Source organism: Roseomonas sp. HF4 (genome assembly GCF_005222755.1).
Taxonomy (GTDB): Bacteria; Pseudomonadota; Alphaproteobacteria; order Acetobacterales; family Acetobacteraceae; genus Neoroseomonas.
The window spans coordinates 447152-502861 of sequence record NZ_STGD01000002.1; the positions used below are offsets into that span (position 1 = coordinate 447152).

General features: G+C 72.3%; 53 protein-coding genes and 1 tRNA gene (2 of these 54 only partly in view). 21 read left to right on the forward strand and 33 right to left on the reverse strand.

Translation table 11 applies throughout. From position 1 onward, the window contains the following. The 12 genes in view from acsF to bchF are tightly spaced (at most 28 nt apart) and all read right to left on the reverse strand, a layout consistent with a single transcriptional unit that may run on beyond the window. On the reverse strand, positions 1-74 hold the beginning of the coding sequence (gene acsF / locus E8M80_RS05050; RefSeq protein ID WP_240789897.1) for a magnesium-protoporphyrin IX monomethyl ester (oxidative) cyclase. 1045 nt of this gene lie to the left of the window's left edge; 74 of the gene's 1119 nt are visible here — the first part of the coding sequence; its start codon is at positions 72-74; its stop codon lies beyond the left edge, outside the window. After that, on the reverse strand, positions 74-394 hold the full coding sequence (locus tag E8M80_RS05055) for a hypothetical protein (RefSeq protein ID WP_137124552.1): 321 nt from the start codon (positions 392-394) through the stop codon (positions 74-76). Before E8M80_RS05055 ends, acsF begins: the two co-directional genes overlap by 1 nt. 3 nt (positions 395-397) lie before the next feature. Further along, positions 398-847 carry a photosynthetic complex assembly protein PuhC gene (gene puhC, locus E8M80_RS05060; RefSeq protein WP_170979196.1) on the reverse strand — a complete coding sequence of 150 codons (450 nt, stop codon included), beginning with the start codon at positions 845-847 and terminating at the stop codon, positions 398-400. Between the two features lie 28 nt (positions 848-875). Further along, positions 876-1556, reverse strand: a complete 681-nt coding sequence (gene puhB, locus E8M80_RS05065; RefSeq protein WP_137124554.1) for a photosynthetic complex putative assembly protein PuhB — start codon at positions 1554-1556, stop codon at positions 876-878. After that, the gene (gene puhA, locus E8M80_RS05070) at positions 1553-2353 is read right to left on the reverse strand and encodes a photosynthetic reaction center subunit H (RefSeq protein ID WP_137124555.1); all 801 of its coding nucleotides are present in this window, start codon (positions 2351-2353) and stop codon (positions 1553-1555) included. Before puhA ends, puhB begins: the two co-directional genes overlap by 4 nt. A gap of 21 nt (positions 2354-2374) precedes the next feature. Further along, positions 2375-3805: an MFS transporter gene (locus E8M80_RS05075; protein WP_137124556.1), complete on the reverse strand. Its 1431-nt coding sequence runs from the start codon at positions 3803-3805 to the stop codon at positions 2375-2377. After that, positions 3802-4497, reverse strand: coding sequence for a magnesium protoporphyrin IX methyltransferase (gene bchM / locus E8M80_RS05080; protein WP_137124557.1), 696 nt, complete (start codon positions 4495-4497; stop codon positions 3802-3804). Before bchM ends, E8M80_RS05075 begins: the two co-directional genes overlap by 4 nt. Before the next feature lies 1 nt (position 4498). Continuing rightward, the gene (gene bchL, locus E8M80_RS05085) at positions 4499-5410 is read right to left on the reverse strand and encodes a ferredoxin:protochlorophyllide reductase (ATP-dependent) iron-sulfur ATP-binding protein (protein WP_240789898.1); all 912 of its coding nucleotides are present in this window, start codon (positions 5408-5410) and stop codon (positions 4499-4501) included. Then, positions 5407-9042: a magnesium chelatase subunit H gene (locus E8M80_RS05090; RefSeq protein ID WP_137124558.1), complete on the reverse strand. Its 3636-nt coding sequence runs from the start codon at positions 9040-9042 to the stop codon at positions 5407-5409. The genes bchL and E8M80_RS05090 overlap by 4 nt, the downstream gene beginning before the upstream one ends. Then, positions 9017-10534 (reverse strand): ferredoxin:protochlorophyllide reductase (ATP-dependent) subunit B, encoded by a 1518-nt coding sequence (bchB, locus tag E8M80_RS05095; RefSeq protein ID WP_137124559.1) that lies wholly within the window; start codon positions 10532-10534, stop codon positions 9017-9019. The genes E8M80_RS05090 and bchB overlap by 26 nt, the downstream gene beginning before the upstream one ends. Positions 10535-10538: 4 nt before the next feature. Further along, the gene (locus E8M80_RS05100) at positions 10539-11822 is read right to left on the reverse strand and encodes a ferredoxin:protochlorophyllide reductase (ATP-dependent) subunit N (protein ID WP_137124560.1); all 1284 of its coding nucleotides are present in this window, start codon (positions 11820-11822) and stop codon (positions 10539-10541) included. Further along, positions 11822-12400: a 2-vinyl bacteriochlorophyllide hydratase gene (bchF, locus tag E8M80_RS05105; RefSeq protein ID WP_137124561.1), complete on the reverse strand. Its 579-nt coding sequence runs from the start codon at positions 12398-12400 to the stop codon at positions 11822-11824. The genes E8M80_RS05100 and bchF overlap by 1 nt, the downstream gene beginning before the upstream one ends. Positions 12401-12655: 255 nt before the next feature. Between bchF and E8M80_RS05110 the strand changes: the two genes are divergently transcribed. From E8M80_RS05110 to hemC, 6 genes are all read left to right on the forward strand, one after another. Continuing rightward, a complete protein-coding gene (locus E8M80_RS05110; protein ID WP_137124562.1) occupies positions 12656-13573 on the forward strand; it encodes a B12-binding domain-containing protein in 918 nt (305 codons plus the stop codon). A 103-nt stretch (positions 13574-13676) separates the two neighbouring features. Beyond that, positions 13677-15125, forward strand: coding sequence for a transcriptional regulator PpsR (gene ppsR, locus E8M80_RS05115; protein ID WP_240789899.1), 1449 nt, complete (start codon positions 13677-13679; stop codon positions 15123-15125). 8 nt (positions 15126-15133) lie between these two features. Next, positions 15134-16057, forward strand: coding sequence for a chlorophyll synthase ChlG (gene chlG, locus E8M80_RS05120; RefSeq protein WP_137124563.1), 924 nt, complete (start codon positions 15134-15136; stop codon positions 16055-16057). Beyond that, positions 16057-17370: a BCD family MFS transporter gene (locus tag E8M80_RS05125; RefSeq protein WP_137124564.1), complete on the forward strand. Its 1314-nt coding sequence runs from the start codon at positions 16057-16059 to the stop codon at positions 17368-17370. The genes chlG and E8M80_RS05125 overlap by 1 nt, the downstream gene beginning before the upstream one ends. A 14-nt stretch (positions 17371-17384) precedes the next feature. Further along, the gene (locus E8M80_RS05130) at positions 17385-18572 is read left to right on the forward strand and encodes a geranylgeranyl diphosphate reductase (RefSeq protein WP_137124565.1); all 1188 of its coding nucleotides are present in this window, start codon (positions 17385-17387) and stop codon (positions 18570-18572) included. After that, positions 18569-19534, forward strand: a complete 966-nt coding sequence (gene hemC, locus E8M80_RS05135; protein ID WP_137124566.1) for a hydroxymethylbilane synthase — start codon at positions 18569-18571, stop codon at positions 19532-19534. The genes E8M80_RS05130 and hemC overlap by 4 nt, the downstream gene beginning before the upstream one ends. Positions 19535-19553: 19 nt before the next feature. Here hemC and E8M80_RS05140 read toward each other — a convergent pair whose 3' ends face one another. Both E8M80_RS05140 and E8M80_RS05145 read right to left on the reverse strand, forming a co-directional pair. Next, entirely contained in the window at positions 19554-19973 is a 420-nt protein-coding gene (locus tag E8M80_RS05140; RefSeq protein ID WP_137124567.1) for a hypothetical protein, read from the reverse strand. Positions 19974-20063: 90 nt separating this feature from the next. Then, positions 20064-20327 (reverse strand): hypothetical protein, encoded by a 264-nt coding sequence (locus tag E8M80_RS05145; RefSeq protein ID WP_137124568.1) that lies wholly within the window; start codon positions 20325-20327, stop codon positions 20064-20066. A gap of 154 nt (positions 20328-20481) precedes the next feature. Between E8M80_RS05145 and E8M80_RS05150 the strand changes: the two genes are divergently transcribed. Beyond that, positions 20482-20865, forward strand: coding sequence for a cytochrome c family protein (locus tag E8M80_RS05150; protein WP_240789900.1), 384 nt, complete (start codon positions 20482-20484; stop codon positions 20863-20865). A 39-nt stretch (positions 20866-20904) separates the two neighbouring features. On the opposite strand, the gene E8M80_RS05155 is transcribed toward E8M80_RS05150, so the two are convergent. Further along, entirely contained in the window at positions 20905-22140 is a 1236-nt protein-coding gene (locus E8M80_RS05155) for an alpha-hydroxy acid oxidase (protein WP_137124569.1), read from the reverse strand. Positions 22141-22357: 217 nt separating this feature from the next. On the opposite strand from E8M80_RS05155, the gene E8M80_RS05160 reads away from it, so the two are divergent. Continuing rightward, positions 22358-23557, forward strand: a complete 1200-nt coding sequence (locus E8M80_RS05160; RefSeq protein WP_170979197.1) for an MFS transporter — start codon at positions 22358-22360, stop codon at positions 23555-23557. Here the strand turns inward: E8M80_RS05160 and E8M80_RS05165 are convergent. From E8M80_RS05165 to gatC, 7 genes are all read right to left on the reverse strand, one after another. Then, positions 23529-24281 carry an SDR family NAD(P)-dependent oxidoreductase gene (locus tag E8M80_RS05165; protein ID WP_170979198.1) on the reverse strand — a complete coding sequence of 251 codons (753 nt, stop codon included), beginning with the start codon at positions 24279-24281 and terminating at the stop codon, positions 23529-23531. The genes E8M80_RS05160 and E8M80_RS05165 overlap by 29 nt on opposite strands. Before the next feature lie 125 nt (positions 24282-24406). Next, positions 24407-24499, reverse strand: a tRNA-Ser gene (locus E8M80_RS05170). An 84-nt stretch (positions 24500-24583) separates the two neighbouring features. Then, positions 24584-25228 (reverse strand): glutathione S-transferase family protein, encoded by a 645-nt coding sequence (locus E8M80_RS05175; protein WP_137124572.1) that lies wholly within the window; start codon positions 25226-25228, stop codon positions 24584-24586. 71 nt (positions 25229-25299) lie between these two features. Then, complete coding sequence (locus E8M80_RS05180; protein ID WP_137124573.1) at positions 25300-26412, reverse strand: AI-2E family transporter; 1113 nt, start codon at positions 26410-26412, stop codon at positions 25300-25302. A gap of 64 nt (positions 26413-26476) precedes the next feature. Continuing rightward, positions 26477-27928 carry an Asp-tRNA(Asn)/Glu-tRNA(Gln) amidotransferase subunit GatB gene (gene gatB / locus E8M80_RS05185; RefSeq protein WP_137124574.1) on the reverse strand — a complete coding sequence of 484 codons (1452 nt, stop codon included), beginning with the start codon at positions 27926-27928 and terminating at the stop codon, positions 26477-26479. Next, positions 27925-29412 (reverse strand): Asp-tRNA(Asn)/Glu-tRNA(Gln) amidotransferase subunit GatA, encoded by a 1488-nt coding sequence (gatA, locus tag E8M80_RS05190; RefSeq protein ID WP_137124575.1) that lies wholly within the window; start codon positions 29410-29412, stop codon positions 27925-27927. Before gatA ends, gatB begins: the two co-directional genes overlap by 4 nt. Next, positions 29412-29708, reverse strand: coding sequence for an Asp-tRNA(Asn)/Glu-tRNA(Gln) amidotransferase subunit GatC (gene gatC, locus E8M80_RS05195; RefSeq protein ID WP_137124576.1), 297 nt, complete (start codon positions 29706-29708; stop codon positions 29412-29414). The genes gatA and gatC overlap by 1 nt, the downstream gene beginning before the upstream one ends. A gap of 44 nt (positions 29709-29752) precedes the next feature. Here gatC and ruvX point away from each other — a divergent pair, with 44 nt between their 5' ends. From ruvX to rpmG, 11 genes are all read left to right on the forward strand, one after another. Beyond that, positions 29753-30241: a Holliday junction resolvase RuvX gene (ruvX, locus tag E8M80_RS05200; RefSeq protein ID WP_137124577.1), complete on the forward strand. Its 489-nt coding sequence runs from the start codon at positions 29753-29755 to the stop codon at positions 30239-30241. A gap of 10 nt (positions 30242-30251) precedes the next feature. Then, entirely contained in the window at positions 30252-31187 is a 936-nt protein-coding gene (locus E8M80_RS05205) for an aspartate carbamoyltransferase catalytic subunit (protein ID WP_240789901.1), read from the forward strand. A gap of 8 nt (positions 31188-31195) precedes the next feature. Beyond that, positions 31196-31642, forward strand: a complete 447-nt coding sequence (locus E8M80_RS05210; RefSeq protein ID WP_137124579.1) for a GNAT family N-acetyltransferase — start codon at positions 31196-31198, stop codon at positions 31640-31642. A gap of 203 nt (positions 31643-31845) precedes the next feature. Further along, a complete protein-coding gene (locus E8M80_RS05215) occupies positions 31846-33009 on the forward strand; it encodes a hypothetical protein (protein ID WP_137124580.1) in 1164 nt (387 codons plus the stop codon). A gap of 69 nt (positions 33010-33078) precedes the next feature. Continuing rightward, positions 33079-34362 carry a dihydroorotase family protein gene (locus E8M80_RS05220; RefSeq protein ID WP_137124581.1) on the forward strand — a complete coding sequence of 428 codons (1284 nt, stop codon included), beginning with the start codon at positions 33079-33081 and terminating at the stop codon, positions 34360-34362. Next, the gene (plsY, locus tag E8M80_RS05225) at positions 34359-34958 is read left to right on the forward strand and encodes a glycerol-3-phosphate 1-O-acyltransferase PlsY (RefSeq protein ID WP_206035569.1); all 600 of its coding nucleotides are present in this window, start codon (positions 34359-34361) and stop codon (positions 34956-34958) included. Before E8M80_RS05220 ends, plsY begins: the two co-directional genes overlap by 4 nt. A gap of 116 nt (positions 34959-35074) precedes the next feature. Continuing rightward, positions 35075-36178 (forward strand): DNA-processing protein DprA, encoded by a 1104-nt coding sequence (gene dprA / locus E8M80_RS05230; protein WP_137124582.1) that lies wholly within the window; start codon positions 35075-35077, stop codon positions 36176-36178. An 11-nt stretch (positions 36179-36189) separates the two neighbouring features. After that, positions 36190-38901: a type I DNA topoisomerase gene (gene topA / locus E8M80_RS05235; RefSeq protein ID WP_137124583.1), complete on the forward strand. Its 2712-nt coding sequence runs from the start codon at positions 36190-36192 to the stop codon at positions 38899-38901. Next, positions 38901-41342, forward strand: a complete 2442-nt coding sequence (rnr, locus tag E8M80_RS05240) for a ribonuclease R (RefSeq protein WP_137124584.1) — start codon at positions 38901-38903, stop codon at positions 41340-41342. The genes topA and rnr overlap by 1 nt, the downstream gene beginning before the upstream one ends. Positions 41343-41440: 98 nt before the next feature. Then, positions 41441-42877, forward strand: coding sequence for a S41 family peptidase (locus E8M80_RS05245; RefSeq protein ID WP_137124585.1), 1437 nt, complete (start codon positions 41441-41443; stop codon positions 42875-42877). A gap of 111 nt (positions 42878-42988) precedes the next feature. Beyond that, positions 42989-43156, forward strand: coding sequence for a 50S ribosomal protein L33 (rpmG, locus tag E8M80_RS05250; RefSeq protein ID WP_137124586.1), 168 nt, complete (start codon positions 42989-42991; stop codon positions 43154-43156). A 90-nt stretch (positions 43157-43246) separates the two neighbouring features. Here the strand turns inward: rpmG and E8M80_RS05255 are convergent, their stop codons facing one another. After that, complete coding sequence (locus E8M80_RS05255) at positions 43247-44620, reverse strand: PleD family two-component system response regulator (RefSeq protein ID WP_137124587.1); 1374 nt, start codon at positions 44618-44620, stop codon at positions 43247-43249. Positions 44621-44754: 134 nt separating this feature from the next. Here E8M80_RS05255 and E8M80_RS05260 point away from each other — a divergent pair, with 134 nt between their 5' ends. Then, complete coding sequence (locus E8M80_RS05260) at positions 44755-45354, forward strand: class I SAM-dependent methyltransferase (RefSeq protein WP_137124588.1); 600 nt, start codon at positions 44755-44757, stop codon at positions 45352-45354. 99 nt (positions 45355-45453) lie between these two features. Here E8M80_RS05260 and E8M80_RS05265 read toward each other — a convergent pair whose 3' ends face one another. Continuing rightward, positions 45454-46095: a VOC family protein gene (locus E8M80_RS05265; protein ID WP_137124589.1), complete on the reverse strand. Its 642-nt coding sequence runs from the start codon at positions 46093-46095 to the stop codon at positions 45454-45456. Between the two features lie 35 nt (positions 46096-46130). Next, positions 46131-46838, reverse strand: coding sequence for a glutathione S-transferase N-terminal domain-containing protein (locus tag E8M80_RS05270; RefSeq protein ID WP_137124590.1), 708 nt, complete (start codon positions 46836-46838; stop codon positions 46131-46133). 215 nt (positions 46839-47053) lie between these two features. Between E8M80_RS05270 and E8M80_RS05275 the strand changes: the two genes are divergently transcribed. Continuing rightward, positions 47054-47683: a DapH/DapD/GlmU-related protein gene (locus E8M80_RS05275; RefSeq protein ID WP_137124591.1), complete on the forward strand. Its 630-nt coding sequence runs from the start codon at positions 47054-47056 to the stop codon at positions 47681-47683. 139 nt (positions 47684-47822) lie between these two features. Here the strand turns inward: E8M80_RS05275 and E8M80_RS05280 are convergent, their stop codons facing one another. From E8M80_RS05280 to E8M80_RS05315, 8 genes are all read right to left on the reverse strand, one after another. Next, entirely contained in the window at positions 47823-48788 is a 966-nt protein-coding gene (locus E8M80_RS05280; protein WP_137124592.1) for a tripartite tricarboxylate transporter substrate binding protein, read from the reverse strand. Positions 48789-48860: 72 nt separating this feature from the next. After that, positions 48861-49823 carry an ABC transporter substrate-binding protein gene (locus E8M80_RS05285; protein WP_137124593.1) on the reverse strand — a complete coding sequence of 321 codons (963 nt, stop codon included), beginning with the start codon at positions 49821-49823 and terminating at the stop codon, positions 48861-48863. Further along, positions 49820-51943, reverse strand: coding sequence for a molybdopterin cofactor-binding domain-containing protein (locus E8M80_RS05290; protein WP_137124594.1), 2124 nt, complete (start codon positions 51941-51943; stop codon positions 49820-49822). Before E8M80_RS05290 ends, E8M80_RS05285 begins: the two co-directional genes overlap by 4 nt. Then, entirely contained in the window at positions 51940-52428 is a 489-nt protein-coding gene (locus tag E8M80_RS05295) for a (2Fe-2S)-binding protein (protein WP_137124595.1), read from the reverse strand. Before E8M80_RS05295 ends, E8M80_RS05290 begins: the two co-directional genes overlap by 4 nt. A gap of 7 nt (positions 52429-52435) precedes the next feature. Continuing rightward, a complete protein-coding gene (locus tag E8M80_RS05300; protein ID WP_137124596.1) occupies positions 52436-53401 on the reverse strand; it encodes a tripartite tricarboxylate transporter substrate binding protein in 966 nt (321 codons plus the stop codon). A 59-nt stretch (positions 53402-53460) separates the two neighbouring features. Further along, the gene (locus tag E8M80_RS05305) at positions 53461-54198 is read right to left on the reverse strand and encodes a peptidase (RefSeq protein WP_137124597.1); all 738 of its coding nucleotides are present in this window, start codon (positions 54196-54198) and stop codon (positions 53461-53463) included. Positions 54199-54222: 24 nt separating this feature from the next. Next, positions 54223-55164 carry an alpha-E domain-containing protein gene (locus E8M80_RS05310; RefSeq protein ID WP_137124598.1) on the reverse strand — a complete coding sequence of 314 codons (942 nt, stop codon included), beginning with the start codon at positions 55162-55164 and terminating at the stop codon, positions 54223-54225. Continuing rightward, a protein-coding gene (locus E8M80_RS05315; protein WP_137124683.1) for a circularly permuted type 2 ATP-grasp protein crosses the window boundary here: on the reverse strand, positions 55158-55710 show its end. It continues 887 nt past the right edge of the window; 553 of the gene's 1440 nt are visible here — the last part of the coding sequence; its start codon lies off the right edge, out of view; it ends in the stop codon at positions 55158-55160. Before E8M80_RS05315 ends, E8M80_RS05310 begins: the two co-directional genes overlap by 7 nt.

The following is a 55710-nucleotide window of genomic DNA, read 5'->3' on the forward strand; positions in this document are numbered from 1 at the left end:
TGGGCCTTGGGTCCGTGGTGCGTGGTCGGCGGGATCATGCCCTCGTTCGGGCCGCCCAGGATGATCGTCTCCATCACGCGGCCTCCTTCGGCTCGAACCCGCAATGGTAGAGTTCCGTCAGTTCGAAGATCGCGACCCATTGCGTCCAGAGGCGCGTCAGCGGCCCGGCGCGGTAGACGGTGGCGCGCGTCTCGAAGCTCATCTTCTCCCCGAACGCGACGTGGTCCGGCGTGCCGTGCACGACCACCCGGTCGCCGGGGCGGAGCTCGACGCCCTCCGGCACCGCATAGGCATGGAAACTGTCGAAGCTTCGCTCGATCTCGACCGTGCAGGGCACCTCAAACGTCGAGGTTCCGCCGAGCCACGCGGGCCAGCCCGTTCCTTTCGTCGTCATGTTTTATGTCTCCCCGATTGGCAGGAGGCGCGCAAAGGCCTCCGCTTGCGTCCGGCCGAAGGCCAGAAGGTCGAGACGCCGGCCTGTCGCCGTGTCGTCCAACGTCATGCGCCCGTCGCTCCAGACGACCAGGCGGAAAGGAGCCTCCGGTCCGATGCCGGCCAGGTGCCGGTCGCGCGCGAGGCCGCGCAGCGTGCCGCGCATGAAGCCGTCCTCGCCGGGTGCGAGGATCAGCGCTTCCCGCCCGGTGCGCGCGTCGGTCAGCACGACGGCGCCGTCGCTGCGGTCCGCCGCGTGGAACTGGCGCTCGATCCGGGGGGCCGCAGCGCCGGCGCCGGGACCGTAGGCGGACGGCACGGGCGCCACCGTCGCGCCGACCAGCAGGATGACGGCCAGACCCATGCCGAGCACCGGCCCCTTGGCGAAGACGCTCCGTCGGATGGCGTGCGGCATGGTCGTTCCCTCCCCGGTCCTGGTCTCGTCAGGCCATGGCTTCTGCGCCGGGCCTGGTCTGGGCCCGCGCGGGGCCGGACTGGGCCAGCGCAGTGACGGGCATGGCGGCTCCGGCGGCCAGCGCCCGGCCGAGGATCTGCGCCACGGCCTCGGCATCGGCCAGCGAACGCAGCATCGGCTCCGGCCGCGCCAGGCGCCAGGGCCGAAGGTGCGGCCAGAGCGCGATCCAGGACGCGCGTTGCCGGCCGGACAGGCGGAGCGCGATGTCGCCGCTGCCATCCGCCCGCCGCGACAGCGCGGCGTTCTCGACCAGCGCGAAAGGCAGGTTGATCGTGACCGGCAGCGCCAGGCCCACGCGCAGGACGATACGCCGGTTCGTGATTGTGTAGACGGCCTCCCTCGCTGCGAACCAAGCATAGACCAGGAGGAAGGCAATCGGCACGGCGCCGATCAGCAGCATCGTCGCGGCACCGGCCAGGGCGGCGGCGGCACCGCCGCCGTCGGCCGTGATGGCCGCGCCGCGCCACAGCGCGAGCAACAGGAAATAGGCCGAGATCCCGCGCACGTGCAGCGCCCCGCGCGCGAGACCCCACCATTCCGGACGGCCCTGCCAGAGCAGCGTCTCGCCCTCCGGCAGGCGCTCCGGCAGGCCGGGCACGGGCTCGAGCCCATGCTCGGTCACCGCCGGGCGGGGCGCCGCGGCGCTCATACCAGCGGCTCGCTGCGCTCGGGCGTCGCGTGCAGGTGGCCGCCGCCGAAGTAGCCGGAAATCCGGTCCTCCTCGAGCAGCGTGACCTGCTCGGGCTTGCGGATCCCCGGCGCCGCCGCGAGCTGCGCCGCGGTCACGGACAGCACCCGCACCTCGCCCTCGTCGTTCACAGTGGCGAGGAACATCGGCACCAGCACCCGCTTGGGCGCGACGGCGGCGGCGGCAGACGGAACCTCGACCTCGAGGTAACGCAGGATCACCTCGGACCGGTCCACCCAGAGGTCGACCACCGTGCCGGCCATCTCGCCATCCAGGGTCGTGACCGACTTGCCGCGCGGGTCCGGGTCCTCCTCAGGCACGTGCCAGCCCGACGCCGCGCGTAGCGGCACGATCTTGGGCAGGTTGTCGTCGAAGGCGAGGTCGGGCGTATCGGCGCGCATCGCGTAGGACGCCGCGCCGATGCCGTCCTGCATGGCGTCGCCCTTCGGCGTGATGGGCGTGCCGTTGTACGGGTCCTCAATCACCAGATCCGAGATATCACGCTCCGGCTGCTGGCCCTGCGTCACCGTCGCGCCGTACGGGTAGTGCAGGCGGAAGACCTTGGGCGGCGGCGTCTCGGGGAAGCCGTGGATCGTGCCAAAGGTGGGGCGGTCCGAACGGTCGGAGACCAGCGGGTAGCCCTCCCGCTTGCCCTCGCGGTGCAGCCAGAACACGAGGAAGACGAAGAAGGCGAAGAAGGCGTAGAGCGACAGCGCCGCAAGGTCGAGAAACACCGGAGTGGGTGGTGGCGTGGGCATGTTGGCCTCCGCGTCCTGGGGTCAAACCGAAGCCGGATCGGCGACGCCGGTCCGGGTAGGCGTACTGAACCGCGGCCGGGCGATGAGCGGCCCGACGGCGGCGATGGCGACGAACAGGAGCACGATCTCCACGAGGTAGACCGCGACGTAGCCGGTGACGGGCCCTTCGAGCCCCGCGCCCAGCAGCCCGGCCGAGGCCGCGGCCGTCACGGCGTCTCGCGCGATGCCGCCGAAGGCGATGGCCGCCCCGCCGCAGGTGGCCTGCACCGCGCCCCAGAGGCCGAGCGCAAGCCCGGTCTTGTCGGGCGGCGCCGCCCGCATGCAGGCCGTCAACGTGGCATGGGCGAACAGCCCCGCGCCGAAGCCGATGACGGACGTGCCCGCCGCGAAGACCAGGATGGAGGAGAGCGGCGCGGCGAAGATCACGAGGCTGAAGCCGGCGACCCCGGTGAGCGACCCGTAGCCGATCACGCGGTAGGGATCCTGCCCGCCGGACAGCGCGCGGGCCGCGAGGATGAAGCCGACGACGCCGCCGCCCGCGAGCAGCGCGGTCAAGCCCGTCGTGGCGCCGACGCCAAGGCCCAGCACCTGCCCGCCATAGGGTTCCAGCAGCACGTCCTGCATGGCGAAGCCCGCGGTGCCGAGGCCGGTCGCGACCAGGCGGCGCGTCCAGGGGCCCTGCGCGCGCAGCAGGCGGAAGCTGGCGAGGAAACCCGGCTCCCCGGCGGCGCGGCCGCGCGTCCGGGTGGGGTCCAGCGCTTCCTGCTTCCAGACGGCGATGAAGTTGAGCACGAGCGTCGCGGCCGCCACGCCCTGGATGACCTGGATCAGTCGGATCTGGCTGAATTCCGCCAGCAGCAGGCCGAAGCCGGCGGCGGCGCCCACCATCCCCACCAGCATCATCAGCGACAGCAGCGCCACGACGTTGGGTTGCGCGCGCTGCGGCACGAGGTCCGTCGCGAGGGCAAGGCCGACCGTCTGGGTCGTGTGCAGCCCGGCGCCCACCATCAGGAAGGCGATGGCGGCCGAGACCTGCGCCACCCAAGCCGGCGCCCAGGTGTCGCCCGACAGGATCAGCAGCGCGAAGGGCATCATCGCGAGCCCGCCGAACTGGATCACGCTGCCGAGCCAGAAATACGGCACCCGCCGCCAGCCCAGCACCGACCGATAGGTATCCGACCGGAAGCCGATCAGGGCGCGCAGCGGCGCGAAAATGAGCGGCAGCGCGACCATCGCGGCCACGAGCCCGGCCGAGACGCCGAGCTCCACGATCATCACGCGATTGAGGGTGCCGATCAGCAGGACCGTCGACATGCCGCAGGAGATCTGGAACAGCGACAGGCGCATCAGCCGCGACCAGGGCAGGTCGCCCGTCTGCGCATCGGCGAAGGGCAGCAGGTCGTGCCCGACCTTCGTCCAGACGCGCGCGAGACGGGCGTTCAGGCCGATCATCGCCGGGCGAGCTCCATCGCCTGGGAGGTGTAGAAGCCGCTGGCGATCCGCCTGGTGTGCCGCACCGCAAAATCCGACAGGCCGGCGTCCTGGCCGACCAGGCGGCGCAGCGTCGCCTCGGCCACGGGCTCGATGGCCGGTGCGCGGTCGCCGCGCGGGAAGATGCGGCCGACCGTGTGCATCACCGCCAGCAGCGGCGTGCGCGGCGCGAAGGTGAACAGCATCGCGCCCCGCGTGCGCCCCGCGAGCCCGGCCAGCGCACGCACCACGTCCGGCGCGCGGTAGTGGATCAGGCTGTCCATGGCGACGACATGGTCGAATTCGCCGAGATAGGGGTCGAGCATGTCGCCGACCTCGAAGCGGATGGTGCCACGCAGGCCCGCCGCGCGCTCGCGCGCCACCTCGATCAGGGAACGCGAGACGTCGATCGCGACCACCTTCGCGCCGCGCTGCGCCGCCTCGACGGCGAGCGCCCCCGTGCCGCAGCCGGCATCGAGCAGGCGCAGCCCGCGCATGTCCTGCGGCAGCCAGGACAGCAGCGTCGCGCGCATCGCGTCCCGCCCCGCGCGCACCGTGGCCCGGATGCCCGAGACCGGCGCATCCGAGGTCAGGCGCTTCCACGCCTCGGCGGCGGTGCGGTCGAAATAGGTCTCGATCTGGCCGCGGCGCGCGGCCCAGCTGCCGGTGGTCATGTCAGTCGAACCCAAGCAGGTCGAAGATGTCGCGGTCCTTGAGCGGCTCGGCCTCCAGTGGATCGACGCCCGCCCAGAGCAGTTCCGCCAGACGGATGTACTCCGCCTGCACGGCGGCCATCTCGGGCGTCGCCTCCATCTCGAACAGCGTCGCCTTCTTCAGCCGCGACCGGCGGATGGCATCGAGGTCCGGGAAATGCGCGAGGGTCTTCATCCCCGTGGCCTTGTTGAACTTCTCGATCTGGTCGGTCGCGGCGGAACGGTTGCAGATCACGCCGCCGAGCCGCACCGGGTAGTTTTTCGACTTCGCCTTGATGGCCGCGACGATGCGGTTCATGGCGAAGATGCTGTCGAAGTCGTTGGCCGCAACCACGATGCCGCGGTCCGCATGCAGCAGGGGGGATGCGAAGCCGCCGCAGACCACGTCGCCGAGCACGTCGAAGATCACGACGTCGGTCTCGTCCAGCAGATGGTGTTCCTTCAGCAGCTTTACGGTCTGGCCGACCACGTAGCCGCCGCAGCCCGTGCCTGCGGGCGGGCCGCCGGCCTCGACGCAGAGCACGCCGTTGTAGCCCTCGAAGACGAAATCCTCGGTCCGCAGTTCCTCGCTGTGGAACTCGACCGTCTCCAGCACGTCGATGACGGTCGGGATCAGGCGCTTCGTCAGCGTGAAGGTGCTGTCGTGCTTGGGGTCGCAGCCGATCTGGAGCACCCGTCGGCCGATCTTGGAAAAGGCGACGGCCAGGTTGGAGGACGTCGTGGACTTGCCGATCCCGCCCTTGCCGTAGACGGCGAAGACCTTGGCGGTGCCGGCCGCGGCCATGGTGTCCATGTGGACCTGCACGCTGCCTTCCCCGTCGCCGCGGCGGCTCGACAGCGTCTGGATCGGCGGCGGGTTCATCAGGACGGTCATGCGGGAACCCCTTCGGCAATGCCTTCGATACGGTCTTCCAGCTCCTCCCCGGCGCGGCGCAGCGCGTCGAGGACATCGTCGCTCGGCTGCCAGTAGCGGCGCTCGTGCGCCTCCAGCAGCCGGTTGGCGATACGGGCGGAAGCGGTCGGGTTGAGTGCTGCGAGGCGCGCGCGCATCGCCTCGTCCAGCATGTAGGTCTGCGCCAGGTGCTGGTAGACCCAGGGCGCGACCTGGCCGGTCGTGGCCGACCAGCCGAGCGTGTTCGTCACCTGCGCCTCGATCGTGCGCACGCCTTCGTGGCCATGCTGGAGCAGTGGCTCGAACCACTTCGGGTTGAGCGCGCGGGTGCGGGTCTCGAGCGCGACCTGCTCGGCCACGGTGCGGACCTTGCCCTCGCCGCGCGTCTGGTCGCCGACATAGACGGCGGCGTCCTGCCCGCGGGCCTTGCGCACCGCGCGGCTGATGCCGCCCAGCGTGTCGAAGTAGTGGTCGACCGTGGTGATGCCGAGCTCCACGCTGTCGAGGTTCTGGTACGTCACCTCGACCGTGCCGAGCATGTGGCCAAGGACGCTGTCATGGCGCATCGGGCGGCCCGTGACGCCATAGGCGAAGCCCTTGCGGCGGAGATAGGCGTCGCCGAGCTCGTCCTCCTCCTGCCAGGAGCCCTGCTCCAGCATCAGGTTGACGTTCGCGCCGTAGGCGCCATCGGCATTGCCGAAGACGCGCAGCGCCGCCTCCTCCATCGTGCCGCCGTGCTGCGCCTGGAAGGCCAGCGCATGCTTGCGGACGAAGTTCATCTCGGCGGGCTCGTCCGCCTCGGCCGCCAGCAGCGCGGCCTCGGCCAGCAGCTTCGTCTGCATCGGCAGGAGGTCGCGGAAGATGCCCGACAGCGTGACCACCGCATCGACCCGCGGCCGGCCCAGCCGTTCCAGCGGCACCAGCTGTGCGCCGGCGAGGCGCCCATACGAATCGTGCCGCGGCTCGGCCCCCATCAGCCAGAGCGCCTGCGCGATCGGCCCGCCCTCGGTCTTCAGGTTGTCGGTGCCCCAGAGCACGATCGCGACCGTCTCGGGCAGCGCGCCGCTGTCCTCGCGGTGCCGTGCCAGCAGCCGTTCGGCCTGCAGCGCGCCATCCTGCACCGCGAAGGCGGAAGGGATGCGGAACGGGTCGAAGCCGTGCAGGTTCCGACCCGTCGGCAGCACATCGGTGTTGCGCAGAAGGTCGCCGCCCGGCGCCGGCCGCGTGAAGCCGCCATCGAGCGCATGCAGGATGGCCGGCGTCTCGTGGTCCACCGCCAGCAGCGCGTCGAGCTCGGCGCGCCGCGCCGGGTCGGTCACGCCGGCGGCGTCCAGCATCTGCGCCCGCGCCTCGGGGCCCGGGGGCTCGCCGATGATGTGCAGGCCCTGCGGGATCAGCGCGTATTCCAGTTCGAGCAGCGCGCCGCCGAGGCGGTCGATCTCGACCGGTGCCGTATCGCCCCAGACCGGCTCCGCGACCGCCAGGTCCACCTGCGAAGCCTGCGCCTGGATCAGCCCCGACAGCGCCGCCCGCGTGCCGTGGTCCGCATCCGGCGCCAGGTTGCGCCAGCGGTCGAGCGACGCCTTCAGGTCGAGCAGCCCGCGATAGAGCCCCGCATGCGCCACCGGCGGCGTGAGGTAGGAGATCAGCGTCGCCGCCGCCCGGCGCTTCGCCAGCGAGCCCTCGGACGGGTTGTTCGAGGCATACAGATTGATGTTCGGCAGGTCGCCGATCAGCCGGTCCGGCCAGCATTCGCCCGACATGCCGGTCTGCTTGCCGGGCATGAATTCCAGCGCGCCGTGCATGCCGTAGTGCAGCACGGCATGGGCGCCGAAATCCTCGCGGATCCAGCGGTAGAAGGCGCTGAAGGCATGCGTCGGCGCGAAGTCGCGCTCGAACAGCAGGCGCATCGGGTCGCCTTCCCAGCCGAAATTCGGCTGCACGCCGACGAAGACGTTCCCGAGCCGCAGGCCATAGACCAGGATTGCGGCGCCGTCCGACTGCACGCGGCCGGGCGCGGGGCCCCATACGGCCTCGATCTCGCGCAGATGCGGCTCGCGGCGCACATGCTCGTCGGCCGGGATCCGCGCCTCGACGTTGCAGGGGGCGCCGAAGCGCGCGGCATTGCCGTCCAGCACCACGCGGCGCAGCGCCTCGACGCTGTCGGGCACGTCCACGGTGTAGCCGCCGGCCTGCATCGCCTTCAACGTGCGGAACAGGGATTCGAAGACCGAGAGATAGGCCGCGGTGCCGGTTGCTCCCGCATTGGGTGGGAAGTTGAACAGCACCACCGCGACACGCTTGTCGGCCCGCGCCGAACGGCGCAACGCGACCAGCTTCGCCGCCCGCGCGGCCAGCATCGCAGCGCGCTCGGCATGCGCGACCATGTCGGAGGCGCCAACACCTGCCGCCCCGGCGCCACCTGCGCGGCCGCCGAAGGTGATCGGCGCGATGGCGCCATCCAGTTCCGGGATCGCGACCATCATGGTCGCCTCGACCGGCGTCAGCCCGCGTGGGTCGCCCTGCCATTGCGTCAGCGTCTGGAACTCGAGCGGATGCGCGGCGAGATACGGCACGTCCATGCGCGCCAGCATCTCCTCCGCCGCGCGCGCGTCGTTGTAGGCGGGGCCGCCCACCAGGGAGAAGCCGGTCAGCGACACCACGGCATCGACCGTCGCGCAGCCGTCGCGCATGAAGAAACGCTCGATCGCCGGGCGCTGGTCGAGGCCGCTCGCGAAGGCGGGCACCACCGTCAGGCCCTTGGCCTCCAGCGCCGCGATCACGCCGTCGTAATGGGCGGAATTGCCGGCCAGCAGGTAGGACCGCATGACGAGAAGGCCGACGGCGCCGCCGCCGCCGCCCCGCGGCAGCGCATCCAGCCGCTCGACGATCCGGCCCTCGGCCTGCGGATGATAGAGGCCGACATCCGCATACTGCACCGGGGCCGCGACCCTGAGGCTGCCGGCGAGCCGCGCCCGCGGCCCCGCCGCATAGCGGTTCACCAGCAGGCGGATCATGTTGCCGAGGTTCTCCTCGGTGCCCGCCAGCCAGTATTGCAGCCCGAGGAAATAGGCCCGGACGTCCTGCGCCGTGCCGGGGATGAAGCGCAGCAGCTTCGGCAACTCGCGCAGCATGCGCATCTGCCCGGCGCCGGAGGACGCGTTCCCCTTCCCCTTGTTGCCGCGCAGGCGCTTCAGCAGGCCCAGGATGCCGCGCGCCTCGGCCGACATGTCGAAGCGGCCGAGCCTGGTCAGCTTCACCACCTCGCCCGCCGAGAGGCAGCAGAGCATCGCGTCGCAGCCCGCGCGCCGCGCCTGCAGCGCCGGCAGCACCGCGCGGATGTGCTCGTCGAGGAAGAGCATCGTCGCGACGATGATGTCGGCCTGCGCGATGTCCGCCCGGCAGGCCCCGAGCGCGACCTCGTCCGTCGCCCAGTCCTCGGCCGCGTGGATCGCGAAGCGCAGCCCGGGGATCTCGCGGCGCAACTCGGCCGCCGCCCGCTCGGCCGCACGCGCTAGGTGGCTGTCCATCGTCACGAGCACGACGCGGACGGGCGCGGCCTCGGCCACGACGCCCGTGGGCGTCGCGTCAGCGGGAGAAGTGCGCTTTGGCATCGTAGAGCGTCTCGATCGTTATGGTGCCAAGTCCACGCTCGGCGGCGAATTTCTCGGTGTTGCGGCGCGCCTTACCGCGCACGAAGAAGGGGATCTTGCGGAGCTCGTTCTCGGCCTCGGTCGCCCAGGCGGCGGGGCCGACCGCGACCGGCTCTGGCGCCGCCGCGGCCTTGGGCGCGTGGCCGAGATGCGACGGCGCGGCGCCGTCGGCAAATTCGAAATCCTCGCGGAACATGCCAAGCAGGTGTTCCTCGAGCCCCATCATCAGTGGATGGACCCAGGTGTCGAACAGCACGTTCGCGCCCTCGAAGCCCATCTGAGGCGAGTAGCGCGCCGGGAAGTCCTGCACATGCACCGGCGCCGAGATCACGGCGCAAGGCACGCCGAGCCGCTTGGCGATGTGCCGCTCCATCTGCGTGCCGAGCACGAGTTCCGGCCGCAGCGCCGTGATCGCGTCCTCGACCTTGAGGTAGTCGTCGGTGATCAGCGCCTCGATGCCGTGCGCCTTCGCCGCCTCCCGCACCTCGCGCGCGAACTCGCGGCTGTAGGTGCCGAGGCCGACGACGGCGAAGCCGAGTTCCTCGGCCGCGACGCGCGCGGCGGCGATCGCGTGCGTCGCATCGCCGAAGACGAAGACGCGCTTGCCCGTCAGGTAGGTGCTGTCGACGGAGCGCGAGTACCAGGGCAGGCGGGAGGCATCCTCGACGCGCGCCGCGTCCACCCCCGCCAGCGCCGCGACCTCGGCGATGAAGTCGCGCGTCGCGCCGACGCCGATCGGCACGATCTTCGTGGCCGGCATGCCAAGCTGCCGCTGCAGGAAGGACGCCGCCACGCCCGCGACCTCGGGGTAGAGCACGACGTTGAAGTCTGCCTCGCCGAGCCGCGCCAGGTCCGCCGGCGTGGCGCCCATCGGCGCCACCACATTCACCTCGATACCGAGCAACGCGAGCAGCCGCTCGACCTCGACCACATCGTCGCGGTGCCGGAAGCCGAGCGCGGCGGGACCCAGGATGTTCGCCCGCGGCGCCGAGCCCTCGGGCCGCGGCACGCGGGCGCCGACGCAGGCGCGCACCAGGCGGTAGAAGGTCTCGGCCGCGCCCCAGTTCTCCTTCTTCTGGTAGGAGGGCAGCTCGAGCGGCACGACCGGCACCGGCAGGCCGAGCGTGCGCGCGAGTCCGCCGGGGTCGTCCTGGATCAGTTCCGCCGTGCAGGATGCGCCGACCAGCATCGCCTGCGGCCGGAAGCGCTCGAAGGCGTCGCGCGCGGCTTCCATGAACAGTTCCGCCGTGTCGCCGCCGAGGTCGCGCGCCTGGAAAGTCGTGTAGGTGACCGGCGGGCGCTTGGCGCGCCGCTCGATCATGGTGAACAGCAGGTCGGCGTAGGTGTCGCCCTGCGGCGCGTGCAGCACGTAATGCACGCCCTCCATGGCGGTCGCGACGCGCATCGCCCCGACATGCGGAGGCCCTTCGTAGGTCCAGACCGCGAGTTCCATGGCGCTACACCATCAGCCTGGCGCGGCGCGCCAGCGGCCGGGCGAACAATTCGGCGAGGTCGCCAGCCTGCTCGTAGCCCTGGATCGGCGTGAAGACGAGCTCAATGGCCCATTTCGTCGTCAGGCCCTCGGCCTCGAGCGGATTGGCAAGGCCGAGGCCGCAGACCGTGATGTCGGGCCGGACCGCGCGGCAGCGGTCGAGCTGGCGGTCGACATGCTGGCCTTCCGACAGCGTGATGCCGCCGGGCAGCATCGCGAGTTCCTCGGCCAGGTGCTGCCGGTGCAGGTAGGGCGTGCCCACCTCGGTGAGCGTCATGCCGCATTCGCGGGCGAGGAAGCGCGCCAGCGGCACCTCCAGCTGCGAATCGGGGAAGAAGAAGACGGACTTGCCGGCCAGGCGCTCGCTGCGCGCGGCGACGGCCGCGCGGGCGCGCGCCTCGGCCGGCGCCACGGCGGCGTCGAACTTCGCCGGGTCGATGTGCCATTCGCTGGCCGCGGCGCGCAGCCAAGCGGTCGTGCCCTCGGCGCCGAGTGGGAAGGGTGCGGCGAGTCGCTTCGCGCCGCGCTGTTCCAGCAGCCGCGCCGTCTCCGCGAGGAAGGGCTGCGCCAGCAGGTAGCGCGTGCCCTCGCCGACGGGCGGCAGGTCGGTCGCACGGCGGGATGGCAGGAAGCGGACGGGGCCCACGCCGAGCGCCGCGAACAGCCGCAGGAACTGGTCCTCCACCACCTCGGCCAGCGCGCCCACCACCAGCAGGGACCGCGCCGACCCGGGTTCGGCCGGCATCTCGGGCACGAGCGCCGCGAGGCAGGCGTCCTCGCCCTGGGTGAAGGTCGTCTCGATCCCGCTGCCGGAGTAGTTCAGCACGCGGACGGAGGGGGAGAAGCGCTTCGACAGCCGCTGCGCGGCGCGGGAGAGATCGAGCTTGATGACCTCCGACGGGCAGGAGCCGACCAGGAACAGCATCCGGATGTCCGGGCGGCGCTCGATCAGGCGGGTCACCACGCGGTCCAGTTCGTCGTTCGCGTCGGCCATGCCGGCCAGGTCGCGCTCGTCGATGATGGCGGTGGCGAAGCGGGGCTCGGCGAAGATCATGACGCCGGCGGCCGATTGCAGCAGGTGCGCGCAGGTGCGGCTGCCGACCACCAGGAAGAAGGCGTCCTGGATCTTGCGGTGCAGCCAGACAATGCCCGTCAGGCCGCAGAAGACCTCCCGCTGGCCCCGTTCCCGGAGGACCGGGGTCTCGGCGCAGCCAGCGGCCGCGCTGGTGCCGGCGGGAAGCCCGTCCATCACGCGGCGCCCGGCGCGGCGCCGTGCGCGCCTGACCAGCGCCCGTCGTCGCGCCGCGCCGCGCGCAGTTTCAGAAGGAACTGCGCCGCGTTGAACACGTAGGCAGCGTAGGCGGCCAGTGCGAGCATCATCTGCGCCCGGCCGTCGCCGATCCCGGCGAGGACGACATAGAGGTAGGCGGTGTGGAGTGCCAGGACGAGCATGCTGAACACGTCTTCCCAGAAGAAGGCGGGAGCGAAGAGCCAGCGGCCGAACACCTCCTTCTCCCAGATCGAGCCCGTGACCATGATCGCGTAGAGGACGAGGGTCTTGGCCACGACCGACCAGGTGGCGGCGGCCAGCCCCTCGCCCGTCATCAGGAACCAGGAGACGAGGCCGAGGCTGACCAGGAAGACCGCGAACTGCAGCGGCGCCAGCACGCCCTGGACGATGGTCCAGGGCGAATGGTCGCGCCGGACGCGTTCCTCCGGCGTATAGAGAGGCCTGGGGGCTGCGCGCCGCGAGCGGCCCGTGGCCGCCCCCCAGGGCGAGCAGTCCAGTGCATCGAGGAGGCCGCCATTCCGCCTAAAGGTGAGCATCGCTTGACATCCTCCCGTCGGCCGCGTGGGCTGCCTGGCTGGCCTGTCGCCACCCGTCGGGGGTGGTGTGGCCGGCATCCGGGGAGTCAGACCTTAAGTGCCGTTTCCGACATCCCCTCATCCTGGCCTCCCGTGGCATGCTGCTCGATGACGTGAAGGCTAGAAGTCAGGCGCGCCGAGTGTCAAGCGAGATTGACGTATTGATTGCTTGACACTTGGTGTCGGAAGGCATGAAGTCAGCGGCAGGAGAGGACCATGGTCGTGAAGCCAATGGCCGGTCAGGAGCGTGGTGCAGAGGCCGAGCAGGGCGGATCGGAATCCGATTCATCCTTCGCCGACAGCCCGGCGCGCGCCGAGGGGCAGGCCCGCCCGGCGCCGCCGCGTCGGCGCCGCAACCGCGTCGCCGTCCTGGCCCGGACGCTCGAATCCGACATCATCCCGCGGCTGCTGCTCGCGCACCGGGCGGTCGCGACGGCCGCCTACATCGACCGCGGCCCGGGCGCGGAACCACAGGCCCAGGACGTCACGGCGCTGGTCAGCTTGGCGATGCAGGCCGACCTGCCCGGCGCGCTGTCCTACCTCGAGGGGCTGCGCGCCCGGGGCGCGCCGATCGAGCGCCTGTATCTCGAGCTCCTCGGCCCCGTCGCCCGCCGCCTCGGCGTAATGTGGGAGGAGGATCTCTGCGACTTCACCGCGGTCACGATCGGCCTGTCCTGCCTGCACCAGGTGGTGCGGGAATACAGCCCCGCCTTCGTCGCCCGCGCGCCGCAGCCCGAGCCCGAGCGCCGCATCCTCCTCGCCCCCGCGCCGGGGGAACAGCACAGCTTCGGCATCCTCGTCGTCGAGCAGTTCTTCCGCGGCCAGGGCTGGGACGTCTGGTCGGGCTCGGGACTCGAGAGGGTCGAGATCCTGGAGGCGGCGCACCGCATCTGGTTCGGCGTCGCCGGCTTCTCCCTCGCATGCGAGGACCATATCGGCGACCTCGCCCTGCTGATCCGCGATGTCCGGCGCGTCTCGCGCAATGCCGGCATCGGGGTCTTGGTGGGCGGGCCGCTCTTTATCGAGAATCCGGACCTCGTCGCCCTGGTCGGCGCGGACGCGACCGCGACCGATGGCCGGCAGGCGACGCTGCAGGCCGAGACGATGCTTGCCTTGCTCGGACGGGATGCATGAGCAGGGCGATCCACTTCGGCGGAACCGCATCGACGCGGTGCAGACTGCATATTCATGCGTCAGTTGGTATAGACGCCATCCCTTCCACGACGAAACTGGGTAGATGGCGCAGAAAGCAAAGGCAAAGTCGCAGGTGAAGGCCTTCAGCACGCCCAGGAAGTCGCTCGGCGACCTCGACGCGGACGCCGCTGCCGCACTGATCAGTGCGGCAGCCGATATTGCCCTGATTCTCGACGAGGGCGGCGTCATTCGCGACGTCGCCTTCAGCAACGAGGAACTCTCCGGCGAATTCGCCGCCCACGCGTCCTGGCTCGGGCAGCCCTGGATCGAGACGGTGGCCAAGGACAGCCGCCCCAAGGTCGAGGAACTGACCCGGCGCAGCGGGACCACCGGCGGACGCTGGCGGCACGTGAACCAGGTCTCGACCGAGGGCGCTTCCGTCCCGATCCTCTATTCCACCGCGCCCGTCGGCAAGGCGGGGCGGATCGTGGTCTTCGGCCGCGACCTCCGCCCGGTCTCTCGCCTCCAGCAGCGGCTGGTCGAGGTGCAGCAGTCGATGGAGCGGGACTATTCGCGCCTGCGCCAGGCCGAGACGCGCTACCGCCTGCTGTTCCAGATGTCGCCCGACCCCGTCCTGGTGCTGGACGGCACGACACAGCGCGTGACCGAGGCCAACCCGGCGGCGATGCGCCTGTTCGGCAAGGACCAGCGCCGCTCCGTTGGTCGGCCGATCGCCGAAGCCTTCTCGGCCGATTCGCGCGCCGTGGTGCAATCCCTGCTCGCCTCGGTCCGTGCCGCGGGGCGGGGCGACGACGTGACCGCCCGGCTGGCCGAGGACAATGCCGAGGTCACCGTCTCCGCCTCAACCTTCCGGCAGGAGGGCACGCTGCTGTTCCTCGTGCGCATCGCCATGCCGGAAGCGACCTTGGTCGCGCTGCCGCCGGACAAGTCCAGGCTGCTCAAGCTCGTGGACGCCGTGCCCGACGCCTTCGTCGTCACGGGGCCGGACGGGCGCATCATCACCGCCAACGCCGCCTTCATCGAGATGGTCGAGGCCACGAGCGAGGAGCAGGTCCGCAGCGAGCCGCTCGACCGCTGGCTCGGCGCGCAGGATGTCGAATCGGAGGTGCTGTTCGGCCACCTGCGCAACCGCGGCACCGTCAGGCTCTATGCCTCGGTGCTGCGCGGCGAGCACGGCGCGCGGACCGAGGTCGAGATCTCGGCCGTCACGGTCATGCATGGCGGCAAGCCCTGCTTCGGCTTCGCGATGCGCGACGTCGGCCCGCGCGTGCGCCCCGCCGTCGTCGGCGCCCGCCCGACCCGCTCGGTCGAGCAGCTGACCGAACTGATCGGCCGCGTCCCGCTCAAGGACCTGGTGCGCGAGGCGACGGACGCGATCGAGCGCCTCTGCATCGAGGCGGCCCTTGAGCTCTCGGGCGACAACCGCGCCTCGGCGGCCGAGATGCTCGGCCTGTCGCGCCAGAGCCTCTACGTGAAGCTGCGCCGCTACGGCCTTGGCGACCTCGGCGCCGAGCCGGGCGAGGCCGGATAGGATGCGCGATGTCCGGCCGGGCTGACCTGCGAGCGGAACCGGGCCGGGCGATTCGCGACACGCCCCGCCCCGCGGTGGTGCTGGAGCTGCTCAAGCCCATCACCTGGTTCCCGCCCATGTGGGCGTTCATGTGCGGGGCGGTGTCCTCGGGCGCCGCCTTCGGGGCGACCTGGCACCTGGCGCTGGCGGGCATCATCCTGGCCGGGCCGCTGGTCTGCGGCATGAGCCAGGCGGTGAACGACTGGTTCGACCGGCATGTCGACGCGATCAACGAGCCGCATCGCCCGATCCCCTCGGGCCGCATGCCCGGCCGCTGGGGCCTCTACGTGGCGGTGGCCTGGACCGGCGTCTCGCTCGCCTGGGGGGCGATGCTCGGTTTCTGGGGGTTCCTGGCGACGCTGCTCGGCGTGGCGCTGGCCTGGGCCTATTCGGCGCCGCCGCTGCGGCTCAAGGCGAATGGCTGGTGGGGCAACCTCGCCTGCGGCCTGGCCTATGAGAGCCTGCCCTGGATCACCGCCGCCGCCGTGCTCTCGGCCGCCGCGCCGACGCCCGAAGTGCTCGTCATCGCGACCCTCTACGGCCTCGGCGCCCACGGCATCATGACGCTGAACGACTTCAAGGCGGTGGACGGCGACCGGCAGAGCGGCATCCGCTCCCTGCCCGTGCAGCTCGGCCCCGAGCGCGCCGCGCGCGTCGCCTGCTGGTTCATGGGCGTGCCGCAGGCGGTCGTGGTCGGGCTGCTCCTCGCCATGGGCGCTCCGGTGCATGCGCTGCTCGTGGCGCTGCTGCTGGCTGGCCAGGGCTGGGCCATGGCGCGGATGCTGCGCGACCCGAAGGCTCTGGCACCCTGGTACAACGGCACGGGCGTGCTGCAATTCGTCCTCGGCATGCTGGTCTCGGGCTTCGCGCTGCGTGCGGGGGCGGGGTTCTGATGCGGCGCCCGCTCGGCTGGCTCGGCATCCTGCGGCTCGGGCTGGTGCAGACGGCGCTCGGCGCCATCGTGGTGCTGACGACCTCGGCGCTGAACCGCGTCATGGTGGTGGAACTCGCCCTGCCCGCGACGCTGCCCGGCGTGCTGGTCGGCATCCACTACGCGCTGCAGATGCTCCGGCCGCGCTGGGGCTACGGGTCCGACATGGGCGGACGGCGCACGCCCTGGATCCTGGGCGGCATGGCCGTGCTGGCGCTGGGCGGCGTGCTGGCCGCGGCGGCGACCGCGATGATGGGCGAAGCCTTCCTCCCGGGCCTGGCACTCGGCGTGCTGGCCTTCCTGATGATCGGCCTCGGCGTCGGCGCGGCCGGGACATCGTTGCTGGTGCTGCTCGCCGCGCGGGTGGACGAGGCGCGCCGCGCGGCTGCCGCCTCGATCGTCTGGATCATGATGATCGCGGGCTTCATCCTGACCACCGCGATCGGCGGGCGCCTGCTCGACCCCTATTCGCCCGAGCGGCTGGTCGCCGTCTCGGCCGGCGTCTCCGTCATCGCGATGATCCTGGCCACGCTCGGCGTGCTCGGCATCGAGGGCCCCTCGCCCGCCCGGCCGGCCGCGGAGCCCGCGGCGAAGCCGCCCTTCCGGCGCGCCCTGGCCGAGGTCTGGGCGGAGCCTGAGGCGCGCCGCTTCACACTGTTCATCTTCCTGTCCATGCTCGCCTACAGCGCGCAGGACCTCATCCTCGAGCCTTTCGCGGGCAGCGTCTTCGGCCGCACGCTGGGCGAGAGCACCCAGCTGTCCTCCCTGCAGAACGGCGGCACGCTGGTCGGCATGGTGCTGGTCGCGATCGTCGGCTCGGCCTTCGGCGGGCGCTTCGCGCACCTGCTCCGCGCCTTCACCATCGGCGGCTGCCTCTTTGCCGCTGCGGTGATGCTCGTGCTGGCGCTGAGCCCGCTGGTGGGCGCCGGCTTCCCCCTTGCCGCCGCCTTCGTGGCGCTCGGCCTCGGCAATGGCGTCTTCGCCGCGGCCGCCATCGCATCGATGATGAAGATGGTGGGCGACGGCCGCGGCCAGCGCGAAGGCACGCGCATGGGCATGTGGGGCGCGGCGCAGGCGGTGGCCTTCGGGATCGGCGGGCTGGCCGGCGCGGCGGCGGTCGATGTCGCGCGGCTCGCGTTCGGCGCGCCGCATGTCGCCTATGCCACGGTCTTCGTGATCGACGCCCTGGTCTTCGTCGCAGCCGCCGCGCTCGCCGCGCGGATCGGCCGCACCCGCCCCGCCCGGGGCTTCGGGCCGATGCTGCCCGCCGAATGATGCCGGAGACCTCCATGACCGAGACGGAACGCTTCGATGTGGTGGTGGTGGGCGGCGGCCCCTCCGGCGCCATCGCCGCCGAGGACCTGGCGCGCGCCGGCCGGCGCGTCGCGCTGCTCGACCGCGCGGGCCGCATCAAGCCCTGTGGCGGGGCCATCCCGCCGCGGCTGGTGCGCGACTTCGCCATTCCGGACCACATCATCTGCGCGCGCGTGAACAGCGCACGGATGATCGCCCCGTCCTCCCGCGCCGTGGACATGCCGATCGACGGCAATGGCTACGTCGCCATGGTGGATCGCGAGCATTTCGACGAGTTCCTGCGCGCCCGCGCCGCGCATGAGGGCGCGACGCGCTTCACCGGCACCTTCGACCGCATCGAGCGCGACGCCGGGGGCAGCCCCGTCGTCGTCTTCGAGGACAAGACCGGTGCCGAGCATCGCCTGCCGACGCGCCTCGTGATCGGCGCCGACGGCGCGCGGTCCAGGGTCGCGAAGCAGGAGGTGCCGGCGGCGGCGAAGATCCCCTTCGTCTTCGCCTATCACGAGATCATCGAGGCCCCTGCCCCGTCCGCCGCCTACGACCCGATGCGCTGCGACGTGTTCTACCAGGGGAAGCACTCGCCGGACTTCTATTCCTGGGTCTTCCCGCATGGCGCGACGGCCAGCATCGGCACGGGCTCGGCGCAGAAGGGCTTCGCGCTGCGCGCCTCGATCGCCGAGTTGCGCAGGTCGACCGGCCTCGATGCCGCGCGCACCCTGCGCCACGAGGGCGCGCCCATCCCGATGAAGCCGGCGAAGCGCTGGGACAACGGGCGCGACGTGCTGCTCGCCGGCGATGCCGCGGGCGTCGTGGCGCCGGCCTCGGGCGAGGGCATCTACTACGCCATGCTGGGCGGGCGGCTCGCGGCCGAGGCCTGCGAGGCGTGCCTCGCGACCGGCGATGCCCGGGCGCTGAAGCTGGCGCGCAAGCGCTTCATGAAGGGCCACGGCACGGTCTTCATGGTGCTCGGGATCATGCAGTACTTCTGGTACTCCTCCGAGAAGCGGCGCGAGAAGTTCGTCAAGATCTGCGCCGACAAGGACGTCCAGCGCCTCACCTGGGAATCCTACATGAACAAGGAACTGGTGCGGCGCGACCCGCTCGCGCATGTGCGGATCTTCTTCAAGGACCTGGCGCACCTGATGGGCTTCGCGCGCGCATGAGCGAGGTCGCGGAGAAGCCCGCGCAGCTGCGCATCGGCACGCGCGCCTCGCCGCTCGCGCTCTGGCAGGCGCGGCATTTCCTGGGTGTCGTCGGCGGCTTCTGCCCGATGCTGCGCGGCGACACCTTCTTCGAGGAATGCGCGCTGTCCACGGCGGGCGACCGCATCCTCGACCGGCGCCTGGCCGAGATCGGCGGCAAGGGGCTGTTCGCCAAGGAAATCCACGAGGCACTGCTCGACCACCGCGTCGATTTCGCCGTGCATTCGCTGAAGGACCTCGAGACCGAATTGCCGCCCGGCATCGTGCTCGCCTGCGTGCTGCAGCGGGAGGACCCGCGGGACGCGATCGTGCTCGGCCCGCGCTGCGGCGCGCCTATCCCCGGCAATCCGCTCGCGGCCCTGCCGATCGGCGCGGTGGTCGGCACCTCCTCCGTGCGCCGGCAGTCGCAATTGCTGCATGCGCGCCCCGACCTTCGGGTCGAGACCATCCGCGGCAATGTCCAGACACGGCTCCGCCGCCTGGCGGAGGGCGAGTACGACGCGACCATGCTGGCGCTGGCGGGCCTGAAGCGGCTCGAGATGGCGCATGTCGCGGGCGTCGTGCTGGACGCCGAGGAGATGGTCCCGGCCGCCGGCCAGGGCATCGTCGGCGTGACCGTGCGTGCGTCCGACACGGCGCTGATCGACCTGCTCGCCGCCATCGAGGACCCGGCGGCGCGCGCGGTCGCGACGGCCGAGCGCGCGCTGCTCGGCGCGCTGGACGGGTCCTGCCGCACGCCGATCGGCGGGCATGCCCGCATCCTGATGGACGGGCAGCTCTATTTGACGGGCCTGGTGGCGCGGTCGGACGGGACGTTCCTGCACCGCCGGCGCGTCAGCGGTGCGGTCGCGGACGCCGCGCGCATCGGGCGCGAGCTCGGCGATGCGCTGCGTCGGGACTGCCCGGCCGACATCCTCTGCTAACGGCAGCCGCCGCGCGGCTTCAGCCGAACAGCCGCGTGAGCGCCACTGCGGCCGGGCGGCGGCGCGGGGCCGCGTAGATCTCGGCCGCACTGTCCTGCCGCCGGCGATTCACCTCGTCCGCCAGCACGCGCTGCAGCATCCGGAGGCGTTCGTCATCGAGCCAGGCGAGCCAGAGTCGCGCATAGGCCGGGTCATGCACGGGATCGAGCACCGCGAGCGGGACCTCGATGCCGGCCGCATGCCGTTCCACCTCGACCGCCGCGGCGCGGCTCGAGGCCGCCAGGGCCCGGAGGCGGCGCGGGTCGGTCACGAGCATCGCGACGAAGGCGTCCAATTCGCCCCGGGCGCGCTCCAGGGCCACGATGTCCTGGGCATGGTCGGCGACGCGGATATCCGCCTTCAATCGTTCGAACGCCACCCGGTAGCTGCTGCCGTTCATCGCGCGCCTCCCGTTCCGGCGAACCGGACTGTCAGATTAAGCTGACAGTCACCGTCTTGCCAACATGACAGTTCTCGCGGAACGACACGATCAGCGGAGGCGGCGGGTAAGATCCACAAGATGGGCCGCCAGCGCCCCGACGAGCATCGCCGGCACCAGCGGCCACGCCGCCCCGGTCAGCGCGAATCGCAGCGCCAGGACCAGGAAGGCGCCCGGAAGCAGGATCGCGAGGATGTCCGAGACGCCCGGCCCGCGGCCGGCGAAGCGCCGCCAGGCGAGCAGCAGGGCACCTTCCAGCACCAGGCAGACAAGGATGAGATCGGCCACGTGGCCGCTGCGGACGAGCCATTCCATTCCCAGCCTCCCGGCGCGAGGTCGCGCAATTTTCCAGGTTGCCAATGCTGAAAAGGCGACTAATTGCCAATAGGCCGGTTCACTTGGCACCAATCTGCACACGGTCCCGCTTCATCTCGGGCGGGCAGGTTCTGATCCGCGGGAGGAGTATCGCATGCGACGTTTGATGTTCTCGATGATGGTGGCTGCGGCTGCGGCGGTTCCGGGCGTGGCCCGCGCGCAAGGCGATGCCGAGGCCGGCCAGCGCGTCTTCAACCAGTGCCGGGCCTGCCACACCATCAACGAAGGCGGCCGCAACGGCGTCGGGCCGAACCTCTGGGGCATCGTCGGCCGCCGCGCGGCTTCGATCGACGGTTTCCGCTACTCCGCCAACATGCGGGAAGTGGCCGAGGGCGGCCATGTGTGGACCGTCGAGAACCTGCGCGCCTACATCACCAACCCGAAGGCCGTCGTGCCGCGGGGCAGCATGTCCTATGCGGGGCTGCGCAACGAGGCGCAGCTCAACGACCTGATCGCCTACCTGCAGGCGCAGAAGTAGCGCCTGGCGCCGGGGCGCGGCCAGCCGCGCCCCGGCCCCTCAGCCGATGCGGACAAGGAATTCGGGCCCGAGTTCCGGCATCGTGTTCGCGCCGATCAGGGCGAGGTCGCGATGCACCTCCTCCTGCAGCAGGTCGATGGCGCGCTCGACGCCCGCACGGCCGCGCACGGTGGCGGCGCAAAGCATCGGGCGCCCGACGAAGACGAAGCTCGCACCCAGCGCATAGGCCTTGAGCACATCCGTGCCGCGCCGGATGCCGCCGTCGTAGATCACCGGCAGCCCGCCCGCGACCTTCACGATCTCCGGCAGCATGCGCAGGCCGGAGACGGCGCCGTCGAGCTGCCGCCCGCCATGGTTCGACACCATGAACCCGTCGACGCCGATCTCCTTCGCGCGCACCACGTCGTCCGGGTGCAGCACGCCCTTGATCAGCAGCTTGCCAGGGAAGCGCTTGCGGATCAGTTCCAGATGCGGCCAGGACAGGCCGTCGCGCGCGCCGAAGGCGCGTTCCAGGTCGCGCGAAAGGATCGGCGGGCCGCGCCCGGCGTCCATGTTCTCGAAATGCGGCATGCCGTGGCTCTGCAGCGTGCGGAACCAGGTGCCGAAGGCCCAGGTCGGGTGCGTCGCCCCCTGCCAGAACAGCTTGAAGGTCGGCTTCAGCGGGATCGTGTAGCCGTTGCGGATGTTGTTCTCCCGGTTGGAGGAGACCTGCACGTCCACGGTCAGCACGAAGGTCCGGAAGCCGGCGGCGATCACGCGGTCGACCAGCGGCTCGATGCGGGACGGCTCGCCCGGCAGGTAGGCCTGGTACCAGGCATCGGGGTTGGCCTTCGCAACCTCCTCCATCGGGATCAGCGATGAGGCCGACAGGATGTAGGGGATCCGCTTCGCCCGCGCCGCCTCGGCCAGCGCGATGTCGCCGCGATAGGCCAGCAGCGCGGCCGATCCCATCGGCGGGATGCCGAAGGGTGCCGCGTGGTCCTGGCCGAACAGCGTCGCCGCCGTGCTGCGCGCCCGCGCGTCCACGAGGCAGCGCGGGATGAAGCCCCATTCGGCGAAGGCGCGGCGGTTGTCGGTGAGCGACCAGTCCGTCTCGACGCCGCCGGCGAGGTAGCCGTGCAGCATGCGCGGCAGGTGCTTCTCGGCCGCGACCTCGAAGTCGTTCAGCGACAGGAACTTCTGCAGGCCGGGCGGCACGGGCGGCGCCGTGCGCTTCTGCGACAGCGCCTGGGTGGCGGCGGGCGCACGGGACTGCGCGGGTCCTTCGGCGGTCATGGGCAATCCGTGAACGTGATGTGACGGATCGATCATGGCCGCGGCGCGGGCCGAGGGCCAGACCCCGGGTTGCGAGGCCGGACGCGGCAGGCCGGCAGCCATGCGGCCCGGTCGTGGCTCGCGCCGCTGGTCGCCGGAGTCGGGGTACCGACGCCGCCGGCTTTCCAGGCGGCGCCGCGGTCGTCAGTCTGGCCGACCAGGGACATGGGATGACGGCATGGCGAGGCTCGGCGGACTGGGCGTGGCATTGGCGGCGACCGGTGCGGCGCAGGCGCTGGCGACACTCGGTCTCTATGCGCTGCCGGTGCTGGTCTCCTACGCCGCGCCGGAATTCGGCGTGCCGCCGGAAGCGATCGGCTACCAGGTTGGCCTCGTCTATCTCTGCGCCGCGCTGGCCTCGGCCTATGGGCCGCGTTGGCTGGCGCGCTGGGGCCCGGCGCGCACGACGCAGGTCGCGCTGCTGGCCGCGGCGGCCGGCACGGCGATGCTCGCCGCCGGGCGCATCTGGCTGGCGGTGCCGGCCTCGGCGCTGCTCGGCCTCGGCTACGGGCTGACCAACCCGGCGGCGGCGCAGGTGCTGGGGCGGCTGGTGACGGCGGGGCGGCGCAACCTCGTGTTCGCGGTGAAGCAGATGGGCGTGCCGCTCGGCCTCGCCGCCGGTGGCCTCCTGCTGCCGCGCATCGCCGAGGCCGGCAGCTGGCGGCTGGCGATGCTCGTCGCCGCCGGCGCACTGGCGACGATGGCGCTGGCGCTCGGGCCGATGCGCGCCGCCTGGGATCGCGATCGCAGCGCCTTGCCACCCGCGGCGGGTCCGGGCCTGCTGCGCCGCGCGCCGGCACTGACCGCGCTGGCCGTCACCGGCGGTGCCTATGGCGTGATCCAGGTGGCGCTCGGCGCGCATATGGTCGCGATGCTGGTGGGCGACTTCCTGCAGGACCCGGTGACGGCGGGCGCGCTGGTCGGGCTGTCGCAGGCGATGGGGGCGCTCGGGCGGGTCGGCTGGGCGATGTGGGCGGATGCGCGGCTCGGCGGCCTGCGCGCGCTGGTGCTGATCGGCCTGGGGTCAGGGCTGTTCCTGCTGCTGCTGCCGATCCTGCACGGCGCCGAGACCTGGCTGGTGGCGCTGGTCTTCGCCGGCCTCGGCGCCACGACGGCGGGGTGGAACGGCGTGCTGGTGGCCGAGAGCGTGCGCCTGGCGCCACCCGGCGCGGCCGGCGCGGCCTCGGGCGCGGTGCTGTCGGTTACCTTCGGCGGCGCGGTGCTGGGGCCGCCGGCGATGGCGGTGCTGGGAACGCTGATGGGAGGCTACGCGGTCGCCTTCGCCTGGCTTGCGCTGCTGCCGCTGGGCGGGGCGGCGGTGGCGTGGGCGGCGGGACGGCGGGGCGCGGTCAGTGGAAGACGCGCCCCGAATCGATGACGACGGTCTGCCCCGTCATGGTCCCGGTGCGGCACATCGTCACCACCATGTCCGCGCAATCGTCCTTGTCGGCGGGCTTCTTCAGCAGCGCGGTCGCGGCGGAGCGCTCGACCTGCTCGGCGCGCAGGTTGGCGGTGGCGCGCGTGCCTTCCAGCAGGCCGGGGGCGACGCAGTTCACCAACGTCTCCGGCGCCAGCGCGACCGCCATGCAGCGCGTCAGGTGGATCAGGCCCGCCTTGGACACGGCATAGGCGATGGAGGACCCGGTCGGCCCGAGGCCGGCGACGGAGGCGATGTTGACGATGCGCCCCCGCCCCTGCGCCTTCATCACTGGCGCGACCGCCTTGGTCAGGCGCATTGGGCCGGTGAGGTTCACCGCCATGATCTTCTCCCAGACCTCCAGCGTCAGGCTGTCGAGGTCGGCGAAGGGGATCGCCTGGTTGAAGGCAGCGTCGTTCACCAGGATGTCGAGGCGGCCGAAGTGGGTCGTGACGTCGGCGACCAGCCGGTCGACCGCGGCGCCGTCGGTGATGTCGCAGGCGAAGGCGGCGGCACGGACCTGGTGCGCGGCGGCGAGGTCGCGTGCGACGGCTTCGGCATCGTCGCGGCTTCGCGCGTACATCACGGCGATGTCGGCACCCTCCCGCGCCAGCGCGTGGCAGATGCGCTGGCCGAGCCCGCCATTGCCGCCCGTCACCAATGCGACGGCGCCATTGAGTTCCATGCGGTGCTTCCCTTCCTGCGGGCGCGTCGGCGGCGTGGCGCGGCACCAGGCCGTCGGCAGCGTGCGGCGCGGGGGTGGCGCCGGCAAGAGAGTCCGAGGAGCGGGTTCTTGAAACGGGAAAAGAATGGCGGAGGGGATGGGATTCGAACCCACGATAGGACTTGACATCCTATAACGGTTTAGCAAACCGCCGCCTTCGGCCACTCGGCCACCCCTCCGCAGGAGTGGAAAGTCACACGGCGTTTGAGCGGCCGTGTCTAGCGGGGGGCGCGCGCAGCGTCAAACGCCGCGCGCGGCGCCGTTCAGGACAGCGCGACCTCCATGCCGCGCTGCGTCGCCGGGCGGGCCATCAGCCCCGCATACCAGCGCGCCACCTCCGGATAGTCGCCGATCGCCTTGCCCTGCGTCGGCAGGTGCCGCTCATGCCGCCAGGCCCAGCCCAGGATCGCGAAATCGGCGATCGAGGGCTCGCCCTCGGTCGCGACGAAGTCCCGCCCGGCCAGCCGCTTGTCGAGCACACCGTAAAGGCGGAGCGTCTCCTTCCCATACCGGTCCAGCCCGTAGTCCTTGGCCGGCCCATCGGGGCGCATCATGAAGTGGTGCACCTGGCCGGGCATCGGCCCGAAGCCGCCCATCTGCCACATCAGCCATTCGTAGACCGGCACGCGCTCGCGCAGCTTCGCCGGCAGGAACTTCCCCGTCTTCTCAGCCAGGTACAGCAGGATCGCGCCGCTCTCGAAGACCGTGATCGGGCGGCCGTCCGGCCCGTCGGGGTCGATGATCGCCGGGATGCGGTTGTTCGGGCTGAAGGCCAGGAACTCGGGATTGAACTGCTCGTCCTTCGAGATGTTCACGGTCTTGACCGTGTAGGGCAGGCCCATCTCCTCGAGCGCCACGCTGATCTTGCGCCCGTTCGGCGTGTTCCAGGTCCAGAGTTCGATGGCCATGCGCGAAGATCCCCGTGCGACGTTGCGCGGAACGGATGGCATGGCCGCGCCGGCCCGTCCATCGCAGGCGTTCAGCCCGGCAGGTCGCCCCGCCGCGCGCCCTGCCAGGCTTTGAGCAGCCCATGCGCCACCGCCAGCAGCGCCGGCCCGACGAACAACCCGAGGAAGCCGAAGGCGATCAGCCCGCCGAAGACGCCGAGGATGATGAGCCCGAGCGGCATCGCGCTGCCGCGCTGGATCAGCAGCGGGCGCACGATGTTGTCGCTGCCCGAGACGGCGACGCCGCCCCAAAGCAGCATGAAGATCGCCCAGCCCATGTCCCCCTGGCCATAGAGCCAGGCCGCCGCGCCGCCCCAGGTCACGACCACGAGCGGCCCCAGGATCTGGCTGATCGAGAAGATCATGGTCAGGAAGCCCAGCACCGCCGCCCCGGGCACGCCCGCGACCGCAAGCCCCCCGCCCATCAGCACCGCCTGCAGGATGCCGGTGCCGACCACTCCCCAGGCGACGCCCCGCACCGCGCCGCCCGCCGCATTCACGGCGGCCACGCCGGGCGCGCCGCCCAGCCGCCCGGCGATGTCGCGCAGTTGCGCCACCATCGCATCGCCGCCGGTCCAGAACATCGCCGCCACGATCAGCGCGAGCAGCACCTGCACCACGCTGCCCGCCGCCGCCTGGCCGACCTCGACCAGCAGCCGCGCGATCTGCCCGCTGTACGGTGCCAGCAGCGCGTTGATGCCTCCCTGCAGCCCATGCAGCCGCGCCCAGCCGCGCGAAGCGGCCTCGCCCACCAGGGGCAGCCCGGCGACCCAGGCCGGCGCCTCGGGCGAGAGGTTCTCGAGCGCCGCGCGCGCACGTCCCGCGACCGTGCCGATCTGCTCGGCCAGGCCCGGCGCCATCATCAGCAGCGGCACCACGAGCGCGATCACCAGCACGATCACCATCACCGCCGCCGAGAGTCCCGGCCGCAGCCCCCGCTGCACCAGCGCGTCCCGCGCCGGCCAGGTGCCGATGGCGATGAAGGCGCCGAAGGCGATCGCCATGCCGAAGGGCTCCAGCACCCGCACCACGCCGTACAGCAGCAGCGCGAGCAGGATCAGGACCGCCGCGCGCTCGGCGGCCTGTACCGTCCCGGCATGGTCAGACGCCGGCGCTCCGCCGGCCTGCCGCGATTCGCTCTCCATGCCCGCCCCCCGGAACCGACGGGATGAGCCAAGCACGCCCGGCGGGTCCCCGGGAAGCCGCGGCTCAGGACAGGCGGCGCTTCAGCACCTCGTTGACCAGGGCCGGGTTCCCCTTGCCCTGCATGGCCCGCATGGTCTGGCCCACGAAGAAGCCGAACAGCTTGTCCTTGCCCGAGCGATATTCGGCGACCTTGTCGGCATTGGCGGCGAGCACGCCGTCGATCACCGCCTCGATCGCGCCCGTGTCGGTCACCTGGCGGAGCCCCCGCTCCTCGACGATCACGCCCGGCGCGCGACCGGTCTCGACCATCGCCTCGAACACGTCCTTCGCGAGTTTCCCCGACAGCGTGCCATCCGCCATCAGGTCGAGCAGCGCGCCGAGGTCGGCGGCGGAGACGGGCGGCTCGGCGATCGAGGTCTTGGTCCGGTTGATGGCGGCGAACAGGTCGCCCATCACCCAGTTCGCCGCCTGCTTGGCGTCGCGGCCGCGGGCGACAGCCTCGTAATAGGCCGCGGTCTCCTTTTCGAGCGTCAGCACATGCGCGTCGTAGGGCGTGATGCCGTAGTCGGCCACGTAGCGCGCGCGGCGCTGGTCGGGCAGTTCCGGCAGCGCGGCCTTGAGCTGGTCCACCCAGGACTGGGTGATGACCAGCGGCGGCAGGTCGGGGTCGGGGAAGTAGCGGTAGTCATGCGCGTCCTCCTTGGATCGCATCGACCGCGTGATGCCGCGGCCGGTGTCGAACAGGCGGGTTTCCTGCGTGACCTCGCGGCCCCCTTCCCACACCTCGATCTGGCGGCGCGCCTCCGCCTCCACCGCCTGCATGACGAAGCGGATGGAATTGACGTTCTTCACCTCGCAGCGCGTCCGGTATCCCTCGCCGGCCTTGCGGACCGACACGTTCACGTCGGCGCGCATGGAGCCTTCCTCCATGTTGCCGTCGCAGGTGCCGAGGTAGCGCAGGATCTGCCGAAGCTTGGTGAGGTAGGCGCCCGCTTCCTCCGGCGATCGCATGTCGGGCTCGCTCACGATCTCCATCAGCGCGACGCCCGACCGGTTCAGGTCGATGAAGGATTTCGTCGGGTGCTGGTCGTGCAGCGACTTCCCCGCATCCTGCTCGAGGTGCAGGCGCGTGATGCCGATGGTCTTGGTGCTGCCGTCGGCGAGCGCGATCTCGACCTGGCCCTCGCCGATGATCGGGTGCGCGAACTGGCTGATCTGGTAGCCCTGCGGCAGGTCCGCATAGAAGTAGTTCTTGCGGTCGAAGCGCGACCACAGGTTGACCTTGGCGTTCAGCCCGAGCCCCGTGCGTACCGCCTGCGCCACGCATTCGCGGTTGATCACCGGCAGCATGCCGGGGAAGCCGGCATCGACGAAGCTCACCTGGCTGTTGGGCGCGGCGCCGAAGTCGGTCGCGGCGCCGGAGAACAGCTTGGCGCGGCTCACCACCTGCGCGTGGACTTCAAGGCCGATGACCAGTTCCCAGGGGCCGGTCGCGCCTTCGATGGTATAGCTCATGCTCCGGCCCTCGTGCTGGGAAGCGCCTTGAAGTCCGCAGCGCGCTCCAGCGCCGCCCCCACCGCGAAGACCGTCTCCTCATCAAACGGCCGCCCGATCACCTGCAGCCCCAGCGGCAGCCCCTGCGGGTCGAGCCCCGCCGGCACCGCCAGCCCCGGCAGCCCCGCCAGGTTCGCCGTCACGGTGAAGACGTCGTTGAGGTACATCTGGATTGGGTCGTCGGAATTCTCGCCTTCGGCAAACGCCGCGCTCGGCGTCGCCGGCGTGACGATCGCATCCACCCCCGCGAAGGCCTGCGTGAAGTCCCGCGCGATCAATGCCCGCACCTTCTGCGCCTTCAGGTAGTAGGCGTCGTAGTAGCCCGCGCTCAGCACATAGGTGCCGATCATGATGCGCCGGCGCACCTCCTGCCCGAAGCCCGCCGCGCGCGTGCGCTCATAGAGGTCGCGCAGGTCGAAGCCCGCCTCCGCCACCCGCAGCCCGAAGCGCACGCCGTCATACCGCGCGAGGTTCGAGGAAGCCTCCGCCGGCGCCACGATGTAGTAGGTCGGCAGCGCATACTTCGTGTGCGGCAGGGTGATGTCGACGATCTCCGCGCCTGCATCCCGCAGCCAGTCGAGCCCCTGGCGCCACAGCCGCTCGATCTCGGGCGGCGTGCCGTCCAGGCGGTATTCCTTCGGCACGCCGATGCGCAGGCCCTTCACCGACCGCGTGCAGGCGGCGGCGAAATCCGGCACCGGCCGGTCGGCGCTGGTCGAATCCTTCGGATCGAACCCCGCCATGGACCGCAGCAGGATCGCGCAATCCTCGACCGTGCGCCCGAAGGGGCCCGCCTGGTCGAGCGAGGACGCGAAGGCCACGATGCCGAAGCGCGAGCACCGCCCATAGGTCGGCTTGATCCCCGCGATGCCGCAGAAGGCCGCCGGCTGGCGGATCGAGCCGCCGGTGTCGGTCCCCGTCGCGCCCAGCGCCATGCGCGCCGCCACCGCCGCCGCCGACCCGCCGGACGACCCGCCCGGCACCAGCCGCACCTCCGGGTCGTTGCGCCGCGACCACGGGTTCGCGACGCCGCCATACGCACTCGTCAGGTTCGACGACCCCATGGCGAACTCATCGAGGTTCGCCTTGCCCAGGAACACCGCCCCGTCGCGCTTCAGGTTCGCGGTCACGGTGCTCTCGTAGGGCGGCACGAAGCCGCCCAGGATCCTGGACCCCGCGGTGGTCTGCACGCCCGCCGTGCAGAACAGGTCCTTGATGGCGAGCGGGATGCCCTCCAGCGGTCCTGCCTCGCCGCGCGCGCGCTTCGCGTCGGAGGCGCGCGCCGCCTCCATCGCCTGCTCGGGCGTGGTCGTGATGAAGGCGTTGATCCGCGGGTTCAACGCCTCGACGGCGTCCACATGCGCGCGCGTCAGCTCCTCGGCCGAGATCGCGCCTTCCGCCAGCGCGGCCACCGCGCCGGCCAGGGTGAAATCCGTGGGGTGCATCACTCGACGACCTTCGGCACGCCGAAATAGGCACCCTCGCGGTCGGGCGCATTCGCCAGCACGGCCTCGGCCTGGCCGCCATCGGTCACCACGTCGTCGCGTAGCGGCATCGCCGCGATCCCCTCCGGCGTGCCGCCCGCCATGGGCTCGACGCCCTCGGTGTCGACCGCCTGCAATTGCTCGATCCAGCCTAGGATGCCGTTGAGCTCGCCCTGCACGCGGGCGACCTCCTCCTCCGGCAGGCGGATGCGGGCAAGGGCGGCGACGCGCCGCACGGTGGCGGTATCGAGGGACATCAAGGCTCTTCCAGGGAAACGGGGGCCGGACCATAAGCCCGGGCATGGCCGTCATCAACCTGAAGGACCTCCGCGCCGGGCTGCCCCGCCACGCCCGCCTGATCGGCCTCGACCCCGGGGCCAAGGTGATCGGCGTCGCGCTGTCCGATGTCACGCTCATGCTGGCCAGCCCCTATGGCAGCCTCAAGCGGGGGAAACTTGCCGCCAATGCCGCCGAGATCGCCGCCATCGCGCGGAAGGAAGGCGCGGGCGGGATCGTCGTCGGCCTGCCGCTGTCGATGGACGGGACCATGGGCCCGGCGGCGCAGGCGGCGAAGGACTGGGCGCGGTCGCTGTCGGACGCCACCGGGCTTCCGATCGCCCTGTTCGACGAACGCCTCTCCTCGGCCGCGGTCAACCGGATGCTGGTGGCCGAAGCGGACCTCACGCGTGCCAAGCGGGCGCAGGCGGTGGACCGGGCGGCGGCGGCCTACATGCTGCAGGCGGCGCTGGATGCCTCGCGCCCCTGGCCGAATCCCTCCCCGCCGCCCTAAGGTCCGCCCCGTGTCCCACCCGTCGAAACACCTCCTCGCCATCGAGGGCCTCGAGCCGCCGCACATCGCGGACCTGCTCGACCTGGCCGAGTCCTACGCGCTGCTCAACCGCAGCGGAAAGACGCAGCGCGACCTGCTCAAGGGCCGCACGCTGATCAACCTGTTCTTCGAGGACAGCACCCGCACCCGCACCAGCTTCGAACTGGCAGGCAAGCGGCTCGGCGCCGACGTGATCAACATGTCGGTCAGCCAGTCCTCGGTGAACAAGGGCGAGACGCTGCTCGACACCGCGTCCACGCTGAACGCCATGCAATGCGACCTGCTGGTGATCCGCCACGCGCAGTCGGGCGCCCCGGCGCTGCTGTCGCAGAAGGTGGACGCGGCGGTCATCAACGCCGGCGACGGCACCCACGAGCATCCGACCCAGGCGCTGCTGGATGCGCTCACCATCCGTCGCCACAAGGGCCGACTGGAGGGGCTCGTCGTCGCGATCTGCGGCGACATCGCCCATTCGCGCGTCGCGCGGTCGAACATCCACCTGCTGACCACCATGGGCAGCCGCGTCCGCGTGGTCGGCCCGCCGACGCTCATTCCGGCCGATGCCGCGCGCCTCGGCGTCGAGGTCTTCCACGACATGAAGGCGGGCCTGGCCGGGGCCGACGTCGTGATGATGCTCCGCCTGCAGCGCGAACGCATGTCGGGGGGGCTCGTGCCCTCGGCGCGGGAATTCTTCCGCTTCTACGGGCTGGACGCCGAGAAGCTCGCGCATGCGAAGGATGACAGCATCGTCATGCATCCGGGGCCGATGAACCGCGGCGTCGAGATCGACAGCGCCATCGCCGACCACCCGACCCGCTCCGTGATCGGGGAGCAGGTGGAGATGGGGGTCGCCTGCCGCATGGCGGTGCTCGACATCCTGGCGCGGCGGCTGCCGCGCAACCGGTAGCGGCACCGGTGGCCGAGCCGCGCCCCGCCCGGCCGGACGAAGCGGCGACGCTCCGCGCCCTGGTCCGCGCGGCCTATGCCGTCTACGTGCCGCGCCTGGGGCGCGAGCCCGCGCCGATGACCGACGACTACGCCGTCCGCATCGCCGCCGGCCAGGCCTGGATCCTGGAGGAGGACGGCACGCCGGTCGGCGCGCTGATACTCGAGGACCAGCCCGACGGCCTCTTGCTCTACAACATCGCGGTGGCGCCGGCCGCGCAGGGCCAGGGCGTCGGCCGGCGGCTGCTCGCCTTCACGGAGGCCGAGGCGCGGCGCCGCGGCTACGGCCTTCTGCGCCTCTACACGAACGAGAAGATGGTCGAGAACGTCGCGATGTACCCACGCCGCGGCTTCACCGAGACCCACCGCGGCGCGGAGGCGGGGCACCGCCGGGTCCATTTCGAGAAGCGCCTCTGAGCGCGCCGGCGACCGCGCCGCAGGACGGGCCGGCGCCCGACCCCGACCTGGCGCGGGAACGGGCGCAGGATGCCCGGCGGCGCGGCGACCTCGAGCAGGCCGTCGCGCTCCATCGTGCCGCCTTCGCGCTGGCCCCGCGGCGCGCCTGGCTGCTGGCGGAAATCGCCGCCGACCTGCGCGCGCTCGGCCGCTTCGACGAGGCGGTGCGCAACCTCGAGGAGCTGCGCCGGCGCGTGCCCGGCGCGGTCATCGCGGAGACGGGGCTCGCCGCCGTGGCGCGCGCGCGAGGCGACCTCCGGGCGGCGCTCGGCCATCGCCGGGCCGCGCTGGCGCTTCGGCCGGGAGATGCGCGGCTGGCCGCGGCGGTCGAGGCCGCCGCGGCGGCGCTCCGGCGGGCGGACTCGGCCGGGAGCCAGGCGGCGGCGGCGGCCGCGCCGGCCGACCAGGCCGAGCGTGCCGGCATCGAGACGCTCGACCGGGGCGAGCCCGCCGCGGCGCTCGGCCACTTCCTCGAGGTGCTGCGCCTGGCGCCGGGCCGCCGGCGCGTGCTCCAACCAGTGGCTGAGGCGCTGCGCCGGCTCGAGCGGCGGCGCGAGGAGACCTTCGTGCGCCTGCACGCCGCCGGCTTCGCCGAGCAAGCGGCGGCGGTGCTGGCCAGGGTGCCCGAGGCCGACGCCACGCTCGCGGCGCTGGTCCGGCGGGTCGCGGTCACGCCGGCGCAGCCCTTCCTGGTCGGACTCGGCCATCCGCGCTGCGGCACGAGCTTCACGGCGCACCTGCTGTCGCGCAACGGCCTCGCGGTCGGCCACGAGAGGGTGCGGGCGAACGGCATCGTCTCCTGGATGCTGGTCGTGGAGCGGCTGGCGAACCCGTGGGGCCACGCGATCGGGCCGCTCGCGCCGCATCGCTGCTTCGTGGTGGCGCGGTCTCCTCTCGCGGCCATTCCGTCGATCATGGGGGAGGACCTCGAGCCGCTGTCGCAGGGCTGGCGCGCGGAGGCTATCCGGCAGCGCACCGGGGTCGACATCCGCGATCCCGCGCAGGTGCCCCAGACGCCGGCCGGGCGTGCCGTCGCGTCCTACGCCCATTGGTACGCGATGGTGCTGGCGCGGCCGGCGGCGGCGATCTTCCGGGTCGACCGCCCCGGGGACGATGTCGCGCTCGGCGCCTTTGCCGGCCGCCCCGTGCGGCGCACGGCCGATATCCCGACGAATGCGCGGCCCACGCGCTACGAGCGGGTGAGTTGGGCGCCGGAGATGCTGGCGACCCTGCCCGCGCCGCTCGCCGCGACGCTGCTCGATGTGACGCGGCGCCTCGGCTACCCGGAGGATGCCGAGCGGATCGCGGCGCTGACGGGCGGCAGGTAGCGGCGCGCCGGAATGCAGACGCGCGCACCCCCATGGCGGGATTCGCGGGCCGGTCTATAACCGGCGCCGATGCGCGATCTCATCGTCACCGGCGCCCGCCTGCTCGATCCCGCCACCGGCCTCGACGCGCCCGGGGCGCTCCTGGTGCGCGACGGCTTCATCGCCGACCTCGGCCCCGGCCTGATGGCGCCCGAGGGCGCCGAGGTGCTCGACGCCGCCGGCGCCTGCCTGGCGCCGGGGCTCGTGGATCTGCGCGCCAATCTCGGCGAGCCGGGCGCCGAGCACCGCGAGACCATCGCGAGCGCGGCGCAGGCCGCCGCCGCGGGCGGCATCACCACGCTCTGCGTCCTGCCCGACACCGACCCGCCGCTCGACGACCCGGCGCTGCTGTCGTTCATGATCCGGCGCGGGGAGGCGACGGGCTCGGTCTCCCTGCTGCCCTACGGCGCCGCGACGGCAGGGTGCGCGGGCCGCGACCTCGCGGAATTCGGCCTGCTGCGCGAAGCAGGCGCCATCGCCTTCACGGACGGGGCGCGCGCCATCGGCAATGCGCGCATGATGCGCCTCGCGCTGTCCTACGCGCGCGCTTTCGGAGCCTTCGTGGTGCAGCACCCGGAGGAGCCCACGCTCGCCGCCGGCGGCGCGGCGACCGAGGGCGAACTCGCGACGCGCCTCGGCCTGCCCGCCATCACCCCTGCGGCCGAGGCGATGATGGTCGCGCGCGACATCGCGCTGGCGCGGCTGACCGGCGGGCACGTCCATTTCGCCCATGTCAGCACCGGCGCGGCGCTCGACCTGATCCGCGCGGCGAAGGCCGAGGGGCTGCGCGTCACGGCGGACACGGCGCCGCCCTACTTCGACCTGAACGAGACGGCGATCGGGGACTACCGCACCTACGCCAAGCTCTCGCCGCCGCTGCGGACGGAGGCGGACCGCCAGGCCGTGGTCGCGGCGTTGGCCGACGGCACGCTGGATGCCATCGCGTCGGACCACCAGCCGCGCGACGCCGACGACAAGCGCCTGCCCTTCGCGCAGGCCGAGGCCGGCGGCGCGGGGTTGGCGACGCTGCTCGGCGTGACGCTGGCGCGGGTGCATGGCGGGGACCTGCCGATGCTGGACGCGCTCGGGCTGCTGACCTGCCGGCCGGCGGCGCTGCTCGGCCTGCCCTGCGGGCGGCTGGCGAAGGGCGCGCCGGCGGACCTCGTGCTGTTCCACCCGCAGCGCGGCTGGAAGGTCGAGGCCGGCACACTGCCGGGCAAGGCGCAGAACTCCCCCTTCGACGGGCGCGCGCTGGAAGGGCGGGTGCTCGGCACCTGGAAGGGTGGGCGGCGGGTCTTCGGGGGGCGGGCGTGATCGCGGATCCCTCCGTCGCCTTCGTCGTCGCGCTGGCCGGCGGCTACCTCATCGGCTCCATCCCGTTCGGCCTGCTGCTGACGCGCTGGGCGGGGCTCGGCGACATCCGGGCGATCGGGTCGGGCAACATCGGCGCGACCAACGTGCTGCGCACGGGGCGCAAGGGCCTCGCCGTCGCGACCCTGCTGCTGGACGCGCTGAAGGGCGTCGCCGCGATCCTGCTGGTGCGCTGGACCATCGGAGAACAGGACCTCGTCGCCGGCACCGCCGCCGTTCTCGGGCACACCCTGCCTGTCTGGCTCGGCTTCAAGGGCGGCAAGGGGGGGGCCACGGCGCTCGGGGTGTGCCTCGCGGCGATGTGGCAGGTCGGGCTTGCCGTCATGGTGGTCTGGCTGGTGGCGGCGAGGCTCACGCGGATCTCCTCGGCCGCGACGCTGATCGGGGTCGCGGCCACGGCGCCGCTGGCGCTGATACTGGCCGACGCGGAGCACGCGCTGCTCGCGCTGCTCGTCGGCGTGCTGGTCTTCTGGCGGCATGAGGCGAACATCCGCCGGCTGATCGCGGGGACGGAACCGCGGATCGGGCGCAAGGGCTGAGGGGCGCGCTCGGCGGCGGCGAGCCTGGACGAATGACGTCCGGGTAGAATTGCTATACACATTGCTCCCGTGATCGTTGCATTCATCCGACGCACCCCGGCGCGCCACGCCCCGCGATGACGGGCGCCTCCCTCGCCCGGCTCCGGCTCGCCCGAACGGATGGCGTCGGGCCCCTCACCTTCCGCCGCCTGCTGGTCCGGCACGGCAGCGCCGAGGCTGCGCTCGCTGCCCTGCCCGCGCTCTCGGCCGGCCGAGCCGCGCCTTACGCCCCGCCGCCCGAAGCCGAGGCGCGGCGGGAAGCCGCCGCGCTGGCGAAGCTCGGCGGCCGCTTTGTCTTCCTGGACGACCCGCTCTACCCGCCCCTGCTCGCCCGCCTGCCCGACGCCCCGCCGGTGCTGGCCGTGCTGGGCGATGCCCCCCTGCTCGCCGCCCCCGCCGTCGCCATCGTCGGCGCGCGCAACGCCTCGGCCGCCGGGCGGCGCATCGCGGAAGACCTGGCCGAGGCCCTGGCCGCCAAGGGCCTGACCGTCGTCTCGGGCCTCGCACGCGGGATCGACACCGCGGCGCATGACGGCGCGCTCCGCACCGGCCCGACCATCGCCGTGCTGCCGGGGGGGCTCGACCGCCCCTACCCGCCCGAGAACGCGGCGCTCGCCGCGCGCATTGCCGCCGGCGGCGCCGTGGTGGCAGAGGCGCCACTCGGCACCGCGCCGCTCAACCGACATTTTCCGCGCCGCAACCGGATCGTGGCGGGCCTGTCGCTGGGTGTCGTGGTGGTGGAGGCGGCGCATCGCTCGGGCACGCTCATCACCGCGCGGCTTGCCCTGGAACAGGGGCGCGAGGTCTTCGCCGTGCCGGGCAGCCCGCTCGATCCGCGCTGTCGGGGCTCGAACGACCTGATCCGCCAGGGCGCCCACCTGGTCGAGACCGCCGCGGACGTGCTCGACCATCTGCCCGAGGCGCCGCGCGACGCGCCGCTGTTTGCCCTGCCCGCGCTGGCCGCCGCGGAGGCGGAGGCGGCCGAACTACTTGGCCCGCCCCCGGAAGGACAGGCCGAAGTCCTTGAACTGATTGGCTTGTCGCCGGTATCGGTTGACGAGGTGCTCCGGCGCTGCCACCTGTCCCCCCCTGATCTGCAGGCCGTGCTGACGGATCTGGAGTTGGAGGGCCGGGTCGAACTGCTCCCCGGCCATCGCGTCATGCGCAGTTCGAACGGGTGATCCTGGAAGACATGTCCGACGTCGTCGTCGTTGAATCGCCGGCCAAGGCCAAGACGATCGAGAAGTATCTCGGCCGTGACTTCACGGTCCTGGCCTCCTTCGGGCATGTCCGCGACCTGGAGGAGAAGGACGGCGCCGTCCTGCCCGATCAGGACTTCGCCATGGTGTGGGGCAAGGACGGACGCGGGGAAGCGCAGGTCGCCAAGATCGCCACCGCGCTGAAGGGGGCCAAGCGCCTCTTCCTCGCCACCGACCCCGACCGGGAAGGTGAGGCGATCTCCTGGCATGTGAAGGACATGCTGGGCAGCCGCGGCGCGCTGAAGGGCAAGGACGTCCGGCGCATCACCTTCAACGAGATCACAAAGCGCGCGGTGCAGTACGCCGTCGCCCATCCGCGCGACCTCGACGTGCCGCTGATCGACGCCTACCTGGCGCGCCGCGCGCTCGACTACCTGGTGGGCTACACCCTTTCGCCACTGCTGTGGCGGAAGCTGCCGGGCAGCCGGTCCGCCGGGCGGGTGCAATCCGTCGCGCTCCGCCTCGTCTGCGAACGCGAGGCCGAGATCGAGGCCTTCAAGGCGCGCGAGTACTGGACGCTGGAGGCGAAGTTCCAGACGCCGGCCGGGGCCCCTTTCACCGCGCGCCTGACGCATCTCGACGGCCGCAAGCTCGAGCAGTTCGACCTGCCGGACGCCGCCAGCGCCAACCGCGCCAAGGCCCTCGCCGAAGCCGGCACCTACGCGGTCGCCTCGGTCGAGAAGAAGCGCACCCGGCGCAACCCTCCGCCGCCCTTCATGACCTCGACCCTCCAGATGGAGGCGTCGCGCAAGCTCGGCATGGGCGCGCAGCAGGCGATGCGCACGGCGCAGGCTTTGTACGAGGCCGGCCACATCACCTACATGCGGACCGACGGCGTCCAGATGGCGCGTGAGGCGATGATCGCCATCCGCGACCACGTGAAGGACGCCTTCGGCGCCGACTACCTGCCCCCCGCCCCGCGCGAGTACCAGTCCAAGGCCAAGAACGCCCAGGAAGCGCACGAGGCGATCCGCCCAACCGACGTGACCCGCACGCCCGACGCCATGGGCCGGGAGCTGGATGGCGCCCAGGCGCGGCTCTACGACCTGATCTGGAAGCGCGCGGTCGCGTCGCAGATGTCGTCGGCGGAACTCGACCAGACGGCCATCGACATCACCAACGGCGATGGAAAAATCCGTTTCCGGGCAACAGGTTCCGTGGTGGCTTTCGACGGCTTCCTGAAGCTGTACCGTGAAGATGAGGACGACCGCGCCGCCGATGCCCGCGCCGGCCTCAAGCCCGCCGAGCCGTCGGAGGACGAGGACAGCCGCATCCTGCCGCCGATGGCCGAGCGCGACCCGCTGAAGCGCGGCGACATCGCGGCCAGCCAGCACTTCACGCAGCCGCCGCCCCGCTATTCCGAGGCAAGCCTGGTCAAGCGGCTGGAGGAACTCGGCATCGGCCGGCCGTCGACCTACGCCTCGATCCTGCAGCGCCTGCAGGACCTGAAGTACGTGACGCTCGAGAAGCGACGCTTCATCGCCCAGGACCTCGGGCGGATGGTGACCACCTTCCTCGTCCGCTACTTCGAGAAATACGTCGACACGGGCTTCACCTCCCAGATGGAGGAAAAGCTCGACGAAATTTCGGAGGGCCAGGCCGACTGGCGCGCCGTGATGCGCGCCTTCTGGACCGAGTTCTCCGCCGCGGTGGAAGCGACGCGCGATCTCAAGATCCGCGATGTGATCGACTCGCTGGACGAGGACCTCGGCCCGCACATCTTCCCCGCCCGGGGCGATGGCTCGGACCCGCGCGCCTGCCCCTCCTGCGCCGATGGGCGGCTCGGGCTGCGGCTCGGCCGGACCGGCGCCTTCATCGGCTGCTCGAACTATCCTGAATGCCGCTTCACCCGCCCCTTCGGCGTCGATTCAGGGGAGGGCGAGGGCCAGGCGCCGAGCGAGCAGGCGCTCGGCACCCATCCCGAGACCGGCGAGGCCGTGACGCTCAAGCGTGGCCCCTATGGCTTCTACATCCAGCTCGGGGAGCCCGGAACGGACGCCAAGGGCAAGCCGACCAAGCCGAAAAGAACAAGCCTTCCCAACGGCGTGGCGCCGGACACTGTCGCGCTGGAGCAGGCGCTCGGTCTGCTCTCCCTGCCGCGGATCATCGGCCGCGACCCCGAGACGGGGGAGGAGATCACCGCCGGCCTCGGCCGCTTCGGCCCCTACGTGCGCTGCGGATCGGTCTTCAAGTCGCTCGACAAGGATGACGACGTGCTGACCGTCGGCATGAACCGGGCGCTGGCGCTGCTGGCCGATGCACGGGCGCGGGTGCGCGAACTCGGCCCCCATCCGAAGGACAAGGAGCCCGTGGTGGTCCGCAAGGGGCGTTTCGGCCCCTATGCGCAGCACGGCAAGACGGTCGCCAACCTGCCGCGAGACGTGGCGATGGAGGAGGTCGACCTCGACGCGGCGGTCGCGCTGCTCGCGGAAAAGGGCAAGGCGCTGAAGCCGCGCGGCCCCGCCGGGCGCAAGGCGCCGGCCGCCAAGGCCGCCCCGCGCAAGGCCGCGGCCAAGTCGGCCGAGCCAGCCGCACGCAAGGCACCCGTCCGCAAGCCCGCCGCGAAGCCTGCGGCAAAGACGGCCGCGGCGAAGCCCGCCGCGCGGTCGAAACCCGCGCCGCGCGCCGGCAAGACCGCGCGCTGATGCCCCGCCGCGGGCCGCCGCCGAAGGGACACAAGGCCCGGGCGCGGAAGGCCGGCGCGACGGAGGCGGCGCCGGCGCGCCCACCCCGGCGCGGCAACGGCGAGGACGCGCCCCGCCACGCCGCCCCGGCGGAAGCCGGCGACGACGGCACGGCCGGCGCGCCCGGCCACGACGCCGCGCCGCACCGCCGGACCGCCAAGGGCATCGCCAAACCGCCCCGCCCCGCCGCCGCCGCACCCCGAGCCTCCGCCCGGCGCCGGGCCGCCGCCCGCCTGCCCGAACCGCCCGCCCTGCCCGGCAAGGCCGAGCTCCGCGCCTTCCTGGCCGAGGCGCCGGGCCGCGTCACCAAATCCGACATCGCCCGGCATTTCGGCCTGTCGTCGGACCAGCGCCCGGCGCTGCGCATCCTGATGCGTGAACTGGCCGCGGAAGGCAGCGCCGCGCCGGCCGGCAAGCGCGGGATCATCGCCTCCTCCCGCCTGCCGGAGATCGCGCCGGTCGAGGTCACGGGCACCGACCCGGACGGCGACCCCATCGCCCGCCCACTGCAATGGCAAGGGGAAGGCCGCCCGCCGATCGTCTACATGCGGCCCGAGCCCAAGGGCCAGCCGGCGCTGACGGCCGGGGAGCGGGTGCTCGCGCGGCTGCGCGAGATCGGGCCGGGGAAGTACGAAGGCCGCACCTTCAAGCGCATCGGCGGCGCGCCGCCCGCCCGCATCCTCGGTGTCTTCGAGGAAGGCCGAATCATTCCGACCGACCGCCGCCAGAAGGGCATCTGGGAGGTCCCGAAGGGCCAGGAAGGCGGCGCGCGGCCGGGCGACATCGTGCTCGCCGAGCCCCTGCCCTCCACCCGCCACCTCGGGCCGAAGCCGGCGCGCATCACGGAACGCCTCGGCGTGATGGGGGAGCCGCGCTCGGTCTCGCTGGTCTGCATCCACGCGCACGGCATCCCCGACATCTTCCCGGCCGAGGCCGTGCAGCAGGCCGAGCGCGCCCGGGGCGTCGCCGCCCACGGGCGGGTCGACCTGCGCGACATCCCGCTGGTCACGATCGACGGCGCGGATGCCCGCGACTTCGACGACGCCGTCTTCGCCGAACCGGACGGCGACGGCTGGCGCGTGCTCGTCGCCATCGCCGACGTGGCGCATTACGTGACGACGGGCTCGGCGCTCGACCGGGAAGCCTGGGCACGCGGCAATTCTGTCTATTTCCCCGACCGCGTCGTGCCGATGCTGCCCGAGGCGCTGTCGAACGGCTGGTGCAGCCTGCGCCCGGCGGAGGACCGCGGCTGCCTCTATGTCGAGATGCGCTTCGACGGCCAGGGCCGGAAGCGGGCGCATGCCTTCGGGCGCGGCATCATGCGGTCCGCCGCGCGCCTGACCTACGAACAGGTCCAGGCGGCCGCCGATGCCGGCGAAGACCCCGCCGCGCTCGCGTCCGGGCATGTCGGGCGCCTCTATGGCGCCTTCCGCGCGCTTCTGGCCGCGCGGGAGAAGCGCGGCACGCTCGACCTCGACGTGCCCGAGCGCAAGGTGGACCTGAATGCGGAGGGCCGCGTGACCGGCGTCAGCCCTCGCCCGCGCCTCGATTCGCACCGGCTGATCGAGGAATTCATGGTCGCCGCCAATGTCTGCGCGGCGGAGGAGCTGGAGCGCCTGTTCCAGCCCTGCATGTACCGCGTCCACGACCGCCCCTCGGACCAGAAGATGGAGGGGCTGCGCCAATTCCTGGCGACCTTCGACGTCACGCTGCCGCCATCGGACCGCCTGCACCCGCGCGACTTCGCCCGCGTGCTGGAGAAGGTGAAGGACACGCCGCACCAGCGCCTGGTGAACGAGGCGGTGCTGCGCGGCCAGTCCCAGGCCGCCTACCAGCCCGACAACATCGGCCATTTCGGCCTGGCGCTCGCGCGCTACGCGCATTTCACCAGCCCGATCCGCCGCTACGCAGACCTGCTGGTGCACCGCGCACTGATTCGCGGGTTGAAACTCGGCACGGATGGCCTGCACGAGACCGAGGCCGCCCGCTTCCCCGAGACGGCCGAGCACATCACGAACACCGAACGCCGTGCCGCGGCGGCGGAACGCGACGCCGTCGACCGCTACCTCGCGGCGTTCATGGCACAGCGGATCGGAGAGTCGTTCGAGGCGCGCATTTCCGGAGTGACTCGCTTCGGCCTCTTCGTCACCCTGGAGGAGAACGGGGCGAGCGGGATCGTGCCGCTCGGATCTCTGCCGGACGACCGATGGGATTTGGACGAGGCCACGCAGACGCTGGCCGGTCGCAGGACGAGGCTCACCTTCTCGCTGGGACAGGCGGTGGAGGCGCGCCTGCACGAGGCGACGCCGCGGACCGGCGGCATGGTGTTCCACCTGATGCAGGGGCTGCCGGCGCGCGGCCGCGGCCGGCCCGCGCCGAAAGGGCGGCCGCGCCGGCACTGATCCTGCCGGCGCTGCTGGTTCTGCTGCTGGTCCTGCTGCTGCCCGGGCGCGCCCCGGCGCAGGAAGCGGTCCGTACCGCCCCCTTCCCGCGCGAGGAGATGCGCCTCGTGATCGGCGCGGGCTTCGCCACCATCCTCGAACGCCACCTCGAAGCAGCGACGCCGGCCGACCTCGTCACCTGGGGGCTGGCCGGGCTGCAGCGACTCGACCCGGCGCTCAGGGTCGAGCGGGCCGGCGGGGACTTCGCGCTCGTGACCGAGGGCGGGCCGCTCCTGATCCGCCCGGTGCCGGCGGGCACGGCGGGGCCCGACGCCGCGGCGCGCGCCGGCGGCGCCGCGGCGGACGGGCTGACCCGCTTCCAGGAAGCCGCCTGGGCCGTCTCCCCCGTGCTCCGCCAGGCGGGCGCGCCGCGCATCATCGCCGAGACCTTCGAGGCCGTGTTCGGCCACCTCGATCCCTTCAGCCGCTACGTCACGCCCTGGGAGGCGCAGGCCGCGCGGGCCCGACGCACCGGGGAAGCGGGGCTCGGGCTGCGCCTCGCGCCGCGCCGGGGCGGCGGCGCCGTGATCGCCGCTGTCGCGGCGCACGGGCCGGCAGCCGAGGCGGGGCTCACGGTGGGGACGCGCGTGCTAGCGATCGACGGGCAGGCGCTGCGCATCCGCGATTCGAGCGGCGCGGCCGAATTGCTGGAAGGCCCGGCCGGCACGGCGGTGCGCCTTCTGGTGCTGCAGGGGCGGCAGCGGCGGGAGGTGGTGCTGGTCCGCACCCTGCCGCCGGCGGACCCGGTGTCGAGCGAACGGCAGGACGGCGTGCTCGTCATCCGCATCCCGGGCTTCACCGCGCACACCCAGCGGCAGGTTGCGGCCGCGCTGCTCACCGCGCTCGCCGAGGACGAGGCGCCGCGCGGGGTGGTGCTCGACCTGCGCGGCAACCGCGGCGGGCTGCTGTCTCAGGCGGCGACGGTGGCGGACATCTTCCTGGCCGACGGAGAGGCCTTCCGCACGATCGGCCGGCATCCCGATTCGGGGCGCATGTATGTCACGGCGGCGCCGGACCTCTCGGAGGGGCTGCCGCTGGTGGTGCTGGTGGACGGACGGACCGCGTCGGCAGCGGAAATCCTGGCCGCGACCCTGTCCGACCGCGGCCGTGCGGCGGTCGCAGGCAGCGCGACGACGGGCAAGGGGCTGGTGCAACTCGTGGTGCCGCTGCCCGATGGCGGCGAATTGCTGATGTCGTGGTCCCGGCTGATCATGCCGGCGGGCTGGCCGCTGCAGGGCGTCGGCGTGCTGCCGGGCCTCTGCACCGGGGGCAGCGCGGCCGCTGCGGCCGGCAACCTCGCGGCGCTGGCGGCCGGCGCGCGGCCGATGGGGCCGGCGCTGTCCCGCCTGCGCGCGCTGCGGCACCCAGTGCCGGCCGCGACGGTCGAGGCGCTGCGCGCGGCCTGCCCGCCCGGCGAGGGCAGCGAGGCCGACCTGCCGGCCGCGCGCGCGCTGGTGCTGGACCCGATCGCCCACCGGGCCGCCATGGCGCGCTGACGCCGGGGCAGCGAGACCCGCGCCGTTTCCCTTGACGCCGGCGCGCTTCGCGCTAATTTCCGCCCCCTCGCGCCCGGGGCCGTCTGGTCCGCGGGCCTCGGAGTTTTTGCCATGGCCAAGTCGAACACGATCCTCATTCGCCTCGTCAGCAGCGCCGACACCGGCTACTTCTACGTGACGAAGAAGAACACCCGGACCATGACCGGGAAGATGGAAAAGCGGAAGTACGACCCGGTGGCGCGGAAGCACGTCGTCTTCCGCGAAGCCAAGATCAAGTAGCCGGCGCCGGGCTCCCGCCCGGCCTTTGCCTGGTCACATGGATCGTCGGGAACTCGCGTCGCATGGGCCCTGGCATCGTGGCGCCGGCGGTCAGTCGGCCGTGGCCGTCCAGTCTTCGTCCAGTGCCTGCTCGACCCGGTTGCGCCCGCGCTCCTTCGCTCTGTAGAGCGCGGCATCGGCGGCGGCGATCAGGCGCTCGGCGCCGGAAAGTTCCTTCGCCGTCGCGACGCCGATACTGATCGTGATCGGCAAGGAAAGGCCGGCCGCGACCACTGGCCGCTCCGCGACCACGGCGCGCAGGCGCTCGGCGACGGTTGCGGTCTCCTCGTCCGAGGCCCCGGCCATGACCACCAGGAACTCCTCCCCGCCGTAGCGGGCCACCACGTCCACGGCGCGGAGGTGCTCCCGCAGGCGGTTCGCGACCTCCTTCAGCGCGATGTCACCGGCGCCGTGCCCGTGCCGGTCGTTCAGCGGCTTGAAGCGGTCGACGTCGATCAGCAGCAGCGCGACCGGCGCGCCGGAATGGATCAACTGCTCGAGGTGCCGCCGCACATAGCGCCGGTTGCGCAGCCCCGTCAGCGGGTCGGTCACCGCGAGTTCGAGCGAGCGATCCAGGCTTTCGCGCAGCAGGTCCTGGTAGCGCCGCCGGCGCAGCTGGTTGCGCACCCGCGCCCGCAATTCCGTGGGATCGAGCGGGCGCGAGACATGGTCGCTGGCACCGAGATCGAAGGCGCGCAGGACCGCCGCGCGCTGGTCGTCGGCTGCCAGGAGGATCACCGGCAAGTCCCGGCTCTCGGCCCGCGCGCGCAGGCGGGAGGCAAGCCGGAGCGCATCGCCGCCGGCCATCGGCAGGCTCAGCAGCGCCAGGTCGTGCGCATCGTCCTGCAGCCTTTCCCAGGCGGCGGCCTCCTCCGCCGCGTGCTCGACGATGACGCCGTCCGCGCCGAGCGCGGCCGAGATCGTGGCGGCCTCGGCCGCCCCGCCGCCGGCCAGCAGCATCCGCGCGCCCATCAGCAGGTCCGCGGGCACGGGCGCGGGCTCGACGCCGAGGTCGCGCACCGTGTCGGCCCGCAATTGCCAGGCATCCAGCACCTGCTTGACGCGCAGCAGCGCGCGCAGCCGCGCCAGCAGCAGCGCGGTGTCCACCGGCTTCGAGACGAAGTCGTCCGCGCCCGCCTCGAGGCCGCGCACGCGCTCCGCCTGCTCGGTCAGCGCGGTGACCATCACGACGGGTATATGGCCGGTCGATGCCTGCGCCTTGAGCCGGCGGCAGACCTCGAAGCCGTCCATCCCGGGCATCATCACGTCGAGCAGCACGACATCGGGCGACCAGGCGCTGCTGAGCGCCAGCGCCTCCGGCCCTGAGGCCGCGAGCGCCACCTCGAAATACTCGGCGCGCAGCCGCGCCTCCAGGAGCCGCAGATTCGCCGGCACGTCGTCGACGACGAGGATGCGCGCGGTCATGCGCCGACCGCCCGGCCCCGGCCGCGGGACGGGTGCCTGCCATGCAACCGTAACTGGCGCGCCCGGGGGCAGCGACCTATCACGCGAAAACGTGCATCCCTTTGAAATGTCATCGTTTCGTCACGGAGAACTGTATGTCCGGCATCACCCTCGGCGGGCGCTCCAAGCAAGACGGGTCGGGCGGGTTCAGTCTGTTCCTTCGCCGCTGGCTCGCCAACCCCCTGCAGATGGGCTCCATCGTGCCCTCCTCCCCGGCGTTGACGCGGCGAATCGCGGCGCTGGTCGAGCGCGCCGAGGACGAGGTCGTGGTCGAGCTCGGCGCGGGCACCGGTGCCGTCTCCCGCGCGCTGCTGGCCGCCGGGGTGCCGCCCGAGCGGCTCGTGGTCGTCGAGATCGTGCCCGACATGGCGCGCCACCTCGCGCAGAGCCTGCCCGGCGTCACGGTGATCGAGGGCGACGCCTTCGCCCTGCCCGAGGCGCTGCCGGCGGCGCTGCACGGCAGGGTCGGCACCGCCATCTGCGGCATTCCGCTCGTGCTGCTGCCCACCGAGGCGCAGCGCCGCTTCGTCGCGGCGGTCGAGGCCGTGGCGCCTGGGCGGGGCTTCCTGCTCTACACCTATTGCGTGACCTCGCCGCTGCCCTGGCGCGCGCTCGGCCTCGCCGCGCGGCGCGAGGCCTTCACGCCGCTCAACCTCCCGCCCGCGAGCGTCTGGCGATACCGTCCCATCGGGTGAAGGCCGCATCTCATCCCCGTGCCGAACGCCTTTCCGCAGCGCACCACGATCCTACACGGGCCGACGCGCCGCGGTCGAACGCCTTCTCGAACGGGGCCGTCAGGCGCTCGTGAGCGTGACCTCCCGGCCGTCGCGATGGCGCAGATGGGCCACGAGGCGCGGATGCGGGCTCTGGCGCACCTTCACCGTGTCCCCGAGGCCGCGCGTCGTCAGCGAGGCGCGGACCGCCTCCGCTTCCGGGTGTTCGGCCTCGAGCGCGGTGAGCCGCCAACCCGAATCCCGGATGTGCCTGGCCGCTCGTTCCCCCTCCCACTGGATCAGCGGCGGGATGAGGTTGTCCATGTCCTGCCGCTGCGGCGGGAAGGCCATGCGCCAGGACAGGTTGCCGCGCGACATGGCCATGATCTCCCCGGCCTGCGACGCGCCGAGCCGCGACACCACGGCATCGAGCGCGGGGGTCGAGGCGACATAGGCGATCAGCCGCGGCTCCGCTTCCAGCATGGTGCGCAGCGACGCGTCGTCGAGGTCGAAGGGGCGTGCATGCGGCGGGTCGGGCTGCGCCGGATCGGGCGCGATCACCTCGATGTAGCAGTTGGCCCCCATGCCAAGCAGCATGTTGTGCGTGCCCATCCCCGGATGCGCGCCGCCCTTGGACGGCTTCACGCCGAGATGGTCCTCGACGTAGCGCGCCCCTTCCTCGAGCGTTCGCGCCCCGATCACGATATGGTCGATTTCGGCCATGGTTTCCTGGCGTTCCTGTTGGTCCGCGGCGCCGTTCAGCGTGCCGCGAACTGGGTCTTGCCGAACATCACCTCGCGTTCGGCATCGGTCATCTGCCCGCGGCGCTGGTTCGCGGCGAGGACCTCGACACCCCGCTGCACCGCGGGGCGCGCGGCGATCGCATCGTGCCAGCGGGCGACGTTGGGATATTGACCGAGATCAACGCCGCGGCGCTCGGGATTGCGGATCCAGGGGAAGGTCGCGATGTCGGCGATCGAGTAGTCCGGGCCGGCGAGCCAGGCGCTTTCGGCCAGTCGCTTGTCGAGCACCCGGTGCAGGCGCGCGACCTCGTTCGTGTAGCGTTCGATCGCATAGGGCAGCTTCTCGACCGCATAGTTGGCGAAGTGGTTGTACTGGCCGAACATCGGCCCGACGCCGCCCATCTGGAACATGAGCCACTGCAGGCAGGTGTAGCGGGCGGCCGGATCGCGCGGGATCAGGTCGCTGCCCGCCTTCTCGGCCAGGTAGATCAGGATGGCGCCGCTCTCGAACAGGCTGAACGGCTTGCCGCCCGGCCCCTCGGGATCGACGATCGCGGGGATGCGGTGGTTCGGCGTGATGGCCAGGAATTCGGGGCGGAACTGCTCTCCCTTGCCGATCGCGACGGGCACGACCTCGTAGGACAGGCCGAGCTCCTCGAGCAGGATATGCACCTTGTGGCCATTCGGCGTCGGCCAAGTCCAGACCTGGATGGGCGCGGGCATGGCTGTCTCCTCGTTCGTTCGCGGCCACGATGGCGGTGGGCCGACGGCGGCGCAAGCGGAGGCCCGCCGCGCCGCGCGTGACGGCTGGATGAATTCACGCGGCCCCGCGCACGGCCGCGCCTGGCATGCGGGACGCGCGGCCGACAGCCGCTGCACTCGTCCGCCTTGACGGCACGGTCCCGCACCGGCGTCCTGCGACGCCTGAGGAGACGCCCATGGACCAGCCCATGCCGCGCGCGAAGATCGCCGAGACCGTGATCCACCCGACCGCCCGGCTGCGCGAGGCAACTATCGGCGCGCGCTGCGAGATCCTGGAACGCTGCTCGGTCGAATACGCGACGATCGGCGACGCATCCTACCTCGGCCACGACTGCCAGGTCGCGGATGCCGAGATCGGCAGGTTCTGCGCCATCGCGGCGCATGTGCGGATCGGTCCGCCGAACCACCCGATGGGGCGTCCCTCCCAGCACCGCTTCACCTACGTGCCGGAATACTACGACCCCGCGCAGCAGCGCGACGCCGGCTTCTTCGCCGCGCGCCGCGCGGCTCGCACGCGGATCGGCCACGATGTCTGGATCGGCCATGGCGTGACGGTGCTGGCGGGCGTCACGGTGGGCGACGGCGCGGTGCTGGCGGCCGGCGCGGTGGTCGCGAAGGACGTGGCGCCCTACGCGATCGTAGGCGGCGTGCCCGCGCGGCGGATCAGGGACCGCTTCCCGCCGGACATCGCCGCGCGGCTGCAGGCGATCGCGTGGTGGAACTGGCCCTTCGAGACGATCATGACGCGGCTGGCGACGTTCCAGGCGGAGGACGCGGCGGGGTTCTGCGAGAGGTGGGGCGCGTGAAGGAAGGTGGGGGGAGGTAAACCTCCCCCGATCCCCCTCCTTGGCGCCTGGCACGGATCCTGGGAGGTGGGGTGCCAAAGGACAAAGAAGGTTGAAGGGGGTCTGCGGGCAGAAGTTCCCTTCTCCCCCCTGCCTTGCCTCAATCCGCGCGGATGTTGTTCGCCCGTACCACCTCGCCCCACTTCGCCACTTCCCGCGTCAGGAAGGCGCCGAATTCCGCGGGCGTGGAGGCGATCAGGCGTGCCTGCTGCACGTCCTGCATCGTCGTGCGCACGCGGTCCTCGTTCAGCGATTCGCGCAGCGCCGCGTTCATGCGCGCCACGGCCTCGGCCGGCGTGCCGTGCGGCGCGAGCACGCCCCACCAGGCCTCGGCCTCCAGGCCGTCGATGCCGGCCTGGCCCACGGTCGGGAGGTCGGACAGCGCGGGCAGTCGCTCGGGGCCGAACTGCGCGAAGATGCGCAGCGTGCCGCCGCGCGCATGCGGGTTCACCACGGCGGCCGAGCCGATCATCATGTCGGTGTGCCCCGCCACCGTGTCGTTCACGGCCAGCCCGCCGCTGCGATAGGGCAGGTGCGCCATGCGGATACCCGCCTTGCCCTGCAGCAGCGTCATGGTCAGGTGGCCGATCGTGCCGTTGCCGGTGGATGCGAAGGACACTGCCTCCGGCCGCGCCTTCGCGGCGTTCACTACGTCGGCGATCGCGCGGAAGGGCTTGTCCGGCTTGCAGGCCAGCACATACGGCGCGCCGCCGATCAGCATGACGGGATCCAGGTCGCGGTCCGGGTCGAAGGGCAGTTGCGGCAGCAGCGCCTTCAGCGTCGCGTGGCTGTCGAAGGTGAGCAGCCAGGTCAGGCCGTCCGGCCGCGCCTTGGCGGCGGCATCGGTGCCGATCGAGCCCGCAGCGCCGCCGCGGTTCTCGACCACCACCGGCGCGCCGAGGCGCTGCGTCAGGCCGGGTGCCACGAGGCGTGCGACGGCATCCGTCGAGCCGCCCGGCGCGAAGGGCACGATGATGCGGATGGGCGCGCCCTGGGCACGAAGCGCCGGCGCGGCAAGTGTCGCGGCGGCCGCGCCGAGCGCGAGGCGGCGGGTCAGTTTGGTCATTGGGCGTTCTCCCGGTTTCGACGCCGGGAGTGATGCGACCACGGCGCCGGGCAGGCAAGCCCTTCGGACGGCTCAGCCTGCGTCGGCAAGGTCGAGCACGCTCGGGTGGAACAGCGCCTCCGGCGCGATGGGCTGCGCCGCCAGGCCGTCGGCCACCGCGAAGCGGATCATGGCCGCGATCTCGTCGCGGTTGCGCGCAAAGCCGTAGGGCCACGGATTGCCGCCCATGACCGCGATCTGCGCCTCAGCCGCAGCCGCGATCCATGGCAGCGAGACGCGCAGCACGTTGACCAGCCGCAGTTCCGCGAGCGACGCCGCCTTGGCCGCGGCGAAGGCGCGGAACAATTCGACCGGCAGCCAGGGATGGCGTTCCGCCACGTCCTTGCGCACCGCCAGGCAATGCATGATCGGGAAGAAGCCGGAGGCGCCGAACCAGGCCTGTTCCTCGGCCCGGTAATCGGGCCAGAGGCGGTCCACCGGCGCGCTGCGGTCGCGCAGGCAGGCAGGCGGGCGCGGCGCGATCAGCGCGTCGATCTCGCCGGCGGCCAGCGCGGCCTCGAGGTCGCGGCCCGCGGGCTTTACGTCGAAATCCTCCGGCAGGGTGATCGCCACGCGCTCGCCCCCCGTGCGCCAGGCGATGCCCTTCGTGTCGACGCCGTAGTGTTCACGCAGGATGCCGCGCATCCATAATGCCGCTGTCTGCTGGTATTCCGGCAGGCCGATGGTGCGTCCCGCGAGGTCGGCGGCCGTGCGGATGTCGCGGTCGGTGCGGATGTAGACCGCCGAATGGCGGAAGGCGCGCGACAGGAACACCGGCACGCCGACATAAGGGCTGTCGCCGCGGATCGTCGTCAGGATGTGGCTGCTGAACGAGAGTTCCGTGACGTCGAAGGCGCGGTCGCGCAGCGCGCGGCGGAAGATGTCCTCGGGTTCGCCCGGCAGGAAGGTGATGTCGCAGCCGGGCACGCGGAAGCGCCCGTCCATCAGCGGGCGCGTGCGGTCGGAGGATGTGCAGGCGAGGGTGAGCGGAATCATGAGGCGGCGAGGTTTTCCGGCGTGAAGGGCATGGCGCGCGGGCGGATGCCGAGCGCGTCGTGGATGGCGTTGGCGATGGCGGCGATGGCGGGCGCGAGCGACGCCTCCCCCGCCCCGAGCGGCGGCTGGTCCGGCCGGGCGATCAGCCGCGTCTCGACCGCCGGGACCTCGGAAAAGCGAAGGATCGGGTAGGTCTCCCAGTCGTCGGAGGTGACCGCGCGGGCGTTGAAGGCGACCTGTTCCATCAGCGCCATCGACACGCCGTGGATGGCGCCGCCCTCGTACTGGTTGGCGACACCGTCGGGGTTGATCGCCTCCCCCACATCGGCGGCGATCCAGAGGCGGCGGCAGAAGACGCGGTCCAGCGCCTCGATCTCGGCCGCGACGGCGCAGTAGGCCCCGGTGTTCTTGTAGCGCGCATAGGCGAGGCCGAGGCCGAAGCCCTCCCGCTTCGCACGCCCGCGCCAGCCGCACATCTGCGCGGCCGCCGCCAGCACGTCGCGCCCGCGGGGGTCATCCAGGTGGCGCAGCCGGAAGTCGAGCGCGTCCTCGCCGGCCATCTGCGCCAACTCGTCCATGACGGATTCGATCGCAAAGACATTCGCAGGCGCGCCGAGGCCGCGCAGCGCCGAGACCCGCAGCGGCATCCCGGCCAGCCGCTTCACGCCGACATGCAGGCGCGGCATGCGATAGGCCGGCACCGCATTGCGCTGCGCGCCGCCGCCCGAGGCCAGCGGCGGGTTCAGCGCATTCGGGATCTCGCGCGGCGGGTCCATGTATTCGACGGCCAGCAGCGTCGGCATCGCGCCGCGCCCGGGGCGGGAGGAATGGCCGTGGCTGATGACCTCCTCCCGCCAGTCGGAGATGTTGCCCGCCGCGTCGAGCGACGCCTCGATGTCCACGAGCATCGCGGAGGAGACCGGCCCCCAGCCGAGTTCCTCGGCGCGCGACCAGAGCACGCGCACCGGTCGCCCGGGTGCGGCGCGGGCGGCGAGCGCGGCGTCCAGCGCCACGTCGTCCGCCCCGTTGTGGCCGTAGCAGCCGGCGCCTTCCATGTGGCGGACGAGGATCGCCTCCTCCGGCATCGCGAGCGCCTTCGCGAGGTCGGCACGCAGGTTGTAGACGCCCTGCGAATGGGTCCAGACCTCGAGCGCGCCTGCCTGCCAGCGCGCCACCGCGCAGCAGGTGCCGACCGATGCATGGGTCACGTAGGGCCGGTGGAAGGTCGCGCGCAGCGTGCGGGCCGGGGCGCCGGCGGGCGCGTCCTGCGCCGCGACCACGGCATGCTCGCCCGGCGCCGCGCGCAGCCAATCCGCAAGCGCATGCGCGGGCGGCAGGGTGTCGGCCGCCTGCCAAGTGGCGCGGGCCGCCAGGCGATCGGCGGCGCGCTCTGCGTCGTGCTCGGCCTCGGCCAGCACCGCGAGGAAGGACCCGTCGCGTGCCACGACCGCATCGCCGGGCAGCGCGCCGTCCTGCAGCGCAACCAGCCGCGCGCGCCGCGCCGACGGGCGTACCACGCGGGCATGCAGCATCCCCGGCAGGCGCAGATCATGGACGAAGCGCGCCGCGCCGAACACCTTGTCCGGCAGGTCGAGACGCGGGACGGAGGTGCCGGCGACGCGGCGCTCGGCCGGCGGCTTGGGGCGCGCCTCGGCCGGCGCCTCGCAGTCGAGCAGCCCAGCCGCAGCCTGCGCCCAGTAGGATCCGACCTGCCGCCCATCCGGCGCGACGAAGGCACCATCCGCGACACGCAGCGCCTCGACCGGCACGCCGCTCCGCTGCGCCGCGACGCCGAGGTGGATGGCGCGCGCCGCGGCTGCCGCGTGGCGCAGCGCCATGCCGCTGTCCTGCACCGAGAGACTGCCGGAGGTGACGCCCTCGTTCGGGCTGTCCGGCGTCGCGGCCGCCTGCAGGCGCACACGGACCAGCGCGACGTCGAGCTCATCGGCCACGATCTGCGCGAGCGCGGTCAGGATCCCCTGCCCCAGCTCGACCTTGCCGGGCGTGACCGTGACATGCCCCGCGGCGTCGAAGGCGAGCCAGCGGTCGAGCCGCGGATCGGCCGCGAGGCTGCCCGGCAGCTTCCCCGGCGGCGCGGCGCGGCGGTCGAGGTCGCTCATGCGCCTGGCTCCGGCGCCCGGCGGCCGGATGCCATCTCCGCCGCCGCGCGTCGCACGGCGCGCAGGATGCGGTTGTGGCTGCCGCAGCGGCAGAGATGGGGGTCGAGTGCGGCGCGGATCGCGGCCTCGTCCGGGTCCGGCTCGCGCGCCAGCAGCGCCGCCGCCGCGACCAGGATGCCGGACAGGCAGAAGCCGCACTGCCCCGCCTGTTCCTCGAGGAAGGCGCGCTGCAGCGGATGCGGCGCGTCCTCCGTGCCGAGGCCCTCCACCGTCGTCACGTGGCGCCCGGCCACGGCGCCGGTGCCAAGCGTGCAGCCGTAGGCCGGCACGCCATCGACCAGCACGACGCAGGCGCCGCACTGTTCCGCACCGCAGCCGAAGCGCGGGCCGGACAGGCCGAGCGGCCCGCGCAAAGCGTGCAGCAGCGGCGTCGTGTCCGGTACCTCCACCGCGACCGCGGCGCCGTTCAGGGTGAAGGCGACCATGGCGCCGTCAGGTCGGCTGCATGCCGGCCATGCGGATGCCTTCCGCCTGCTTGGCGATGTCGCCGCGCAGGAAGGCGTCGAATTCCGCGATCGACATCGGGTTGACCTGGGCGCCGAGGCGCAGCTGCGCGGCGCGCGTGGCCTCGAGGCCCATGACGCGGTTCACCTCGGCATTCAGGCGCTCGCGCTGCTCCATCGGCATCGCGGTGGGCGCCATGAGGCCGAGCCAGATGCTGGCCTCGTAGCCGGGCAGCACCTCGGCCACCGTCGGCACCTCGGGCAGCAGGGGGCTGCGGCGCGGACCGGTCGTGGCCAGCGCACGCACGCGCCCGGCCTGCGCCTGGGACGCCATGGTAGGGATGGCGTCGAACATCATCGGCACCTGGCCCGAGATGAGCGCCGTGCGCGCCTCGTTCGACCCGCGGAAGGGGATGTGCGTGATCTCGATGCCGGCCATGGCACGGAACACCTCGCCCGCCACGTGATAGGGCGTGCCTGGGCCGGAGGAGGCGTAGTCGATCTTGCCCGGGTTCGCCTTCGCGTAGGCGATCAACTCCTGCACCGAGGTCGCGGGCAGCGAGGGATGCACCGCCAGCACGTGGTGCGCGACGTTGATGAAGGCGACCGGCGCCAGGTCGCGCATCAGCACGTAGGGGCGGTTCGGCAGCAGCGTCTCGTTCGCCGTATGGGTGTTCGACATCAGCAGCAGCGTGTGGCCGTCATTCGACTTCACCACGGCATCCGCGCCGATCGTGCCGCCGGCGCCGGGGCGGTTCTCGATGACCACGCTCTGGCCCAGCGCCTCCGACAATGGGCCGGCCAGGAACCGCCCGGCGACGTCGGCCGAGCCGCCGAGGCCGAAGGGCACGACGATGCGGATGGGCCGGCTCGGCCACGCCTGCGCCGCCGCCCGGCGCGCGCCGAGGCCGGTGGAAAGCGCGCCGAGCGCCAGCGTGGCTCTGCGTCCGATCATGTTCGTGTCCTCCCGTTCGGTTCGCGCATTAGTGGCCGCGCCGTGCGGGCGCGCAAGGGTCAGCCCGGCACCCAATCCGGGCCGGGCATGGCGCGGTAGGCGTCGCGCAGGCTGTTCGACCAGCCGTCCCGCACGGCACGGAAATAGGCGTCGTCCTCCGTGATGCGCCGGCGTAGCGCCACGCGCTGGGTCCCTTCCCGGTACACGAGCAGGTCGAGCGGCATGCCGACCGTGAGGTTCGAGCGCAGCGTCGAATCCATGCTGATCAGCGCGAGCTTCACGCCATCCGCCAGCGTCGTCGCCGAGGTCAGGGCACGGTCGAGGATGGGCTTGCCGTACTTGTGCTCGCCGATCTGGAGGAAGGGGGTGTCGGCCGTCGCCTCGATGAAGTTGCCGGCGGCGTAGACCATGAACAGCCGCTGCGGCTGCCCGCCGATCTGCCCGCCCAGCAGCAGCGCGATGTCGAAGGCGATGTTCTGCGCGGAAAGGGCGGGGCCGTCGGCGTCGAACACGGCCCGCACCGCCGCGCCGGCCAGCTGCGCGGCACGGAACATGGTCGGCACGTCGCGCAGCGTGTGCTGCTGGCCGTCCAGCCACACGCCTTCCTGCAGCCGGTTCCAGACCGCCTGGCTGATGGCGAGGTTGCCCGAGGAGAGCAGCACGATCATGCGCTCGCCTGCGATCTCCTCGACCTGCATCTTGCAGAAGGTCGAGATGTGGTCGACGCCCGCATTGGTGCGGGTGTCCGACAGCATCACGAGCCCTTCGTCCAGATAGAGCCCGACGCAATACGTCATCGGCAGGCGCTCCCCGGCGCCGATTCAGGCCTGCAGGTAGAAATCCTGGATCTGCCGCCCGAGTTCGAGGTTGCGGTCGATGGTGGCCGTCAGGAAGTCATGCAGGCCGCCGGCCATGATGTCCTCGATCCGGCCGAAGCGGAGCCTGGCGTGCATCTCCCCGACCAGGCGGTGGCATTCGCCCCGCCGGCCGCCATGCGCGGCGGCGATGCCGTCGAGCGTCTCCTCGATGCGCGCGTAGCAGGCGACGACGGAGCGCGGGAGCTCGGGCCGCAGGATCAGCAGCTCGGCGATAAGCCGGGGTTCCAGCCGCGCGTGATAGACATGGTGGAAGGCCCGCACCGCCGAGACCGAGCGCAGGATCGCCTGCCATTGCACATAGGCGACGGCCCCGTCCTCCTGCGCGTCGGCCAGCGCGTGGTGGTGCACGTCGAGCACGCGGGCCGTGTTGTCCGCCCGTTCCATCATGGTGCCGAGGCGCACGAACCGCCACGCCTCGTGGCGCAGCATCGCGTCGCCGTAGGCGCCGTTGAACAGGATCGTGCGGCCCTTCACCCAGTCGAGGAAGGCCGGCAGGTTGTCCGGCGCGAAGGTGGCGGCCGTGCTGCGGCGCGCCTCCGACCAGGTGTCGTTCACGGCTTCCCACATGTCGACCGTGACGGCGGTGCGCACCGCGCGTGCGTTGCGCCGCGCCGCGTCGATGCAGGACAGGATGGAGGACGGGTTGGCCGGGTCCGCGGCGAGGTAGCGCACGACCGCATCCTGCGTCGGCGGGGCGCCGGTCGCCTGGAAGCCCGGCTCGCAGCCCGAGGCGATCAGCAGCGCCCGCCAGGCGCTGTCGCGCCGCGCGACGCCGTGCGTCAGGCTCGCCATCCGCAGCGCCACCTGCATGCCGCGGGCGATGTTCCCGGCGCGCTCGATGTAGCGGCCGAGCCAGAACAGGCTGTCGGCGGTGCGGCTCAGCATTGCGTCTGCCCCTGCCCCTGGGGCGCCGCGATGTCGGCCGGGTCGTCCTCCAGCACCCAGGTGTCCTTGGTCCCGCCCCCCTGGGAGGAATTCACGACCAGCGAGCCCTCCCTTAGCGCGACGCGCGTGAGGCCGCCGGGCACCACCCGCACCTCCTTGCCGCAGAGGACGAAGGGGCGGAGGTCCACGTGGCGCGGCGCGATGCCCTTCTCGACCAGCGTCGGCACGGTCGAGAGCGCCAAGGTCGGCTGCGCGATGTATTCGGCCGGCTTCGCGCGGATGCGCGCGGCGAAGTCGGCGCGCTGCTCGGCCGTGCTGTGCGGGCCGACCAGCATGCCGTAGCCGCCCGAGCCGTGCGTCAGCTTGACCACGAGCTCGTCCAGGTGGTCGAGCACGTAGGCACGGTCCTCGTCCCGCTCGCAGAGGTAGGTCGGCACGTTGGCGAGCAGCGGCTCCTCGCCCAGGTAGAAGCGGATCATCTCGGGCACGTAGGGATAGACCGCCTTGTCGTCGGCGATGCCTGCCCCCGGGGCATTCGCCAGCGAG

Coding starts and splice junctions, on each gene's coding strand:
- E8M80_RS05055 (WP_137124552.1), bottom strand. CDS start 394: ATGACGACGAAAGGAACGGGCTGGCCCGCGTGGCTCGGCGGAACCTCG.
- puhC (WP_170979196.1), bottom strand. CDS start 847: ATGCCGCACGCCATCCGACGGAGCGTCTTCGCCAAGGGGCCGGTGCTC.
- puhB (WP_137124554.1), bottom strand. CDS start 1,556: ATGAGCGCCGCGGCGCCCCGCCCGGCGGTGACCGAGCATGGGCTCGAG.
- puhA (WP_137124555.1), bottom strand. CDS start 2,353: ATGCCCACGCCACCACCCACTCCGGTGTTTCTCGACCTTGCGGCGCTG.
- E8M80_RS05075 (WP_137124556.1), bottom strand. CDS start 3,805: ATGATCGGCCTGAACGCCCGTCTCGCGCGCGTCTGGACGAAGGTCGGG.
- bchM (WP_137124557.1), bottom strand. CDS start 4,497: ATGACCACCGGCAGCTGGGCCGCGCGCCGCGGCCAGATCGAGACCTAT.
- bchL (WP_240789898.1), bottom strand. CDS start 5,410: ATGACCGTCCTGATGAACCCGCCGCCGATCCAGACGCTGTCGAGCCGC.
- E8M80_RS05090 (WP_137124558.1), bottom strand. CDS start 9,042: ATGCCAAAGCGCACTTCTCCCGCTGACGCGACGCCCACGGGCGTCGTG.
- bchB (WP_137124559.1), bottom strand. CDS start 10,534: ATGGAACTCGCGGTCTGGACCTACGAAGGGCCTCCGCATGTCGGGGCG.
- E8M80_RS05100 (WP_137124560.1), bottom strand. CDS start 11,822: ATGGACGGGCTTCCCGCCGGCACCAGCGCGGCCGCTGGCTGCGCCGAG.
- bchF (WP_137124561.1), bottom strand. CDS start 12,400: ATGCTCACCTTTAGGCGGAATGGCGGCCTCCTCGATGCACTGGACTGC.
- E8M80_RS05110 (WP_137124562.1), top strand. CDS start 12,656: ATGGTCGTGAAGCCAATGGCCGGTCAGGAGCGTGGTGCAGAGGCCGAG.
- ppsR (WP_240789899.1), top strand. CDS start 13,677: ATGGCGCAGAAAGCAAAGGCAAAGTCGCAGGTGAAGGCCTTCAGCACG.
- chlG (WP_137124563.1), top strand. CDS start 15,134: ATGTCCGGCCGGGCTGACCTGCGAGCGGAACCGGGCCGGGCGATTCGC.
- E8M80_RS05125 (WP_137124564.1), top strand. CDS start 16,057: ATGCGGCGCCCGCTCGGCTGGCTCGGCATCCTGCGGCTCGGGCTGGTG.
- E8M80_RS05130 (WP_137124565.1), top strand. CDS start 17,385: ATGACCGAGACGGAACGCTTCGATGTGGTGGTGGTGGGCGGCGGCCCC.
- hemC (WP_137124566.1), top strand. CDS start 18,569: ATGAGCGAGGTCGCGGAGAAGCCCGCGCAGCTGCGCATCGGCACGCGC.
- E8M80_RS05140 (WP_137124567.1), bottom strand. CDS start 19,973: ATGAACGGCAGCAGCTACCGGGTGGCGTTCGAACGATTGAAGGCGGAT.
- E8M80_RS05145 (WP_137124568.1), bottom strand. CDS start 20,327: ATGGAATGGCTCGTCCGCAGCGGCCACGTGGCCGATCTCATCCTTGTC.
- E8M80_RS05150 (WP_240789900.1), top strand. CDS start 20,482: ATGCGACGTTTGATGTTCTCGATGATGGTGGCTGCGGCTGCGGCGGTT.
- E8M80_RS05155 (WP_137124569.1), bottom strand. CDS start 22,140: ATGACCGCCGAAGGACCCGCGCAGTCCCGTGCGCCCGCCGCCACCCAG.
- E8M80_RS05160 (WP_170979197.1), top strand. CDS start 22,358: ATGGCGAGGCTCGGCGGACTGGGCGTGGCATTGGCGGCGACCGGTGCG.
- E8M80_RS05165 (WP_170979198.1), bottom strand. CDS start 24,281: ATGGAACTCAATGGCGCCGTCGCATTGGTGACGGGCGGCAATGGCGGG.
- E8M80_RS05175 (WP_137124572.1), bottom strand. CDS start 25,228: ATGGCCATCGAACTCTGGACCTGGAACACGCCGAACGGGCGCAAGATC.
- E8M80_RS05180 (WP_137124573.1), bottom strand. CDS start 26,412: ATGGAGAGCGAATCGCGGCAGGCCGGCGGAGCGCCGGCGTCTGACCAT.
- gatB (WP_137124574.1), bottom strand. CDS start 27,928: ATGAGCTATACCATCGAAGGCGCGACCGGCCCCTGGGAACTGGTCATC.
- gatA (WP_137124575.1), bottom strand. CDS start 29,412: ATGCACCCCACGGATTTCACCCTGGCCGGCGCGGTGGCCGCGCTGGCG.
- gatC (WP_137124576.1), bottom strand. CDS start 29,708: ATGTCCCTCGATACCGCCACCGTGCGGCGCGTCGCCGCCCTTGCCCGC.
- ruvX (WP_137124577.1), top strand. CDS start 29,753: ATGGCCGTCATCAACCTGAAGGACCTCCGCGCCGGGCTGCCCCGCCAC.
- E8M80_RS05220 (WP_137124581.1), top strand. CDS start 33,079: ATGCGCGATCTCATCGTCACCGGCGCCCGCCTGCTCGATCCCGCCACC.
- dprA (WP_137124582.1), top strand. CDS start 35,075: ATGACGGGCGCCTCCCTCGCCCGGCTCCGGCTCGCCCGAACGGATGGC.
- topA (WP_137124583.1), top strand. CDS start 36,190: ATGTCCGACGTCGTCGTCGTTGAATCGCCGGCCAAGGCCAAGACGATC.
- rnr (WP_137124584.1), top strand. CDS start 38,901: ATGCCCCGCCGCGGGCCGCCGCCGAAGGGACACAAGGCCCGGGCGCGG.
- E8M80_RS05245 (WP_137124585.1), top strand. CDS start 41,441: ATGCGCCTCGTGATCGGCGCGGGCTTCGCCACCATCCTCGAACGCCAC.
- rpmG (WP_137124586.1), top strand. CDS start 42,989: ATGGCCAAGTCGAACACGATCCTCATTCGCCTCGTCAGCAGCGCCGAC.
- E8M80_RS05255 (WP_137124587.1), bottom strand. CDS start 44,620: ATGACCGCGCGCATCCTCGTCGTCGACGACGTGCCGGCGAATCTGCGG.
- E8M80_RS05260 (WP_137124588.1), top strand. CDS start 44,755: ATGTCCGGCATCACCCTCGGCGGGCGCTCCAAGCAAGACGGGTCGGGC.
- E8M80_RS05265 (WP_137124589.1), bottom strand. CDS start 46,095: ATGGCCGAAATCGACCATATCGTGATCGGGGCGCGAACGCTCGAGGAA.
- E8M80_RS05270 (WP_137124590.1), bottom strand. CDS start 46,838: ATGCCCGCGCCCATCCAGGTCTGGACTTGGCCGACGCCGAATGGCCAC.
- E8M80_RS05275 (WP_137124591.1), top strand. CDS start 47,054: ATGGACCAGCCCATGCCGCGCGCGAAGATCGCCGAGACCGTGATCCAC.
- E8M80_RS05280 (WP_137124592.1), bottom strand. CDS start 48,788: ATGACCAAACTGACCCGCCGCCTCGCGCTCGGCGCGGCCGCCGCGACA.
- E8M80_RS05285 (WP_137124593.1), bottom strand. CDS start 49,823: ATGATTCCGCTCACCCTCGCCTGCACATCCTCCGACCGCACGCGCCCG.
- E8M80_RS05290 (WP_137124594.1), bottom strand. CDS start 51,943: ATGAGCGACCTCGACCGCCGCGCCGCGCCGCCGGGGAAGCTGCCGGGC.
- E8M80_RS05295 (WP_137124595.1), bottom strand. CDS start 52,428: ATGGTCGCCTTCACCCTGAACGGCGCCGCGGTCGCGGTGGAGGTACCG.
- E8M80_RS05300 (WP_137124596.1), bottom strand. CDS start 53,401: ATGATCGGACGCAGAGCCACGCTGGCGCTCGGCGCGCTTTCCACCGGC.
- E8M80_RS05305 (WP_137124597.1), bottom strand. CDS start 54,198: ATGACGTATTGCGTCGGGCTCTATCTGGACGAAGGGCTCGTGATGCTG.
- E8M80_RS05310 (WP_137124598.1), bottom strand. CDS start 55,164: ATGCTGAGCCGCACCGCCGACAGCCTGTTCTGGCTCGGCCGCTACATC.